We start from the raw sequence: 53,496 nt of genomic DNA, 5'->3' as shown, positions 1-53,496 counted from the left end.
GACCTGCTGCTCGCGCAGCGCGCGCGCCGCCTTGTCGTCGCCGGCATAGTCGAAGGAGTCCTTGAGCATCCGTGCGATCTCGCCATCGGTCAGGCCATAGGAGGGCTTGACCTGGATGCTGGCCTCGACGCCGGAGCTGAGTTCGCGCGCGGAAACGCCGAGCAGGCCATCGGCGTCGACCTGGAAGGTCACGCGGATCTTCGCCGCGCCCGCCACCATCGGCGGGATGCCACGCAGTTCGAAGCGCGCCAGCGAACGACAATCCTTCACCAGCTCGCGCTCGCCCTGCAGCACATGGATCATCATGGCCGTCTGGCCATCCTTGTAGGTAGTGAACTCCTGGGCGCGCGCCACCGGGATCGTGGTGTTGCGCGGGATCACCTTCTCCATCAGCCCGCCCATGGTCTCCAGACCGAGCGACAGCGGGATCACGTCCAGCAACAGCAACTCCTCGCCACGCTTGTTGCCGGCCAGGGCGTCGGCCTGGATGGCCGCGCCGATGGCGACCACCTGGTCCGGGTCGATGTCGGTCAGCGGCTCGCAGCCGAACAACTCGCCGACCGCCGAGCGCACCCGGGGCACGCGGGTCGAGCCGCCGACCATCACCACCGAGCGGATCTCCTCCAGGTCGATGCCCGAGTCGCGCACCGCGCGCCGGCAGGACTTGAGGCTGCGGGCGATGAACGGCTCGATCAGCTCGTCGAGCTTCGCCCGGCTCAGCTCTCCGCGCCAATCGCCGTAGCTGACGCTCACCGAGGTCGCGTCGGTCAGGCGCTCCTTCGCTGCACAGGCGATTTGCAGCAATTCGCGCTGGCGGCCCGGATCGAGGTCGGCGGACAACCCCGCCTGCTCGATCACCCAGCCGGCGACGGCATGGTCGAAGTCGTCGCCGCCCAGGGCGGTGTCGCCACCGGTGGCCAGCACCTCGAAGACACCCCGGGTCAGGCGCAGGATGGAAATGTCGAAGGTGCCGCCACCCAGGTCGTAGATGGCAACCAGGCCTTCCGCGCCCTTGTCCAGGCCATAGGCCACGGCGGCGGCGGTCGGCTCGTTGAGCAGACGCAGGACATTCAGCCCCGCCAGCCGCGCGGCGTCCTTGGTCGCCTGGCGCTGGGCGTCGTCGAAATAGGCCGGCACGGTGATCACCGCGCCTACCAGTTCGCCACCGAGAGTGGTCTCGGCGCGCTGACGCAGTTCCCGGAGGATGTCCGCCGAGACTTCCACCGGGCTCTTCAGGCCCTGCACGGTCTCGATGAAAGGCATGTGCGACTCGCCCTGGCGGAAGCGGTAGGGCAACTGCTCGCCCAGCTGCTTGACGTCCTCCAGGCCGCGCCCCATCAGGCGCTTGACTGAAATGATGGTATTCAGCGGGTCCTGCGCGGCGGCCGCGCGGGCACCCTCGCCCACTTCCGCACGGTCGGCGTGGTAGCGCACCGCGGAAGGCAGGATCAGACGCCCGCGGGCATCCGGCAAAGGCTCGGCGACGCCGCTGCGCACCGCGGCGACCAGCGAATTGGTGGTACCCAGGTCGATCCCAACCGCCAGGCGACGCTCATGGGGCTTGGGGCTCTGACCGGGCTCGGCGATCTGCAGTAGGGCCATGCTCTGTCTTAACTATGGGGTGCGGCCACGGCCGCAGGGATTAATCGTCGAGTCGCTCTTCCAGCTGTCGCACTTCCTGCGCCAGCTTGTCGAGGAACTGCATGCGGCGGACCAGGCGCTCGGCCTCTTCGCGGCGCCGCGCATCGTCCCAGCACGCGGCGAACTCACCCTCCAGCTCGGCCTGTGCGGCCTTCAGCTGGCGCTTGAAGGTCGCCACGCCGTCCAGGTCGGCGCTGTCCTGCAACTCCTCGAGCTCCTCGCGCAGCTGCATCTGCTGCAAGAGGAACTCCGGATCCTGCACCGTCGCTTCCAGCGGCAACTCGCGACCATTCAGGGTCAGCAGGTACAGGGCCCGGCGCGGAGCGCTCTTCAGGGTCTGGTAGGCATCGTTCAGCTGCGCCGCGCGCTCCAGGGCGAGGCGCTGCTCACGCTCGGGAGCGTCGGCGAAACGGTCGGGGTGGACACTGCGCACCAACTCTCGGTAACGCCGGCCGAGCTCATCGAGATCGACCAGGAAAGTCGGCTGCAGGTCGAACTGGGCGAAATGACAGGGTTTACCCACGCCAGCCTCAGACGTTGAAGCTTTCGCCGCAGCCGCATTCGCCACGAACGTTCGGGTTGTTGAACTTGAAGCCTTCGTTGAGCCCTTCGCGAGTGAAGTCCAGCTCGGTGCCGTCGAGATAGACCAGGCTTTTCGGGTCGATGATGACCTTCACGCCATGGCTTTCGAAGACCAGGTCCTCGGCCGCCAGTTCATCGACGAACTCGAGGACGTAGGCCAGCCCGGAACAACCGGTGGTGCGCACGCCAAGACGGATACCCTCGCCCTTGCCGCGCCCCTCCAGGGAGCGCTGCACATGCTTGGCGGCGGCTTCGGTCATGCTGATGGCCATTGCAACTCCTTACTCGTCACGAGCGGCTTAGAGCAAACCCTTCTTCTGCTTGTAGTCGCGGACGGCGGCCTTGATGGCGTCTTCGGCGAGTACCGAGCAGTGGATCTTCACCGGTGGCAGGGCCAGCTCTTCGGCGATGGTGGTGTTCTTGATGGTTTCCGCCTCGTCCAGGGTCTTGCCCTTCATCCACTCGGTGGCGAGGGAGCTGGAGGCGATGGCGGAACCGCAGCCGTAGGTCTTGAACTTGGCGTCTTCGATCACGCCCTGCTCGTTGACCTTGATCTGCAGGCGCATCACGTCGCCGCAGGCCGGCGCGCCGACCATGCCGGTGCCGACGTTGGGATCGGCGGCGTCGAGCTTGCCGACGTTGCGCGGGTTTTCGTAGTGGTCGATGACCTTTTCGCTATATGCCATGGCTAATCCTCACGTTTTTCCGGGGCACGAGGCGCTCAGTGCGCCTGCCATTCGACCTGCGACAGGTCGACGCCCTCTTTGTACATATCCCACAGCGGCGACAGTTCGCGCAGCTTGGAAACGGCCTCGACCACCTTCTGCGCGGCATAGTCGATCTCTTCCTCGGTGGTGAAGCGACCGAAGGTGAAGCGGATGGAGCTATGCGCCAGCTCGTCGTTGCGGCCCAGGGCGCGCAGCACGTAGGACGGTTCCAGGGACGCCGAGGTGCAGGCCGAGCCGGAGGAGACCGCGAGGTCCTTGAGCGCCATGATCAGCGACTCGCCCTCGACGTAGTTGAAGCTGACGTTGAGGTTGTGCGGGACGCGGGAGGTCATGCTGCCGTTGATGTAGAGCTCTTCCAGGCCGTCGATCTGGGCGAAGAAGCGGTCGCGGAGCGCCAGCACGTGGGCGCTCTCCTGGGCCATTTCTTCCCGGGCGATGCGGAAGGCTTCGCCCATGCCGACGATCTGGTGGGTGGCCAGGGTCCCGGAACGCATGCCGCGCTCGTGGCCGCCTCCGTGCATCTGCCCCTCGATGCGGACGCGCGGCTTGCGGCGCACGTAGAGCGCGCCGATGCCTTTCGGGCCGTAGGTCTTGTGCGCGGAGAAGGACATCAGGTCGACCTTGAGCTTGTCCAGATCGATCTCGACCTTGCCGGTCGACTGCGCGGCGTCGACGTGGAACAGCACGCCACGGGAGCGGGTCAGCTCGCCGATGGCGGCGATGTCGTTGATGGTGCCGATCTCGTTGTTCACATGCATGACCGAGACCAGGATGGTGTCGTCACGCAGCGCCGCCTCGACCATCGCCGGAGTGATCAGGCCGTCTTCGCCCGGCTCCAGGTAGGTCACCTCGAAACCCTCGCGCTCCAGCTGGCGGCAGGTATCCAGGACTGCCTTGTGCTCGATCTTCGAGGTGATGATGTGCTTGCCCTTGCCCGAGTAGAAGTGCGCGACGCCCTTGATCGCCAGGTTGTCGGACTCGGTGGCGCCGGAGGTCCAGACGATCTCGCGGGGGTCGGCGTTGACCAGCTCGGCCACCTGGCGACGGGCGTTTTCCACGGCTTCCTCGGCCTTCCAGCCGAACACGTGGGAACGCGATGCCGGGTTGCCGAAGTTGCCGTCCATCAGCAGGCATTCGCTCATCTTCTGGGCGACGCGGGGATCGACGGGGGTGGTCGCGGAGTAATCGAGGTAGATCGGCAATTTCATCAGGTAACTCCTACAGGCTGGCGCCCTGCTCAGTCGATGGCGGACGCTTCAATCTTGTCGAGACGAGGCGTCTTGCCTGAGCAACGGCGTTCGTCCTGGCGCAGTGCGACTTCCTGGACCTCCTGGCGGCTGACCAGATCGGCCAGGCTGATGCCACTGAGGAACTCATGGATCTGCAAACTGAGGTCGCACCACAGGTGGTGGGTCAGGCAGGTATCACCGGAATGGCAATCGCCCTGCCCCTGGCAGCGGGTGGCGTCGACGGATTCGTTGACCGCATCGATCACCTGCGCGACATGGATGCCCGACATGTGCCGGGACAGCTGGTAGCCGCCACCGGGGCCGCGCACGCTGGTCACCAGGTTGCCACGGCGCAACTTGGCGAACAGCTGTTCGAGGTAGGACAGGGAAATGCCTTGGCGTTCGGAGATATCAGCCAGCGAGACCGGACCTTGCTGAGCATGCAGCGCCAGGTCGAGCATGGCGGTTACGGCGTAGCGGCCTTTGGTGGTCAGACGCATGGGCTATTCCCATCGGGATCATTCGGTTGACACGAATTATGCCCTTACCCGAGTAATTAGGTCAACTATAAGACCGATCAAATTACTCAGGAATAGGCGAATTCAGGGCGCCACATGGTAGCAGAAAGCCGCCGACCGCGCATTACACGGCCGGCTTGTCTTCCTCGTCCTTGACCCCGGCGAAATCCTCTTCGCGCAGGACGGGCAGATCCTTGGCACTGTAGTCGCTGCCCAGCGCGGTGAGCGCCTGGCACATGCCCTCGAGGCGCCCGTCGACCGCCTGCAGGTGATCGAGCAACTGACCAATGGCACGCGCCACCGGGTCCGGCATGTCCTGGCTGACCCCGTAAGCGTCGAAGCCGAGCTTCTCCGCCATGGCCTGGCGCTTGGCCTGCTGCTCGGAGTCCTCGCGCATGATGATGCGCCCGGGAATGCCGACTACCGTCGCGCCCGGCGGCACTTCCTTGGTCACCACGGCGTTGGAACCGACCTTGGCGCCCTCGCCGACGGTGAACGGACCGAGCACCTTGGCGCCGGCGCCGACCACCACGTTGTTGCCCAGGGTCGGGTGACGCTTGCCCTTGTTCCAGGTGGTGCCGCCCAGGGTGACACCCTGGTAGAGGGTAACGTCGTCGCCGATCTCGGCAGTCTCGCCGATGACGATGCCCATCCCGTGGTCGATGAAGAAGCGCCGGCCGATCTTCGCCCCCGGGTGTATCTCGATGCCGGTCATCCAGCGACCGAAGTTGGACACCAGGCGCGCCAGCCACTTCCAGCCCGACGCCCACAGGCCGTGGGCCAGCCGGTGCAGCCAGACGGCATGCAGCCCCGGGTAACAGGTGAGAACCTCGAGTGCGTTGCGAGCCGCCGGATCACGGTGGAATACGCTTTGGATATCTTCACGCACACGTTCGAACATCAGTCGTCACTCCGCTTGTAGGTCAGGCCTCGGGCCACCTTCTGGGTTTCGGTCAGGATCCCGCGCAGGATATTCATTTCCAGCTTGCTGATCGCGCTGCGCCCATACAGGCGCCGCAGACGCGACATCAGGTGGCGCGGCTTCTCCGGGTCGAGGAAGCCGATATCGATCAGCGTCTTCTCCAGGTGCGCGTAGTAAAGCTCCAACTCGTCGGCCGTTACCAGTTCGGTGTTGAGCATCGAGGTGGACTCGAACTTTTCCATCTTGGTCGGCTTGCCCTGGGCCGCCAGCCAGGCCATGCGCACCTCGTAGGTGAGCACCTGGACCGCGGCCGCGAGATTCAGCGAACCGAACTCCGGATCGGACGGGATGTGCACATGGAACTGGCAGCGTTGCAATTCCTCGTTGGTCAGGCCCGCGTATTCGCGACCGAACACCAGGGCCGCCTCGCCATTGGCCTCCAGGTGCTCCAGGCAGGTCGCCGCGCACTCGCGCGGGTCGAGCAGCGGCCAGGGAATGCGCCGGTCGCGCGCGCTGGTGCCGAGCACCACGCTGCAGCCGACCAGCGCCTCTTCCAGGCTGTCGACCACCCGCGCGGCATCGAGGATGTCGGTGGCACCGGAGGCCCGCGCCACCGCGTCGCCATGGGGGAAGCTTTCCGGCTGTACCAGCACCAGCTGCGACAGGCCCATGTTCTTCATGGCACGGGCCGCCCCGCCGATGTTGCCGGGATGGCTGGTGTTGACCAACACCACACGAATTCGGTCGAGCAACGCCGATGCTCTCCAACGCCAAGTTGCAAAAGGGTGTGAAATCCTACAGCAGAGGTCAGCTTTATGCCACGAGACCGACAGGCCGCCCTTCAAACGCCATCGGTTTCTGCTAGAATGGCCGGCTTTCTTTAACGACCCAGGTGACCTCTCCATGCAGCCTATGCTGAATATCGCCCTGCGCGCCGCTCGCAGCGCCGGTGAACTGATTTTCCGCTCCATCGAACGCCTGGATGTCATCTCGGTCAACGAGAAGGATGCCAAGGACTACGTGACCGAGGTCGACCGCGCCGCCGAGCAGACCATCGTCGCCGCCCTGCGCAAGGCCTATCCGACCCACTCCATCATGGGCGAGGAAGGCGGTTTCATCGAAGGCAGCGGCGAAGGCGCCGACTACCTCTGGGTGATCGACCCGCTGGATGGCACCACCAACTTCATCCATGGCGTGCCGCACTTCGCCGTGAGCATCGCCTGCAAGTACAAGGGCCGCCTGGAGCACGCCGTGGTCCTCGACCCGGTCCGCCAGGAAGAATTCACCGCCAGCCGTGGCCGCGGCGCCGCCCTCAACGGTCGTCGCCTGCGCGTCAGCGGGCGCAAGAGCCTGGAGGGCGCCCTGCTCGGCACCGGCTTCCCGTTCCGCGACAGTCAGATCGACCACCTCGACAACTACCTGAACATGTTCCGCAGCCTGGTCGGCCAGACCGCCGGCATCCGTCGCGCCGGCGCCGCCAGCCTGGACCTGGCCTATGTCGCCGCCGGCCGCTTCGATGCCTTCTGGGAGTTCGGCCTGTCCGAGTGGGACATGGCTGCCGGCGCACTGCTGGTGCAGGAAGCCGGCGGCCTGGTGAGCGATTTCACCGGCAGCCACGAGTTCCTCGAGAAGGGCCACATCGTCGCCGGCAACACCAAGTGCTTCAAGGCACTGCTGACCACCATCCAGCCGCACCTGCCGCCAGCGCTGAAGCGCTGACCAGGCGCCATGAAGAACCCGGCCAGGCGCCGGGTTTTTTATCGCCTGGAAAATGCGAAAGGGCGTCTTCCGACGCCCTTTCGCATTACCGGGAACCTCTGCTCAGCGCAGCATTTCGCCCTGGCTGAGGACCAGCCGACCGTTCTTGTCGACCGGAATCTGGCTGCCCGGGTCGCGATCCATGCGGATCTGCCCGGCCTTGCCGTCGAGCATGTACTTCACGTCGTAGCCGACGACCTTCTCGCTGCGGTCATGCACGGTGCTGCAGCGCGTCTCGGTGGTGGTGTAGGTATCACGCTCCTGCATGCCTTCCTGCACCTTGTTGCCGGCGTAGCCGCCACCGACGGCGCCGGCCACGGTGGCAATCTTCTTGCCGGTGCCGCCGCCGATCTGGTTGCCCAGCAGGCCGCCGACCACCGCGCCAATGGCGGTACCGGCGATCTGGTGCTGGTCCTTAACCGGGCGCTGGCGGGTCACGGCCACGTCCTTGCAGACCTGGCGCGGCGTCTTGATGGTTTCCTTGACCGGCTGGACAGCGACGACCTCGGCGTAGTCGGGACCGCGATCCACCAGGCTATAGGTGGCCACTGCGCCACCCGCGGTCACGCCTACGGCACCCAGAACGGCCCCGACGAGCATCGACTTGTTCACATGTACCTCCTGGCTTTCATCCAATGCGGGCTATGTTGTTCGCCCTTTGCCTTGCCTAGGACTGGCCAAAAACGAGCAAGTTCCTGGTTTCCGACAAACGTTTCAGTGGCACAGATACGAAAACTCCCGCAAAAAGCGGGAGTCCTCGATTGACCGGCAGGCGCCGGAACACCGAACCAGAGCGCCTCAGGGGCGATCGTCGACGGTGTCCTTGGCCTGCGGCGGGATCAGGTCCTCGCTGGTCAGGTTCAGCCAGATCAGCACCACGTTGGCGATGTAGATCGACGAGTAGGTTCCCGCCAGAACCCCGACGAACAGGGCGATGGAGAAACCGAACAGGTTGTCGCCGCCGAAGAACAGCAGCGCGGCGATCGCCAGCAGCGTGGACACCGAGGTGGCGATGGTGCGCAACAGGGTCTGGCTGGTGGAGATGTTCAGGTTCTCGATCAGGCTGGCCTTGCGCAACACGCGGAAGTTTTCCCGCACCCGGTCGAAGATCACGATGGTGTCGTTCAGCGAATAGCCGACCACCGCCAGCACCGCGGCGAGCACGGTCAGGTCGAAGGTCACCTGGAAGAACGACAGCACGCCCATCACGATGATGGCGTCATGCACCAGCGAGAGGATCGCGCCGAGGGCGAACTTCCACTGGAAGCGGAAGCCGACGTACAGCAGGATCCCGCCCAGCGCCAGGAGCATGCCGAGGCCGCCCTGGTCGCGCAGCTCCTCACCCACCTGCGGGCCGACGTACTCGACCCGCTTCAGGCTCGCCGGGTTGCCGGTATCTGCCTGTTGCAGCGCAGCGGCGACCTTCTTGCCCAGCTCGGGATCCTCGCTGGGCATGCGCACCAGCACGTCGCGGGCATCGCCGAAGCTCTGCACCACGGCGTCCTCGTAGCCGGCGCCGACCAGTTGCCCGCGCACCTTGCCGAGATCGGCCGGTTGCTCGTAGGTCAGCTCGATCAGCGTACCGCCGGTGAAGTCGAGGCCGAAGTTGATGCCCTTGGTGAACCAGCTGCCCAGGGCGATGACGGTGAGGATCAGGGTGACGGCAAACGCAACGTTGCGAATGCCCATGAAGTTGATGGTACCGATCTTGATATTCATCTCAGCCCCCTTAGATCCACAGCTTCTTGAAGTCACGCCCGCCGAAGATCAGGTTGACCATTGCGCGGGTGACCAGGATGGCCGTGAACATCGAGGTGATGATGCCGAGCGACATGGTCACGGCGAAACCTTTCACCGGGCCGGTGCCCATGGCGTAGAGGATGCCGCCGACCAGCAGCGAGGTCAGGTTGGCGTCGAGGATCGCGGTGAAGGCGCGGTTGAAGCCTTCGTGGATCGCCCGCTGGACCGACATGCCATTGGCCAGCTCCTCGCGTATCCGCGAGAAGATCAGCACGTTGGCGTCCACCGCCATGCCCATGGTCAGCACGATACCGGCGATGCCAGGCAGGGTCAGGGTCGCGCCGAGGATCGACATGAGCGCCACCAGCATGACCATGTTGAAGGCCAGCGCAACGGTGGCGATCACGCCGAAGAAGCGGTAGATGACGATGATGAACAGCGACACGAAGACCATGCCCCACAGCGACGCGTCGACACCCTTGGCGATGTTGTCCGCGCCCAGGCTCGGGCCGATGGTACGCTCCTCGGCGAAGTACATCGGCGCGGCAAGGCCGCCGGCGCGCAGCAGCAGGGCCAGTTCGGAAGACTCGCCCGGACCGTCGAGGCCGGTGATGCGGAACTGGTTGCCCAGCGGCGACTGGATGGTCGCCAGGCTGATGATCTGCTTCTCTTCCTTGAACGCCGGGACCGCCACTTCCTTCTCGACGCCATCGACCATCTGCTTGGTATAGCGGGTCACCGGCTTCTGCTCGATGAATACCACCGCCATGCTGCGGCCGACGTTGTTGCGGGTCGCCCGGTTCATCAGCTCGCCGCCATGGCCATCCAGACGGATGTTCACCTGCGGCCGGCCGTTCTCGTCGAAGCTGGCGCTGGCGTCGGTGACCTGGTCACCGGTGATGATCACCCCGCGCTCCAGCGGCACCGGCGGACGGCGCGGCTCGCGGAACTCGAAGGTCTCGGTGGCGGACTTCAGCGCATCCGGCTCGGCGGCCAGGCGGAATTCGAGGTTGGCGGTCTTGCCGAGGATCCGCTTGGCTTCGGCGGTGTCCTGCACGCCCGGCAGCTCGACGACGATGCGGTTGGCGCCCTGGCGCTGCACCAGCGGCTCGGACACGCCCAGCTCGTTGACCCGGTTGCGGACGGTGGTGAGGTTCTGCTTGATGGAGTATTCGCGGATTTCCGCCAGCTTGGCCTGGGTCAGGGCGACACGCAGGACCTGCAGGCCGTTGCGCTCTTCGGGCACGACCTCGAAATCGCGGAAGTCCTTGGCGATCAGGCTGCGCGCCTTGTCCAGGGACTCGCTGTCGGTGAAGCCGAGCTGGATCGCGCGATCCTGGATCGGCAGGCTGCGGTAGCGCACGCGCTCCTTGCGCAGCAGGCTCTTCACTTCGCTCTCGTAGACCTTCAGGCGCGCATCGACCGCCTTGTCCATGTCCACTTCCAACAGGAAGTGCACGCCGCCGGACAGGTCCAGGCCGAGCTTCATCGGGCTGCCGCCCAGCTTGCGCAGCCACTCGGGAGTGGTCTGGGCCAGGTTCAGCGCGACCACGTAGTCGTCGCCCAGGGTCCGGCGCACCACTTCCTTGGCGGGGAGCTGGTCGTCCTGCTTGACCAGGCGGATCAGGCCGCCTTTCTTCGACAGGCTGTCGGCCTTCACCGCGATACCGGCGTCGCTCAGCGCCTTGGCGGCGCGGTCGACATCGGCCTGGGTGACCTGCAGCGCCGTGCTGGCACCGCTGATCTGCACCGCCGGGTCGTCCGGGTAGAGGTTGGGTGCGGAATAGATGAACCCGACGGCGAGGACCGCCAGGATCAGCAGATATTTCCACAGAGGATACTTGTTGAGCATGACACCGCCCGTTATGACGCGGGGCGCCTTGCGCGCCCCGTCATGTGTTTAGGTGAAAATCAGATCGCTTTCAGGGTGCCTTTCGGCAGGGTCGCGGCAATCGCGGCCTTCTGGAACTTCAGCTCGACGTTGTCGGAAACCTCGACCACGACGAAATCGTCGGCGACCTTGGTCACCTTGCCGGCGATCCCGCCGGAAGTGACGACCTCATCACCTTTCTGCAGGTTGCCCAGCAGGTTCTTGTGTTCCTTCGCGCGCTTGGCCTGGGGGCGCCAGATCATCAGATAGAAGATGACCAGGAAACCGACCAGGAAGACCCACTCGAAACCGGTGCCGGCCGGGCCAGCGGCTGCCGGAGCGGCTGCGTCGGCGTAGGCAGCGGGAATTAGAAAGCTCATGTAGCACTCCTGTCACAAAGCAATAGAGTTGGATAAAGGAAAGTCAGGCATCCAGCGGCGGCGTGGGAAGGCCGCGCTTGGCATAGAAGGCATCGACAAAGGCGGCCAATGTACCCTGTTGGATTGCCTCGCGCAAACCAGCCATAACCCGCTGATAATGCCGCAAGTTGTGGATGGTATTGAGCATGCTACCGAGCATTTCCCCGCACTTGTCCAGGTGGTGCAGATAGGCGCGGGAAAAATGTTTGCAGGTGTAACAGTCGCAGGTCGGGTCGAGCGCGGAGTCGTCGTGCTTGTGCACCGAGTTGCGGATCTTGATCACCCCGGTATCGACGAACAGGTGGCCGTTGCGCGCATTGCGGGTCGGCATCACGCAGTCGAACATGTCCACACCGCGGCGCACGCCTTCCACCAGGTCTTCCGGCTTGCCCACGCCCATCAGGTAGCGCGGCTTGTCGGCCGGCATCTGCGGCGGCAGGAAATCGAGCACGCGGATCATCTCTTCCTTCGGCTCGCCCACCGACAAACCACCGATGGCCAGGCCGTCGAAGCCGATCTCCTGCAGGCCATCCAGCGAGCGCAGGCGCAGGTCCTCGTGCATGCCGCCCTGGACGATGCCGAACAGCGCCGACGGGCTATCGCCATGGGCGATCTTCGAGCGCCTGGCCCAGCGCAGCGACAGCTCCATGGAGCGCTTGGCGACGTCATGGTCGGCCGGGTACGGCGTGCACTCGTCGAAGATCATCACGATGTCCGAGCCCAGGGCGCGCTGCACCGCCATGGATTCCTCCGGCCCCATGAAGACCTTGGCGCCGTCCACCGGCGAAGCGAAGGTCACACCCTCCTCCTTGATCTTGCGCATGGCGCCCAGGCTGAACACCTGGAAACCACCGGAGTCGGTAAGTATCGGTCCCTTCCATTGCATGAAGTCGTGCAGGTCGCCGTGGCGCTGGATGACCTCGGTGCCCGGGCGCAACCAGAGATGGAAGGTGTTGCCGAGGATGATCTGCGCGCCGATGTCCTCGATATCGCGCGGGAGCATGCCCTTCACCGTGCCGTAGGTCCCCACCGGCATGAAGGCCGGAGTCTCGACCACGCCGCGGGGAAAGGTCAGGCGGCCGCGACGGGCCTTGCCGTCGGTCGCCAGCAGCTCGAAGTTCATGAAGCTCATGGATCAGTCCTCGGGTCCGCGGGGAGCGGGATTGCGGGTGATGAACATGGCATCACCGTAACTGAAGAAGCGATAGCCCTGCTCCACCGCCGCGGCATAGGCGGCCATGGTCTCCGGATAGCCGGCGAAGGCCGAGACCAGCATCAGCAGGGTCGATTCGGGCAGGTGGAAGTTGGTCACCAGGGCATCGACCACGTGGAACGGCCGGCCCGGATAGATGAAGATGTCGGTGTCGCCGCTGAACGGCTTCAGCTCACCGTCGCGCGCCGCGCTTTCCAGCGAGCGCACGCTGGTGGTGCCCACCGCGACCACCCGGCCACCGCGCGCCCGGCAGGCGGCGACGGCGTCCACCACGTCCTGGCCGACCTCCAGCCATTCGCGGTGCATCACATGGTCCTCGATACGCTCGACACGCACCGGCTGGAAGGTACCGGCGCCGACGTGCAAGGTGACGAACGCGGTGTCCACGCCCTTGGCGCGGATCGCCTCGAGCAGCGCCTCGTCGAAGTGCAGGCCGGCGGTCGGCGCCGCCACCGCCCCGGCGCGCTGGGCGTAGACGGTCTGGTAGCGCTCGCGGTCGGCGGCGTCGTCGGGGCGGTCGATATAGGGCGGTAACGGCATGTGCCCGACCCGCTCCAGCAACGGCAGCACGGGCTCGGCGAAAGCGAGTTCGAACAGGGCGTCGTGGCGTTGCAGCATCTCCGCGCTGCCACCGCCCTCGACGAGGATCCGCGTACCGGGCTTGGGCGCCTTGCTGGCGCGCACGTGGGCGAGCACCCGGTGCTGGTCGAGGACCCGCTCGACGAGGACCTCCAGCTTGCCGCCGGACTCCTTCTGGCCGAACAGGCGCGCCGGGATCACCCGGGTATTGTTGAACACCATCAGGTCGCCCGGACGCAGGTAGTCCAGGAGATCGGCGAACTGTTTATGGGCAAGGCTTCCCGTCGGGCCATCCAGCGCCAGCAGGCGGCTTGCGCGGCGTTCAGGCAGGGGATGGCGAGCGATCAGGGCCTCGGGCAAGTCGAAATGGAAATCGGCGACACGCATGGGGAGACTCTCGAAAGGCCGCGTAGCTTACCGGAAATGTGTTTCCCCCGCCATGAACCCGATTGACCAACGGTAGGCGCCTCCCTATACTGCGCCGCCATTGCCTCGGTGGCGGAATCGGTAGACGCGGCGGATTCAAAATCCGTTTCTGGCGACAGAGTGAGAGTTCGAGTCTCTCCCGAGGCACCACAGAAAGCCCGTAAGTCATTGAACTTACGGGCTTTTGCGTATCTGAAGGCGTGAATTTGGCGTAATGAGCTTTCTTCTGCGCAAAGCCTAGGCTGCATCTATAGTCTCTAGCTCACGAACCATTGATCAGGTTCAAGGATTCGCACTGAAGTATTGATATCTAACCTTGGAGACCATACTTTCTATGCGTAGCCGGCGTGTTTCGGCAGGCCGGCATAAGGGGAACGTAAATGGCGATTTTTCTGGTACTACCTGCGTCAAATCCTGCTGCCGTGAAGGCCGAACTACAAAGGAATGGGATGGAGTTCATTGATCTCCCAGCCCATGGCCACTTTGTTAATTTTCGAGGCACCAGCGAGGAGCTGTCCAGCGCCCTTGGCATCACTGACGGGAAATCAGGTACCGGAGTCGTAACGCTCGTCACCTCATATTACGGTCGTCTGCCGACCAACATCTGGGACTGGGTAAAATCTAGGTGGGAAGCTTAAGGATGAGTAAAAACCATCATACAAGGCCCCCGATCGGAACGCCTGATATCCCCGAGTCAACGCCAAGCCCTACCGCCTCGGCGTGGAATATGCAGGCTATCACTCAGCTAACGGCATCAGTGGCGCGGCTCGAGCAGTCGATTGAACACCTCGCAGAAAAAATCGGCGATCTTAAGCAAGATCAGCAAACGGTCGTTGCACGCGTGGAGTCGGTCGAACGCAAGCTACTATTTGCCGCTGCTGTGGTAACAGTGGTGATGGCCATTGGCACTGCTGCTGCTTCGTTCGCAGGTTATGTTGGCAACAAAGCGATCGACTTTGGCCTTGAGATGGCGAAGGATCGATTGAGCGCCGTCGACGAGGCTCCTTCCAAAGCCCCAACGGCTTTGAGATCCAAGTAAGAGGCGCCTAATGGCGCCTCTTCTCTATTCACTGCACGCCTGCACAGCGACGCGCAGCTGCACCTCATACCCCTTCCGCTGCTGCAGCTCGGCCAGCAGCGCACGGACCTTGGTCTGGATATCGTCGCTCTTCTTCAGCCCAGCGGTTGCCCAGGCCGGCACCTCTACCGCCGGCACTCGGCACGGCACCGCAACGGGCACTTCTACGCGCACCGTGCGCGGCTCAGGCTCGACCTGGCCGGCGCATCCCGCCAGCGCGACCATCACCAGCATCAGCACTGCCTTCATAGACCCAACTCCTGATCGATGACCACTTCGGCTGCCAGACACTGATCACCAGCGGAGCGCTCACGCAACAGGCGCTGTGCCGCGGCATACTGCTCGGCGGCCTGCTGTCGTCCCTGCTCCACCGCCTGGGCTGCCTCCCTGACGCGCTGCTCACCAGCCTGACGCAGCGCGGCAACCTGCCGGACCTGCTCCGCCACTGCGGATTCCAACTCTCCCCGGGCGGCGCGGCAGGCAATCAGATCCGCCAGGGCAGCATCGAGCTGCGGCCGGTAGTGCCGCGCGCCGATCCAAACACCGCCAACGGCGCCGAGGCCGACCAGCAGCAGGCAGGCCAGCGCGACCGAGAAAGTACGGGCGGAGATCACGACAGCACCGCCTTGGCACGCTCCCACAGTTCCAGGCGCTCCACCTGGCCGTTCATGCCGCCGTTAATCGTCCGGGTAATAAGTGCAAACCTGCCCGAATCGGCCAGGCTGTTGAGCCCATGCGCCGCCCACCACCAGGCGCTCGACCTGGCCGCGTGCTCGGGCTGCTCCAGCAACTCAGGCTCAGCCTCCAGCGGCAGGCCGAGGCCGGCGCCGGCAGCCCGGTAGTTCTTACGGCCGGTGATTTGCAGCAACCCTCGACCGCGGAACCGCCAGCCGTCTCCGCTGGACTCATCGCCGTTGCCGTTGCGGTTGGCGTAAGTGTTATTCGCAACGGCCTCGGGGTGCCGAGCGAGGTTCAACGCAAGGGCGTTTGGGCGTCCGTCAGCGCCGCGATATCGACTTGGCCAGGTATTCGCCAACCCCTGCGCCGAGTAATTCAGGTTCTCCACCAGCCGGGTCAACTGGGCGCTCTCGTGCCCGATCTGCGCCAGGAACGCTGCCGCGCGCACCGGCGACGTGATACCGAAGCGCCCCATGGCAACATTCAGTGCGGGCACAAAAAAGCCGGCGCGATGGCCGGCGTTCGGAAATATCTGCAGCAACTGCTGCTCGGTAATCAGCATCGGTACTCTCCAGTAACGTTAATGCTCTGCTATCGGTAGGCGTGAAGGGGTTCCGGTTTGCTATCGTTCGCTTGCCAGGTAGGAGGCGAACCACGATGAATAAACGGATGTTGCCGGGGCTGCGCGCCCATGTTGATCAGCTCTTGCGTGATGGCTGGTGGATCTCCGCACGCGATCCGCTTACCTTGAAACGCGGGTCCGACCGCCTGCAGTGCCTGGACGGCATGCTGGTCGGATCGGCTCAGTCAAACCTCGATATCGAACTGGGGGAGCTGCGGCGCCGGCCCGGTCACCATGCCATCGCTGATGAACGCCATCTGCCCGGCCGGCACCGCCGTGCCCCGAGCCGCGATCACGACGTTGTTTCGCAGGCGGACGCGGCAGGTGCCGGCGCCCTCGTCGACGTCGATCACCTCCCCCACCGTACGCGCGCCGCCCGGTAAGAGCCCGATGAACCGACGCCAGGGGTTGACCGTCGCCATCAGGAGCCTCCCGAGTAGTGGCGCTCGATGCGCAGGGTCTGCCACACGCGGCTAGCCCCTACCCCCTCGGCCGAGATATCGGTGGCCAGGCAGAGACCGCGCCACGTCGCCTGTTCGTCCCTCACCTCGACCAGCATTCCCGGCTGCACCAGGCCCGGTACCCCATCATCCTTCTGGAACAACGGGATACGGCGCGTCTCGATCGCCTGGTTACCGCCCTTCGACAACTCACAGATCCCGCGCGAGCGCGCCACCTCGGTGCCGGTCATCCAGTCCTCCATGACGTCGGGCGCCGACTCCTCGCCGGCGGTACCGGCGCGCCGCACCTGCACGCTGACGCCGTAGCTGGTACCGCTGACGTAGACGAAATTCCATGCCGGCTGGGGACTCCACTCGCTGCCCCACTCGGCGACGATGGCGGCCGGGATGATCCGGTCGGGAATCGCGGTGTCCCAGTACCAGGTCGCCTCACGATACCGCGGCAGGATCGTCACCGAGTCGTCCATCAGGCCCGGCCGCACGATGCCGCCGGCGACCTCGGCCAGCTTGACGATGACCTGCATCGGCGTCTGGTCCTGGTAGCTGAAGGCGCCGGCCGGTAGCGTCCAGTCCGGCGGCCCCATGTTCTCGACGTCCCAGGACACTGAAAAGCCGGTGTACTGCAACTGGTCGTCGACAACCTGACGTGCGTTCAGCGGCGCCGTGTTCACCGCGCTGCGCTTCGGCGCATAGGGCGCGTCCAGCAGTTGGGTGCGGCTCGCGCCGTTGATGGTGTAGCGCTCGCTCGGATGCTTGCCGCTGCCGCTGTAACGCTCGACCAGAAACCGCCAGGTCCAGCCGTTGATCTCCAGCTCTACCGTCTTCGGCCCGTTGGCATCCGGCGCCGCCAGGTCAAGCGAGGTGCGACCGAAGAGGTCAGCCGAGAACGACCAGGCGAACGAGTCGATATCCAGGCCGATGCGAATGCTGGTCGCATCCAGCGGCGTGCGACTCGGCAGCACCACCAGGGTGACCGTGTTTCCTATCATGTAGGTCTCCAGTATCTCGGGCTCGGTGGGTGGATCTATCGGTACCACCGGCCCCGGATAGTCGGGATAGACGATGCCCGTCGGCACCGGATCGGTCGGCCGCCCCCATGCCCAGGGAATCCGCCGCAACGCATCGAAGTGGGCCGGACTGCCGTAGCTGCTGCGCGCCCCGGCGTCCACCGGACGGATACCACGGACCGGCGCCACGTAGCGGAAATCGAAAAACACGTCGGGCGTGTTCGCCGGGGTGTAGCGGGTCGGGCCGAAATTGAAGTCGAGCAGGCCGGTCGGGATGTAGAGACTGGCACGCCTCTCCGAGAGCGCATCGCGGAAGCGGTCGAACTCGGCCGAGCGCCGCCAGCCGGGCGGACGGCCGGCGTCCTTGGGCGACGGGCGCGGGTTGTAGATCAGCGACAGGCGCCGATCACGCGGGCGCAGCGTCCGATCCCAGCCTAGCTCTCTCTCCACGTCCAGCACCCGGGTGCTGTCCCAAGCGCTGCGGGCTGCCGCGTTGCGCTGCTCGGCGTGCTCCCAGCCACTCCCCCAGCCCGCATCACGCACCGGTACACCGGACCAGCCACTGGCGCAACGCCGTGCCAGTGGTCGGCCGGAGCCCCACAGCCCGCCGCTACGCGCATCGGCAAACACCAGGCGCTGCCAGCGCAGCGGGACGGCGCGCACGGAAAGCGGCGCCGCCCTCTGCCAGGGGGCGCCGAAACTCGCATTGATCATAGAGCCTCGACAGGAAAGGGCCCGTGGCTGAGCGGGCGGTAGTAACGCGTCGCCTGCAGACGGGCCGTGCCGACCTGGCGGCTGGGGTTGTCGCCCTCGATCGGCCACCAACCCGGCTCAGCCGCCGGCAGTACCCCGGCCTCGGTCACCTCGTAGAGCCAGCCAGAGAAGATCGTCGGACGCACGCGCTGGCCCAGGCTGACGGCGAGACGTGGCTCGAACACCGCGCCCCAGTCATCCAGCCCCATCGCGTAAGTGGTCCCGCCGGCCGTCACCTCCAGGGCGATCTCGGCGCGCCCGGACTCGGCCGTCTGCCCCACGCCGGCCACCCGCCACTCGCCATCGAGCTTGCGCTCGATGACCACCACCTGGCGCAACGCCGCACCGCCGTCGACCGTGACGACCGCCCGCACCTTCGCCGGGTCGGTCGGATCTCGACCGCCCGAGCCTTCGGTCAGGTCATAGGAGAGCAGGCGCGTATCGGCATCGAGGACCGGCCAGCGGATGATCCCCAGGCGCGGGTCGCCTTCGTCGGTGACCTGGATCACGAACTGTCCGCGCAGGCCCGATGCCTCGAAGCGCTGCACCGTCTCGCCCTCGTAGACCTGGAAGGTCGCCGTCATCGCGGTCGCGGTGACCACCGCCCCGCGATACAGCGTGGCAATCTTGCGCGCCGGAGTCTCCTCCCCTTCGCGGGTGACCTTCACGGCGAGGGTCTGGTAGATCGCCTGCCTGGCCCCCGACCAGACGACCGCCACTGGCGGGCGAAGGGTCTTCGGCCCAATGCCGAAGCGCTGCAGCCAGGTATCGGGCCTGGCCTGCAGAGGCGGCACCACCTGCAGCATCAGCCCGGTCATGCTGGCCACCACGCCGGATCGAGAGACAGGAACCAGAGCCCCCAGCGGTCCATATCCACGTAGTAGGTCTTGCCATCCATCTGCACCGCTTCCGCCACCGAGGTAGCGGCCAGGGGCAGGCCAAGCCGATCCAGCAGGTGCCCATGTCGGTAGTGTCCCAGGATCGGGTCGAAACACACCCCCTTCAGGCGGCCGACGTAGTTCGCGCCGTTCGTCACATAGGGCTGCTGCATACGCCAGTAGGGAGGATTCTCTCCCTCCGGCCGGTCATAGTAGGTGCTCTGATACTGCATCTGGTCCATCTGCGCCCCCAGGCCGGGACCGGCACCCTGGATGATCTCCCCCGAGCGCTGGTCACGCAGTGAACTGAACCCACTCCCAAAGGAGCGGTTGGTACTGCGACTGCCCGAGCTTTGATTCCCCTGGGCGCCACCGACGGCGATGAATCCCTGAACGCCGGAGGCGCCACTAAAGCTCTCGTACTGCCCGACATAGAGGCCGAGGTGGTAGTCCTCGCTCGTATTCTCATAGCCCCTATTCGCCAGCATGCAAAAGACAAACGTCTCGGCATCCGCGCAGATCTGCCAATAGGTAGCGTCGTTCCAGTACATGTAGCCCAGATAGAGAATATGGGCATCATTGCTGGTGGGATTGGTGTCCGCCGACCACGTACGTGATCGCGTGTTGACTCCCTTTGGAAGCGGAGTGCTGATATCCAGCATTCCCTCATGTACATAGATCCCGACGAAGTCCCGGTAGCTGCTACCGCTGCTACTTGGCAAGTGCTGGCAGAAGGTGATCTGCGCGCAGTTGGACGCCGGGGCCAGGGTGATGGCAGTGTCGAACTCGCTCACCACGGTCCACCCGGCCGGCGGCTTATTGCCGTAGCCATCGACCAGCGCCGCGCGCAGGTAGCTCTTGAGCTTCTGGAACGGCGTCACCGCCGACGGGAAGAGCGCCGGCGGTGCGCCGGCGTCCCGATAGCTGTACTGTCGAGCGGTCATCAGTCCGCGTCTCCTCTGATCTGCAGGTGGAATTCATCGTCCTCGACGGTGCCCTTGCCGCTGAGTACCGTCCGCACGATCCACATCGGCCCCAGGCACGAGTCGGTGTTGAAGCGCACTGCGTTGCCGGCCGCCCAGCCACTGCCCCAGCCTTCCTTGCGGATGGTGAAGTACGGCGTGTTCGTCTCCGGGTTGATCGGCGCCGTATCGGTGGTGGTGGTACCGTTGGCGATCACCCCCAGCTTCTCCTCCACCACGCTGAAACTGGTCGAGGAGTTGAACACCAGCGCCCACTTCGCATCGATCGCGCCGCGGTTGGCGATCAGCGGCGGATAGGCGAGGCTGTTGTAGTTGGCGGTGGTCCCGTCGCCCTTGGGCTCATCGGTCCAGTTCGGCGAGCCGATATCCCAGGTCCGCTGGGTGAACCAGTGGTGCAGGCGAGCCTGCAGGTCGCCCCAGCTCAGCGCACTGGACGCCAGCGTTTCGCCCGCCGGCAGATCCCAGGGCAGCGGCGAGGAGATGCCCAGCTCGCCGTTCACCTGGACCTCGGTGCAGAGGGTCATGTGCTCCACCCGGTCGCGCACCACCAGCGGCAGGGTCAGCGGGTTGCCCTCGGCATCCTGCAGGAGCAGCGGGTTGGCCCAGGTCACCCGGCCGCGTTCCAGGTCGACGCTGTAGCCTGCCGAGGCCAGTTCCACCGCGTTGGCGTCCACCACCTTGATCTCGGCCTGCTGGTCGCGGCCGAGCTGCAGCACGCCCCCGGCTTGAGGACTCGGCACCGTGGTCTCGGCGGTATGGGCAACCACCATCACGTCGCCCTCGCGGAACACCGGCACCCGCCCGTCCGCTGGCAGTCGCACCGGGTCCAGTCCCAGCAGGGTTGCATCCAGCGGCAGCGAGGTGAAGACCACCGCGTTGTAGCGCAGCAGCAGCGGAATCACCGGGATATCGCTGGCCCCGGTGGTGTCCTCCAGGTTGCTGGTGAAGCGCAGCCGGACGATGCCGGTCACGATATCGACGCTGCCCTTGATCACCGCGCCATTGAGCTTGCCGTTCGCGTCCGCCGTGGTGGTCACGATCTGCGCGGTATCCAGGCGAACCGCCGTCACCTGCAGGCTCGCAGAACGCAACGGTGCCCCCGGGGTGCGGAAGGTCATGCTGGTGACGCTGAAACCGGCGTTGGTGGTCAGACAGGCCAGCAGGGTGACCGTCGGCGCCGCCCCCGAGCCATAAGTATTCAGCGTCGCGGTGCGGCCGGCGTAATCCACCGAGCCGACGGCGATACCGGCGTTGGTGCTGCTGCTGATGTTCTTGTACAGCACACCAGAGCGGTCGACGTAGACCTCGCCGGCCCAGGTGAACACCAGCGAGCCCGGCAGGATCGGCTCGGCCACGCCCGGCAACAGGTCAAGGGTCACCGGCGCGACGGTCTGCGAATCGGTCTGCTCGCCGTACTCGACGCCGCGGCTCTGCGCGCGCACGCTCAGCGTGCCACCGAAACCCTCGAGCAAGGTGGTGTCGGTAGCCACCAGGCGCAGCTTCTTCATGCCGAAGTTGTCGACCGTGTCGGTGTAGTAGGTGTACTCCTTGAACACGTAGTTGCCGGCTACCTTCAGGCTGAACTCGCCGGTCTCGTAGTTGATCGTCCCGGCGCGCCCGGCCCAGCCGCCGGCGGCATCGTCCGTCACCGAGTTGTCCACGGTGATCTCCGATTCGAAGATCGGCAGCGCCCCGGTACCCATGTCCGCACCGAGGGTCGGTGCTGCCTGGCGACGCTTGGTGATCCACGACAGACGCACGCTGCCCGCCTTGAGCGGCGCCCCGGGCAGCGTGCCGATGCACATGCCGGTGCTGTCGGAGGTCACCGCCAACGGGCTGTCGGTCACGCTGCCCTGCTGGTAGGTATGCACGATCCCACTCCCGGCATCTGGCGTCGCGCTCAGCTCCATGCTGACCTTGCCGTCGGCATAGTTGATCTGGCCGCTGCCACCGGTACCGCTGAGCGAGCCGTTGCCGCTATCGAGCACGGTGCGCTCTACCCCGCCGACCTTGAACGCCGCCTTGTAGGAGCCGGGCAACAGCCCCTGGTGCGGCAACGTCCGGTTGATCCGCGCGCGGGCCTGCACGCTGGTGCCGGTGCGCTGGGTCAGCGCCGCATCGTTCTGCCCGACGTAGGCGTAGATCAGCGAACTCCCCACGTCCGGCAGCGCGCTCAGGGTGATCGACACCGAGCCGGTCGCGAAGTCCACCGTGCCGGTGCCTTCCCCGGCCAATTCGCCGTTGCCCTGGTCGCGGATCTCCTGCCATTTACCCAGGGCGAGGAACGAGACCACCAGGGTGCCCGGCTGGGGCGGCGCTTCGGACAGCGACAGGGTGTAGACGAAGCCGCGGTTGCCCAGTTCGATAGGGATCTCCCCGGTCACCGCTTCGCCGGTCGCCGCCGCGGCCGGCTGGTAGGTGGCGCTCGCTGTCCCGCTCCAGCCGCTGCCGGAGGCCGCCATCTCGATTGCGCCGCTCTCGTAGTCGACGGTACCGCTGGCAATCCAGTTCGATCCGCTGATGTAGCGCAGACCGCCCTTGCGGTCGTCGGCGAACACACCGCCGCCAGCGCTCAGCGACAGCGAACCCGGCGCGCAGCCAGTGCCGAGGAACGTCCGCGACCTGCCGCTGCCTATGTTCGCGACATTCAGGTTTACCGTCCGCGCCGGCCCGGCCGCGGCGAACAGGCGCCGCTGATAGCCGGCCAGTTGGTCGACCAGCGCGTTTTCCCGGGTGGTGCTGGGCACCAGCTGGGAATAGACCGACTTGACCCGCAGGCTCAGCGCGCCGCGACTGACAGCTTCGGCCAGGGGGCTGATGCCGTAGTACCGCGCTGCATCGGCGACCTGAGTGCTGAGTACCCTGCTTTTCGGATCAGTCGTGCCGCCTGGGGTCACCTGGCCGCCGGGGAAGGTCGCGCCCAGCGGCGCACTGATCGACAGGTCCAGCCGGCGCCGGGTGAAGTTCACGAAGTTGCCGTTGCCGTAGTCGTGGGCGAACTGTTCCAGCCGCGCCTCGACGTCGGTGATGCGGACATACTGCGAGCGCGACTCGAACACCAACTGATAGACCTCGCCGATCTCGGGCAGCCGCTGCTCTTCGCGCTGCACGCAAGCGATGGCGCGCTGGCCCTGCAACTGGTTGCCCAGCAGCTCGAACGAGGCGGACACGGCCGGCACCACGAAGGACTCGATGGCGTTGCGCGCGTCGCGGCGCTCGTCGGTCTGGCTGCCGGTGTTGAACAGCAGCACCGAGACACGCGGATCGGCCGGCGCCCGCGTGACGATGGCATGCGCGCCCAGGTATGGCTCGGCGCTGTTCGAGCTGATGCCGGCGAAGGCCTTGCGCAGGTTGATCCGGCCGATGGTCCGGTCCAGACGCGAGATATCGGGAAACAGGTTGTTGATCTCGCGATCCACCACGGCCTGCCCGGTGGCACGGCCGCCGCCGTCGTCCTCATCGGTGAGGCGCTGGGATTTCAGCAGCTTTACATCATCGACGGTGATCGTCATGGAATACTCCAGCCAGAGAAGAAAACCCCGCCGAGGCGGGGTGTGGGATCAAGGGTCGGGGATGGGCGGCGCCGGGGGCGGCGCTACGGTGAGCAGTCGCAACGTCACCAGGTAGTCGGCGTCCGGACCGGGGTTGACCTCGCGGAACAACGGTTCGGCTTCCAGCGGCGCCCCGTCGGCGCGGTTGAAGATCACCGAGAACTCTCGGCCGTCTGGCAGCACCAGCGGCATGACCCGCAGGCGCTGGTCGCGCAGCACCTCCAACTGCCGCACGACCCACAGCGGCGTCCATACCCCTCCCCCGGAGCGCAGTGTGATCGGGCGGCCATGCAGCTTGGTGCCTTCCTGCACCAGCAGCGCGCCGGTCAGGGAGCGTTCCTGCTCTTGTGCCACCGCATCCCAGGTGAACTCGTCCACCCATTCGAACTGGTCGCCCAGTTCCACCGCATCGAGCCTCATCGGCCGGTCCTCATGCTGGCCTGCTCAAGCACGCCGAGCAGGTTGGTTTCGTCCTGTTCGCTGGCCACCGCCACGTCAACGGCTCCCCGCGGCGTCTCGAAACGAACGACCCGGGGCGGAGGACTCGATACCGGCGACGAGGCAGGCGGCGCGGCCTTGGCGGCGTTCTGCTCGTCCACCCGCTTCTGCTGCTCCTCTCGCTGCCGCTTGGCATCCGTCTCGGCCTGGATCTGCTGCAGGGTGGCCAGCGCTGTCATCAGGTTCTGCACCGCGTTCATGTCGCCGCTGCCCTGGGCCTCGGCCAGTTGCTGCTGCAACTCGGCCTTGCGGCTGTTGAACCGGCTGCGATCCACGGTTTCCTGCTCGCCGCGCAGCCCCGCCAGTTCCTCGCGCAGGCTGACCAGCGTCGACTTCGAGCCTTCCTTGAGCTGCTGGATCTTCTGATTGGCCGCCTCGATCGCGCTCTCCAGTTGCCGCATGTCCGAATCGTTCAGCAGGCTGAGGCCGTTTCGAGCGCCCTTGGCCGCCGACACGAAGTCGCCCAGCTTCATGGTCCCGCGCTCGTAGTCGTCCATCAGGCTCTGCAGGCTGCGCTTCTGCTCCAGGTACGCCGCCTGGATCTCCAGGCTGGCCCGCTGGGTATCCATCGCCCAGCGCCCGAAACCGCTCATGCCCACGCCCGACTCGGCCTTGATCCGGGCCAGTTGCTCACTGACCTTGGCCAGGGAGCGCGAAGTGGCGTCCAGGCTGCTGGTGTCGATGCTGAGATCGACGGTGGAGATCCCACGCATCGCATCGAAGGCGTTCAGCGCTTCCTGGCTCAACTGCGCGACGCCCTGCCGCGCGGTGCTCAACACCCCACCGAAGAACCCTTCGAAGGCACCCATATCGGCCTGGGTCGACGCTACGCCCTTACGGGTCGCCTCCATCGATTCGCCGATGGCCTTGCGCTGCTCCGAGAGCGATTGGGCCGCCTTGTCCGAGGACTCCGCGACCGCCTGCATGCCCTTGGCGCCCTCCTCGCCGGCCGCCTTCAGTTCCTTGACCTTGGCGGACAGCTTGGTCTGTTCCTGGTTGAACTCCCGCGCGCTGATCGTGCCGTCGTTGTACAGCCGGCTCAGCGCCGTCCGGATGTTCTGGATATCGACCGTGGTCTTCGCGCTGCTGATCGCGTCCTGGACCTGCTTCAGGTTCTCCAGGCCGGTACTGAGATCAGACACCCCCAGGGCGGCGCCGCTGGCGGTCGACTTCAGTTCGCTCAGCTTCGCGTTGAGGACACCGGCGCCGTTCGCATACTCCTGCTGGCTCAGCGTGCCGGCCTGGTAGGCCTTGAGCATTTCCCCCTGCAGGGCGGTCAGCTGCTCGGTGGTCTTGGCCGCGCTGATCTGGTCCAGGGCATTCTGCAGGCTGGTCACCGCCTGCACCGACTCGGCGGCCGCGCTCTTCGCACCCGCCTTCAGGTCGGTGAAGGTGTCGCTGATCGCCTGGCTCTGCTGCTGTGCGGCGGAGGCGGTGGCCGTGGTGCTGGTGTCCCAGGCATCCGCAATATCCTGCGCGTCCTGCTGGATCTGCTGGCGGAAACCCTCGCTCATGCTGCTGAGCAAGTCGTGGACACCGGCGACGGAACTGCGGATGCGCTCCCCACCCAGCGCCGCCGGGATCTTCTCCGCCACCGTCTCGATGCCGGCGACCATCAGCGACAGGGTGCCGGTCCAGGCCAGGGCGATAGCGCTGATGCCCGAGGTAACGCCGTTGAACAACGTCCGGAACGGCGCGATGAACAGTTGCACCCGCGAGGCCATGTCGTCCAGCTGGGTGCTGAAGCTGCTCAGCCAGGCCGAGGTCTTGTCGATCAGGGTGCCGAAATCGACGTCGGCCAGGCGCTTGATGAAGCGCTCGACCCATTCCGAGCCCTGGACGAAGGCATCCGACAGCCCCTTGGCCAGCGCGTCGAGGCGCCCGTCCTGGTCCATCTGCGCGATGGTGTCACCCAGTTCCTTCAGCTTGTTCTTGACGTGGTCCAGCGCGCCGGCGTTGGCAATGCGGTTGAGAAAGTCGGCCGCAGTGTCGCCGAGGTTGCTGACCAGACCGGTCAGGGTGCTCATGGCCTTGGCCGCGGCCCCTTCGGAGCTGCGCCCCATTTCGTCGACCAGCGCCTTGATGACGTCCCGGCCAAGCTTGCCCTTGCTCGCCAGATCCTGCAGCTGCGCGGCATTCTTGCCGGTGACCTTGGCCAGCATGTCCCACACCGGCACGCCACGCTCGACCAGTTGCAGGATCTCCTCGGTCTGCAGCTTCTGCTTCGCCCAGGCCTGGCCGACTGCCGTCGTGATGCCCTCAAGGCGCTCCATGCCACCGCCCAGCTTCTCCGACTGGTCCTCGATCGCTTTCAGCGACCCATCCATCGGGTCCAGGCCGTAGGCCTTCAGCAGCGCGAAGGCGTCGGTGACGTCGCCCAACTGAAGCGGCGTATCCTTGGCAAAGGTCTTGATCCAGGCGGTTGCCCGCTCACCCTCGGCAACCGAGCCCATCAGCGACGTGAGCCGGTTCTGCAGGTTCTCGAACTGGTCGCCGGTGGTCAGCATCGAGACGATGCCATCACGCACCAGGCCGATTCCTCTGCGCACCAGGTTCAGCGCCGCCTGGATGCCGACGAAGGCCGCGGCGTAAGCGGCTGCCTGGCGAACGCCGGACGACATGGCCTCACGCAGCGCCGTCACGCGCGAGGTGTGGCCAGCAGCCTCCCGCGCCGCTCGCATCTGCGCACGTTCCAGCTCGCGGATCTCGCGGCTGTTCTGCGCGAGGCTCTCGCGGGTGTTGTCGACCACCGACGCCAGCCGCCGCTCCTCGTTGGCAAGCTGGCCGGTATCCACGCCCGCCGCCCGCGCCGCACGTTGCTGCTCAGCGTGCCGAGCGGTCAGTTGGTCAAGGGTCCGACGCAGACCCGCTGCGTCCCGCTCCGCGATCTGCAGGGACACGGCCAGGCCCCGACTCCCGGGGTTGCGGTCCAACGCCTCGCGCAGGTCCGCAATGGTACGGTCCACCCGCTGCACCGACGTCTGCGTCTGCGCAATGGCGCGCTCGGTAGTTCCGAGCGCGGTCACCAGGCCGCGAGCCCCCTTCGCATCGTCCAACTGCCGGTTCAGGTTCGCCGCCGTGGTGCGCAGCCCTTCCAGCGCCTCGGTCGACTGCTGGGCGGCGGGCGACAGTTCGTCCCGGCCGCGAAGAACGAACTGGATCAGGCGCTGCATTGGGTTCGCCATGGCAATCCTCTGGCAAAAAAAAGCCCGCCAAACGGCGGGCTGTGGTCATGGGGCCATCCCTGGCACGGCGGTCAGGCCGCCTGCGCGAGATCCATCTGGCAGAACTTGGAAATGTCGGTCGCGGTCACGCGCGAATCGGCGAGCAGTTCCGCCGGGCCGGTGAGCTTGGCGTACTCCTGGCCCAACACCGCCAGCTCCTGCAGGAGGCCGAACTTGACGCGGCGAGGACGCAGCGCGAACGGCTCGCCCGACTGCGCGTCGTTCAGGCCTGCGATGAACAGCTCCAGCTCCTTCTGCGAGCCGTTGAGCATATGCACCGCCCGGCTCGGGCGCGGTGTGTAGCTGACCTTGATGCCGGTAGCATCGATCTTGCCGCCGCTCAGCACCTGGATGCCATGGGGCACCAGCAGGTAGTCGGTCCCCGGGGCCACCTCGACATCTCCCGCGGTCTTCACCGTCACGGGCTTGGTCAGGTCCGGCAGGTACTTGAACGGGATCAACTCCAGCGCAACCCCCTGCGAGGTATGCGCCTCGTCGGTGATCGCGGCGGTGGGCGCCACCTGGATGGTGGAGCGCGTCACCAGGGCGACGTTCTCGGCGGTCAGGTCGAACATACCGATGGAGGACGTCACGTCGGTGACGCGCTCGCGGACGTTGCTGTTACCGCCGCCTCCCATGTAGTTGGGCAGCGTCTTGCGGTCGGTGGCGAAACTGATGTTGAAGGTGTCGCAGTTGCCGAGCGGCAGGAACGGTTCCTGCGACCCGTACAGGCGGGCATGGATGATGCCCTCGCCGATGAACGAGCGGTCGATGGTCTGGAGCATGGTGCTCTCCTGATGGGTTCGGGTGGGTTACTTCTGCGCGCCGCCGGCCGGTTCGGCGGAATCCACGGGAATCGGCGCCTTGGCCTTTGCCTCGGTGGCGTAGCCCTTGCCCAGGGCATGGGCAGCTACGGCGGCGGTAACGCTGATGGCGCCCTTCGACGCCGGGTAGTGGGTCGCGTCGAGCCCCTCGCGGTAGTTGAACGGCCTGGTAACGATGATCTCGGGCATGGAGCCCTCCGGAAATGAAGAGGCCGCCCGGAGGCGGCCTGGTGGATGGGTTACAACTGCTGCGAGTAGCTGACCTGCAGAGGGATGGCTCGATAGGCCCAGCGCCGGCCGGGCTCGGGCAGGCGCACAGCGGATGCCGGAAAATCGACACGCACCAGGCCGGGCACCGTCAGCCCGGCCTTGTGGCCCTTGAGCACCCGCTTGATCGCCAGGCGCGCCTCGCGCAACGCCTGGGCGGCGTCCCTGCCGCGCGCCATCGGGACGATGTTCACGGTCCACTCCTCCACGACACTGCCCGGCGACCGGTCTCGTTCCACGGTGTCCCCTTCCTGCAGGATGATCAGCCGTTCGGGCTCGTCGCTGTCCTCGGCGTCGAGCACCCCAGCCACCCAGTCCTCGCGAACGGCATCGCCGAACGCCGGCACCGCGGCCAGCAGGTCCAGCAGTTGGCCGATGACCGCGGTCTGTACATCGATCACGTCGCTCATTCGGGCACCACGTAGAAAGTGATCCAGTCGCCGTCGTCGGCATGGATGCCGTCGATGCGCCAGACCTGGCCATCGGAATCGAGGAACGCCCCCTTGCGATCAAGCGGCTGCAAGAACGCCTTGCGGCACGCAATGGTCCGGTACCGATCCAAGGCGCCGGCTTCCATGCGTTCCACGCCTTCCTCGACGATCACCGCAGCATTGCCGATCTGCCGGCCAGAGCGGTCCAGGTAGCCAAACTCACCATCGCCGAGGACGTCGGCGATGATCTCGTCCATGTCGGCGACCAGTTCAGAGAAACCCGCCACGGTCAGAGGGTCAGTTCGCGCACCGCCAACGGGCGGGTGCACAGGTGCAGCGGGTTCGATTGCGCTTCCCCAGCCACGCCTTTGTCGAAGGGCAGACGCTCAAGCTTGGCGTAGTACGGCAGGCCTTCGGTGTTGACGACCTCCATGTAGTCCGCCGGCGCAAAGGCGCTGATGAACAGGTCCGGAACCCCCTCCGGGACCAGTTGGGCACTGCCATCGTCCACGAACGGCTCCCCGTCATGCTTGCCGCGATAGCGCTCCCAGATCACGCCGCCGAACTCGAACGACTGGCGACGGTCACCCCGCAGTTGCGCCGCCTGCAGGGTGTTCAGGTAAGTGCCGCGCACTTTGGGGTGATCGATGAACTTGGCCCAGAAGTTCTTGCCACAGAACGCTCGCGAACCGGTGCTGGTGACGTTGCCCAGCGCGTCGTCCTGCTCGTCGAGCAGGTCGGCCAGAATGCCACTCAGGTCACCCTCGGGGTTACCCAGTTCGAGCGATCGCGGCTTGGGCTTCCTCAGTCCGAAGGCCTGGTAGATATCCAGCAGCACCGTCGAACCGTCGGCATCGAGAATCTTGCCCTTGATGGCGCCGATGCGCTGATACTCGTGGGTCAGGTCCAACTGGCGGCGCGCTTTTTCCAGGCGCTTGGCCACGACCGCCTCGGCGGACTGCAGCTCGGTCCGGCTACCCACCGCACGGATGCCCTGGATTTCATCGGCGAGGATCCGGAACGTCTGCGGCAGGTGAACGGTGTTGAAGGGGACCAGTTGACGCTTATCACCGGTCACGACCTGGCCTACACCGCCGCGGGCTTTCGCCTCCACCAGTTGCAGCGTGGTGCCGTCCTTTTCGATCTGCACCACCAGCGAGGACACACCCTGTTCCTCGAACAGGCCCAGCGCGGCGAGTTGCCCCGGCACCGGGTGATCGGTGTTGATCACCGCCAGCAGCGCCTCCACCGAGAATGCCTCATCTTCGAAAATGCTGATTTCAGCCATGTGGATACTCCAGAAATGAAAAACCCCGCGCAGGCGGGGCTTGAGGTGGTTGAGGGACGGAGGAGGTCAGGTGCGAAGGATGAGGCCCAGCGCCTTGAGGTCGGCCTCACCGGCGGCATCCAGGCCGGTCAGCAGGCTGGCGATCACTTCGGCATCACGAACCACGGCCACCGCCTTGACGTCGGCATCCGTGGCGTCCACTGGACCGAACAGAATGCCGCCAGCCGCGCGACGACCGTCATCGGCACCGTCGTCGTCGTAGGGCGTCCACTCGCCGAGCCCTGCCAGTACCTGCAGGTTGAAGCGATCACCCACCACGAAGTCGGCGGCCCCGTCGGAAAGGGTGAAGCCGATTCCGCCGCCGGTGAACGCCTGGCCGACTTGACCAGTGCCCACCTGGCGTCCCTGCGGGTCGACCACCTCGAACTTGCCGCCATTGGCTCCGGCCTCGGTGATTTCCAGCACGTAGGTGCCGCTGATGGCGGCGCTGGTCACCACGGTGGCACCGACAGTGCCGTCGCCGGTGTTCCCTGCCGCCGCGGCTGCGGTCAGCGCATTGGCGGCGGTGATGGGGGCGATCAAGGTACCCGCCACCAGCCGGCCGGAGCCGGCGGTGATGACGATGTTTTCGCGGCTGCGCGAGCCGTTGGCCTCCGACAGGAGGAACTCTCCGGCGTGAACGCCTTCGGTCTTGATGGTCATGCTTGCTTTCCTCCTTTCGAGGCATTGAGCCGGCGCTTCGCGTACACGTCGCTCGGCGCCGGGGGTTGGTAAGCCTTGTTCTGCGGCAGATCGTCCGTCGGCACGCGGTTGTCGATCTCCACCTGGGTGCTGCGCGCTACGATCTTGTCGTACAGCCGCAGACGGGCGCCGTCGGCATCCAGGCCCTCCTCGATGAGCGCCTTGGCCTCATCGGGCATTTTCGCGACGAGGCATACCGACCGGACGGCCTTCGCCCGGTCCAAGGCCGCGCGCACCGTCTCGCGATCCTTCAGGCCCGAGGCCTTGATCAGATACGCCGCGCAGTCGGCCAGACCGGCCTGGGCGCAGTCCGCCGTCAGCTCCGCAGCCAGTTCGGCCGACGTCGGGGCGAGGTCACCCGCTGGCTCCTGGCTGGCCAGCAGCCGGCGCGCCGCGTCAGGCGTGTTGCGATAGCGATTCAGCACCTTGCCCAGGCGTGCATTCACGCCGACCGGCTCGGCCGCGCCGAGCACCTCGTCCACGAACCCCTTGTCCTTCGCCTCGGGTGCAGTGAGCCAGGTTTCGTCGTCGATCATCCGGCGCAGCTCGGCGTCATCGACATTCAGCGGCCGATGCTGGTAGCTCGCCACGATGCCCTCGAACGCCTGGTCCATCATGTCGGCGACCTTGCGCAGGTCTTCGCTGTCGCCTGCCGCGAGGGTCCAGGGGTTGTGGATCATGAACAGCGCGTTGTCGGCCATTTCGACCCGGTGTGCGCCGCAGGCCGCGACACTGCCCGCGCTGAAGCAAGCCCCGTCGATCCGGGCGGTGCAGCGTTCGCCCAGGGCCCGGAGCGCGTTGTGGATGGCGATGCCGTCGAAGAGGTCACCGCCGATGGTGTCGAAGTGGACCAGTACCGGAGAGGTGCCGTCGTCGACTGCTTTCAGGTCGCGGATGAAATCCGCGGAGGTGATGCCCCAAAAGCCGATTTCGCCGTAGATGTAGATCTCGATGGAGGCGGCCGAGCCGGTACCCTCAGCGCTCAGCGCCTTGACGCTGTACCAGTGCTCGGCCTGCAGATCCGGCGCGCCCTGCGCCTTGTTCTGGATGCGCGGATCGGCGAGCGTGCCAACGCCCAGCAGAGCCCACAGGGCGGCCAGCGCCAGGGGCTGTTCATTGCGTTTCTTCATGGGTGTCCCCTTGGTCTCTCACCGGTTGCCCGGTGTCGGTGGTGTAGTGCAGGTTCAGGCTGTCGGCCCGGGCGTTGTCCTGGGCGTTCTCCCGGTCGATCACCTCGGCGTCGTATCCGGTGCGTAGCGCATGCTCGCTCCGGCTGGCGAGGCCTCCGCCGATCTCCAGCAGCTTGCCCTGGACGTCCTGCACCGGATGGATGTAGGCCCAGCCCTGCGGGATCCAACGCGTGCGCAGGAATTCACGTCGCCGCGTCGGATAGTCCGGCAGGTCAACTGCTCCGCTGAGGTACGCGGTATCCAGCCACCACGCGCGCACCGGGCGGCAGAGCTGGTAGACGTACACGCTGAACTGAACCTGTTCGATCCGGCGCCGAAACTCGTTGAGCAGCACCCGCAAGGTGCGGTCGCTGATATCGCCCATGTCGCCGGTGAGCAGCTCATACGGCAGGTCGACACCGACCGCCGCTGCCATCAGTTGCTGTCGCATGAAGTCGACGTAGGTGTTACCGGCGTCCGGCGGGTCGGAGAAAACCACCTCCTCCCCTTCCAGCAATTCCTGCATGGTCCCCGGCTCCAGGCCGACCATCGGTGTCCCGTCGCGATCCTGCGCAGGTGCCAGCCCGGTCGACGGATCGAAGATCGGCGCCCCGTCCTGTCGAGGCCTGGTGATGAACCCGGCGAACAGGTTGGAGACTTCCTGCCTGAACAGCACCGCGTCGTCGTAGTTGTCCAGCGACTTCAGCCGCAGGAGAACCGGCGACAAGCGCGGCACACCGCGCAGCTGGCCACCCTCCAGCGGCTCGAAGATGTGCAGCACCTGGTCCGCCGGGATGCGGTTGAGCTGGTTGTAGCCGCGCCGGGGCGCTCCCGGATCGCCGGGATGGCTCTGCCACATCCAGTAGGCAACCCGGCGGCCAATGGCGTCGAACTCGATTCCCGCGCGCACCACGTTGCCGCTGCGGGTCTTGAAATTGCGATCCACCGGGACGAAGTCAGGCGGGAGCACCTGCAGTTGCAGAGGTACCGCCAGGCCGTCCTCCGGCCGCCGGTTGCGGCGCCTCACGAAGCACTCGCCCGCTTCCTCGACCATCCGCGCGATGATCATCTGCAGGCCGTAGAAATCGGTACGGTCATCCGCGTCCGACTCGTCTACCCAGTCCTCCCACAGCAGGTTCAACGCCTCGCGCAACGCCGCGTCGTCCAGGCGTGCGCGCGGCGTAATGCCGGTGCCGATCAGGTTGCTGACGCGCTTGCTGATCGCGCTCGCGGCGTAGGGGTCATTCCTCACCGCCGCTCGCGAGCGCTTGCGCAGGGTCGGCAATGCCGGAATGGCTACCGCATTCAGCGCCGCCTCGGGCGCGTCCCAGCCTGCGGCGCGGCGTCCGGTGCCAGCGCCCTCGTAGCTGTTGCGAATGCGCTTCGACGTGATTCGGTATCGGGTAGCCATCAGATCCCCTTGCCTCCGCTGTAGAGGCGAACCTGGCGCGAGCGCCGGTTGTTCGTAGCCGCTTCCAGGGCTGCGGCTTCGGCGTACTGCTGCTCCAGAACGCGCAGACTCGCCAGTTGCGCGCGGTCGACCTGGCGGTCTCCCTTGCGCACCGACTGCCCTTTTTTCAGGATGTCCTGAATCGCCACCCGGACCTCGTCCAGGCGCTGCTGCGCTGTGCTCATGCTGACCTCGTCTATCGGCGGCTCAGATACCCGCTGCGCGAGGTACGCCGGCCAGTTGGTTGGGATGGTGGGTTCGCGCTCCGCGCGGGAGGTGCCGGCCGCACTGGGGCGCTTGGCGCCTCGCCCTGCGGCTCATGCTCGTCCGCTTCGTCGGCCGCGCTGGGCACCGTGGAGACTGGGTCGGCGAACAGGCTGCCTTGACCTACCGCTGCGCGCAGGCTGCTCCACTGTGGAGCGTGATAGCGATGCAGGCCGAGGAAGTGGGCCGCGGCCAGGTTGTACACGATGAGGTCGAGGGCCTCGTTTCGCTCCGACTTGGCCTTGACCCAGTCGGTGCGCTTGAACCCCTTCACGTAGCGGACCACCTTGCGCTCGGCCACGCACTGGTCGAAGAAGTCAGGCGGCAGGTCTGCGGAGAAGTGCAACGCCCCGGGGCCATCCTTGAGGTGGTAGCGGTTGTAGACCCAGTCCTTCGCCGTGTCGGTGCCGACCATCCATAGTTCAGCTCCACTCTTCTCGGTGTTGCCCTGCCAGGTGACGTCGACCTTGGACGGCCGCTGGGCCAGCACTGGGCGGCCGCGCTTGCTCGCCCCCTTCACCGCTAGCACGTTTCGCCAGCGGCGCAGGCGGGTGAACTGGTAGACCTCATGGGTATGGTGACCGCCTGAGTCGATGCAGACCGCGCAGATGGCCAGGTCCACACCGCTGACGTGCCGATATCGAGCCTTCAGGCGCTCGTCGAGCAGCGCCCAGGTACGCTCGTCGGTCGGGTCGCCGGGGATCACCTGGAAATCGACCGTCCAGCGCTCCAGGCCCTCGCCCCAGCCCATCACCAGCATTTCCAAGCGGTTGTGCTGTGTATCGACCGCCGCGGTCAGCAGCAGCGCTCCGGCGGGTACCAGACCCAGCCGATGCCCCTCGGCCTCGGCTCGCTTGCGCAGCTCGTCCGCCTTGGTCATTTCCTCGGCGCTGTCCCATAGCCGGGCCAAGCGGGTGTTGTAGAACACCTGCATGGACCCGGGATCGCCCTTCTCCTGCAGACGCTTGGCCTCGTCGTACTCCTTCGCCAGGTCCGTCCAGGTCAACCAGCCGGGAGGCGCATACAGCGCGCTCAGCGTGAAACTGACGGTCTCGCCGTCACCGACGGCATGGGCTCGCCACTCGCCAGCGGAGAGCATGGACGCCTTGTGGTGCTCCTCGATCAGGGCCCCGCACTCCTCGTTGCAGCACATGTACTGCACAAGGCGGTACTCGGGGTCGTACTTCAGGCCCTCCCATTCCAACACCTGCATCGTTCCGCAATGCGGACACGGGACGTAGTAGTGCCGCTGGTCACCCTGGGTGAAGAGGTCGGCGATCCGCGAAACGCCTTTCAGCGTGGGCGAGCTGGAGTAGTAGAACTTCGCGCGGCGGCCGAACGTCGAACCGCGCGCCTCGGCCTGCTTGACCGGGTCGCCGTCGTCGTCGACGTCCATTTCCCAGCGATCGATTTCGTCGCCGTACACGTACCGAGCGGACAACTCGGCCAGGTTGGAGGCCGAGCCGGCTGACGCGCAGTACAGCGCGCCACCCTCGAACTCCTTGGTGTCGAGCGTGTTTCGCGAGTCGCGCGAGCGGGCCTTGGCAACGCGCGCGGTCAGCACCGGCACGGCCTTGATCGTCTTGTCGATCCGTCCTGATACCCGCTTGCTCAGCTTCTCGGTGGGCAGCAGCACCAGGATGTTGGCCGGTGCCATGTGGATACAGCCGCCGATCCAGTTCAAGGCGACCTGGGTCTTCATCAGCTGCGAGGCGATCATGGTCACCACGCGCTTGGCTGGGAACAGCGGCGACAGGCAACGCATCGGCTCGCGCGCATAGGGGGTCCGGTCGGTGTGGTACTTGCCCGGCTCGGCCGCCCCCGTATCTGCCGGGATCATCTGGAACTCGTCCGCCCACTCATCGACCCATAGTTCGGGGTCGGGCTTCAGTCCTCGACGGTATGCCGCCAGGTACACGGCGGCACCGTCGGCATACGGTTGTTCCATGGTTCAGTTCGGCTCCTTGCCCCCTTGTTCGATCTCGGCATCGAGCTGCAGGAGGCGGTCGGCATCTTCCAAGGCACGGCGCAGCGCCTGGGTCAGGCGGCGTTCGATTTCCCAGGGGTCGGTCAGCGTCACCAGGTCGCCGGCGATCTTCGGCGGCACGCCCATCAGCAGATCGCGCAGAGCGCGCGCAGCGGTGAAGGCCGCGGAGTCGACACGCGCACGCTCGACCGTCTCGCCACGGCTCTTGCGGTGTTCGTCTTCTGCCAGCAGAGCCAGGGCGTACTCCCGCCGCGCGCGGGCCTTCTGGTAGTCGGGCAGCGGTGCGGTCTGCCCTGGTGCCAGTAAGGCCGGGCTCGGGGCTGCACCTGCGCCTATGTGGGCGTACACGCCCTTCTCCACCCGCTCCTGCCGATGCCGCTCGGCCACGGCAGCCTTGCTCGGGTCTGCGCTGGCGGCCAGCAGTTCGTCGCTCGCCTGGACGTCGACCTTTCCGTCGGCGGTGAGGACGAGGCGCCCTTGCCGGACCAGCTTCGACACGTAGGCGCGCGACCAGCCTTGGCGGTCCGCGAACGCTGCCTTGGTCATGAACTCCATGTGCGGTACCTGTTAACCACGATGAACCGAGGGGGTTAACCCGGTTAACCCTGTTAACTAACTTCCCGGCCCAGCCACTAGCGCGAGAACGGGGTTCGAATCACCCTTGTCGGGGGCGGCGCTTCAGGGGCCCCCGGTGCTTTTTGAGTAGCACGTCACTGCCCCGCTTTTCGCGACACCCCGCCCGCGGGTGGCCACTGCCGGCTCGGGTTGAACTAACCCCGCTCCACCCGGCAAGGCCACCCGCCAACGGTTCAGCGCAACGCTTTCGCCAGGGCCCGCTCGATGTTCGCCTCGATGCGCGCGTCGTCCTCGGCAACACGCCGAACGACTTCGTGAAACTGGAAGCGCACGCGGTACTGAGGCTGGCGGACGAAGGCGAGGACCATGGTCAACGTCCGTCCACGGCGCTCGGCGATGCCAATGGGTCGGCGGCCACGGCGCATCACGAAGTACGCCAGTTGGTGTCCCTTCGCCAGGGAGCGCGCCGACTGAGTGGCGTTTCCTTTAAACCCCGCTCGGTATTCCAGGGCGCCCAGGCCGGAGAGGATCTGGATCATCTGGCCGCGGCTCATGTTGCCGTACTGGTCCAGCCGGGCGCCCTCCGCTGGAACGACGAACATGCCCGCCGGCAGGATGCCTCGGGCTCGGAGATTCCGCTCCGACGCCTTGTCCACCCTCGGCCCCCCGAAGACTTGGGGAGCCACCCAGTCCTCCGGCGCCTGCCCCTTCGAGGCATGGTCCTTTTCGTCCTTCACCCACAAGGCCGCCTCAAGGCGGCGCGAAGTGGCATGCAGGATGCGGACGGCGTTGCGGGTGAACGGTGTCGGCCGGTCGAAGACCTGGTCGATCTCCCCGACCAGCGCCTGATTCGCCTGGTTCGCCGTGTGGTTCAAGGCGTCGGCCAACACAGCAGCAGGCAAGTCGCCACCGAGCTGCTGCAAGGACCGAACGGCGTCGTCCAAGTCCCTGGCCGAGATACTGCCGCGCATCGCTACTGAATCCGCCAGACCCGGGCAAGGTTGCCCCGAGTCCGAAACAACGCCCACGCGAACACGCCGAGCAAGACGACCAGAGGCCAGGCATGCGGCGGTACAACCAGCCAGCCTTTCAGGATGTAGAGCGCTGCAGAACCAGCGCTCCCCATAACCAGCCAGGCGAGGCACGAGATACCGAACCGATAGCGTGCTTCCCCCCGCTGGTAGGTGAAGAGCCGGAGGAACATACCGACGCACAGCCAGAACGTCGCTTGCGTCAGCAGCAATTGCACCAGATGGTTACCCATCTTGGCCTCCTATTGCGCCAGGTCCTGCCTTACCTCGCCGGAGCAACCACAGAGAAACAGTCACCACCAGCAGCGCCGCGACAAAGGCAGCCAGACCCGAATAGTGGAACGGCCGGTATCCGTATACATCAACGTCCTTGATTGCCGGCGCGGTCATATAGCCCATGACGAACGAGATCAGCAGAAACAGCACCCGCTGCCAGGTCGGATATTCCTTGTTCGTCGTCGAATACAGCAGAGCGCCGAACAGCGCGCCCACAGCAGCGGCCCCATCGATGCCGGCCAGATACCCGGCCAGACCGATACCAGCGGCACCGGCCACAACAGCGGAAGCAGTCGTGCTCGCTGGTTCTCCCATCGCTAGAACTCCTCAGCCGGCGGCAGAAAAGAGAAAGCCCCTCGAGCGAGGGGCTTTCAGGGTGACCCGGGCGGGGAGGCTCCGGGGCGGTTTGCACAGCACGTGCATCACTCGATGCCGGCCCGCCTTGGCGGATCTCGAACACCATGGCGGCTTTGTACCCCCCGAACGGAAAAACCGAAAGGGGGGAATTATCGGTTATCCCGACACGGGCTGACGGGGGCTCGCGGGGGCTGACGGGGGAGCAATTGCCGACGAACGGTATTCACCATTTACCCCGCGTACGGCTTTGCCACGCCGTGCAGCAGTGCGCCGCCGCTCGACCTTCCGGAGCGCCTTGATCGCCTCCAGCGTGCCGGCATGCCGGCGGACCAGTTCGCACAACACCAGTTCATGCAGGCGCTGCACCCAGTTGCGATAGGTACGGTCGGTGATTTCCCCGACCTCAAGTGCCGCGATCTGCTGTTTGACGGTGCGCGGAGGACAACTCAGATAGCGCAAGCGCGCCAAGCGTGCGAGACATGCACCTTCCTCCCCTCGCCGTTCGATCGCATCTATGCATGCCTGAACCTCGCGCGCACGATGATCGACGGAGGTTCCACCGAGCAACACACGCGAACCAGGCTCGCCGCGCGGCGGCGCGCCCTGCCACTCAATCAAACCCGCCAGGCTGCTGGATATGGAACTGCATCCCACCCCATTACGGCCGATCTGCGCACTCCAATGCCGCATCAACACTTCGATCTCTTCAATCATCGCCCCTCTCCCCGCCCGAAACCTCAACCCAACACAAAAACGCCATACCCAACACACACCCAACACACTTAAAACTCAATAAAATCAATGAGCTAGATAAACGTGTGTCGGGTGTGTTGGGTGTGTTGGGTTTTTCCAGCCCTCGCGTAGGAAAAAAAGCAGCGCGCAGCACCATGATCTTGGTGCATTTTTTTATTCGCACGCACGCGCCCGCGCGCGTAAACCCAACACACCCAACACACACACCCAGAGGCCCCGAGTTTCGCGGCCTCACGCTGTGTTGGGTTCGCAAAACAACCCAACACATACCCAACACACCCAACACACTTCCGGGCAGATTCACGTCGTGTGCCCCTTCACATGGTCCCAACTGTCCACGTTCCAGCCCGCGAGCTTGGCTCGCGCCCGCCACTCGACCACGTGCGCACCCAGCGCGGCCGAGGAAGGGGATGGGGGCAGGAACGACTCCGGGTCCTCAGGGAAGAAGAACGCCGCGAACCGACGGTTGCTCCCGTCCGTCCAGGGAATTGGCCTGGTCTTCTCGATACTTGCCGTGCTGATGAACAGACTGAACTTCGTGTGGCTTATCGAATGCTCTTTGTTCTGCTGGCACCACTCCAGAAACAGCGCGTAGAGATCCTTGCTCATGCATGCCCCCCACAGCCCGTGCCCAAGTTCACCGATGCGCCAGAGGTGTACGAACGTCTGCCAGGTGGACCTACTCAAGGCCACCAGGCGTTCGCGCGCCGGCGTGCTCGGTGGCTTGGTCTGTGGGTCGAAGTCGCCTAAGTCCTGGGCCAGCAGCCAGGCATATAGCGCTTCGACGCCGCCATTGGCCAACTCGTGCTTGATCGCCTTCTGCCTGGCCTCCGGCAGCTTTTCCTCGGGCCACATGACCAAGAACCGCCGATCACCCTCGCTGATTGGCCAGGGCATGATTTCGTTGGAAAGGAACACAGCGTTCATGTGGCTGGCTTCTTCCCAGCCGTTCACGAACTTGCTCTCGATGCGCACGGTCTGACCGGTGATCAACTGCTTGATCTTGCCGACCTGGTTGTAGCGCTGGTCCCGGCTGACCACTTCCTCGAACACCGCCCACAACTTGCCGCTCTGCCAGGCATTGAAGTTCCCCTCAAGCTGGGTCTGCCCAACCGTGGCGGAATACTGACCATACAGGCGTCCCATCACGACGGAGAACAAGAGGCTCTTGCCTGAACCCTCCATCGTCGAGTGCATCAGCACCGCCGTGTCCATCTTCGCGCCAGTGTGCTGCAGCGGATACGCAAGCCAGCGCACCAGCCACTGCATCGAGTCCTCAGCGTGGTTGCACAGAAAGGCGATCAGCCAGCGGAGGTTCTCGCACGCCGCATCATCGCGCTTGGGCTCCAGCGGCAGGCCCTCGAACGTGTTGATGCATGTCTTGGTGTCGCACGTCATCGTCGGGTCAAAGACAATGTCGGCAACGTCTACCACCCGGCGCTCCGGGCTGTTGAGCCAGAGCGAGTAGGCATCGCCCAGGGCCATCTTCACTGCGCCCTCGGGCACACGCCGTTTCTTCGCCAGGTCCCACACGTCCTTGGTGCCATCGATGTAGACGTAGCGCACCGCTGGAGGCATGCTCATCGGCCCGACGGCCTTTCCAGCCATGGACCGGGCACGCTCGATCTCCTTGACCTGCTCTTCGCTGATGCGCTTTTTCTTCTTCTCGTCGGTAACCTCCGACCACTCCTTGAAAACCTTCTGGCCCACCAGGGCGACGAAGGCGGTCTTCTTCATCTTCATCGCCTTGTCGATGTCCCACACGTGGGTTGTCCCCTCGACCAGGGCATAGCGCCGCAGCGCCTTGGCCAGAGTCAGGCCCTCCCCCGCCCCCCTGTCACCTTCGGCGTCGCCGTCGGCATCCACGTCTTCGACCGATGGGGAGCGGGGAAGCTGCTTGGCCGGGCTGGGGGGCGGCTCATCGCCGCTAAGCATCTGGTCGAACTGCTCCAGCGCCTCGCGAACACTGGGGGCCCTGGACTCGCGCTCGATGCCCAGTAGGCGCGCCGCGGCCTTGACCGCCTCGCCCTGGTTGCCGTTGTGGTCAAGGATGCAGAACACGTCGAACGCGTCGTTCTGGTGGCCGTTGGCGAGAGGGTCTGAGCTATGGTGTGAATACACCCGCCCCTCGCTGACCGTGACGCCCGGCAAGCCGGTGCTGCTCTGCGGACACAGCCACTTCTTCCCACGCTTGAGGTAGCCATGCGCCTCGAGCAATGCCTCGACATCGTGTGCCCGGTTGAAGGCATCGATAACCGACCCAGCGCTACCAGCCGGAGCCAGCCGCTTCGGTTTGGTAACCTTCTTCGGTTTCTGCACCGGCGCCCAAGGGCATGCCGCCTCGGCGTCACGCTTGAAGATGTCCCAGTTCTTCCAGATGTTCAGCAGGTTGTCCGGCAATACCGGTAGCCCCTCACCCTTTGGCGGGTTGCGCCAGGTGTACGGTCGCCCGGTGCCAGGATGGATGGAGGGTGGCAGGACGTCCTGCACTAGGCCTGCGCGCAGCTCGAACACGGTGAAGCGCTTCAGGCTGTCGGCCAGCACCTGCATCTTTGTCTGCTGCTCGGCATCCCCCTTCTCTTTCGCTGCGAGGATCGCCGCCTGCGCGAGCTTGAACTTGGAGCCGTCCGGGTCCTTCTCGTTGGGCCAGCTCAGTGAGTGCCGACTCAGCTCAACCCCATCCGGCACCTGGAACAGAATTCGGAAGCGCTCCGGATTCCCTACCACGGTGGGGTAGGCTACCGGCAACGCATCCAGATCCAACCCGAGGCAGTCCCACAGCACCTGGCGAGTGGATGGGACGTCGTCGACGTCCAGCGAGCAAACACGACTGGGGCCGAGTACGGCCCCCATGTTGTGCTTCGGATGCTTGGACCAGAAAGCCTCAGCCTGGGCAGCATCGGTGTAGTAACCACCTGGCCTCTGCCAGGCCTTGCCCTTGGGGATCTTGTTCCCCGGTTCGATGACTACCAGCGCGATGCCTTGTTCGACATACCAGCGAGCCCACTCGCTACGTAGACTATCTTCGCCAGGCCTCATACCGCCCCCGACTTAGTCTGCAAGCGGTATCCACGACGCACCTCCCTGCGCTGCTGGCACTCAACGCAGCAATCACACCCAGGCACCGCCAGGCGGCGCGCTGGGGGATCTCGCTGCCGCAGTCATCGCAGATCGTCGCGCTGATACTGTACGCCGGCGCCGGACGGGGTCGAGAAGCGAGCGCCGCCTGCAAATGGAACTCCTCCAGTTCGGAGGCGCGATCGAGGATGTCACCCATTGGCTCTATCCTCCAGATCCTGCACCATTGCCTGGCGGGCGCCGGCCATGATGCCCAGGACAGCCCGAATCACATTCGCACCGTGGTACTCCAGATCGGCGACCTCGACGGGCTCCCAGCGGTTGTCATCCGCACCTTTATGCAGACTGGCAACAAACTCGCCTTCGCGCTGCAGCAAATCCCCGACCGCCTTCAGGGCGGAAGCCGTGGCATTGACCGCCTCAGGCCGATACCAGACAGCACCGGCCGGGCGCATCAGCGCGTCCAGCAGACGTGGATCCTTGGTCAGGCGGATGATGTCTTCGAGTTCGTCGGGGGTGGGCCACCGGCGTTCCTCGTCAAGCTTCAGTTTCTTCTGCAGGTCCTCATAGGGAAGGACCATGTCGTGGGCCAGGGAGGTCAAGCCTCCCTTGTAGTCGCGCCCTGCGCGGTATAGCGCCTGGCGGAGATCGAATACCGGACCGGCGTCCGGCAGCAGGTCTTTCCGGCTCATAACCGTAAATACTCCTTTTACGGTGTAGCCATCGAGCGGGGCTCGCCCTACTCTATGACCACGACCGATGCAATGTGCTGTGTCGTCGTACGCCGGGCCCAGGGTGTAGAGGCCCTGTCCGGCACCCGGCCGGCGCGGGTGTAGAGGCCCGCGCCGGCCAACCTTTTCTCTATTCGCCTCCCTCTTCTTTTCGCAAGGAACTGCGTATGCCCTCCAAGAAGCCTCAGACAATCACCGTCGGAATGCTCCGGGAGCATCTCGCCGTCTACCCCGATCACTACGAAGTCGACTTCAGCGGCCTAGAGTTCTACCGCCTAAAACAGCGCGGCCCCGAACTGGTCCAGGTCGAATTCAGCGAGCAGGTGTACAGGGACAAAACAGGGCGCGTGGTGGTTGAGAGCCTCGAATGAGGTAGCCAGCTACTTCCAAGGCCTTCTCCACCGGGACGGCGCGATAGCTTTCGAAGGCCTCCCCTTTGTGCCGTGCCATGACCATGACCAGGCCGTCATCGAGGTGGCGCATCACCACCTCCAGGCCGGGGGCCACACCGAAGTTATCCGCGAATATGTCCATACGCTCCCCTGCATCCGATGAATATTTCATGCCGCTCGCTGCTTCCCGCGGAGATAGGCCCAGTCGATGTCAGGCCTGGTCTCTTCGCATGCCACAACACCGCCAGTCTCCCTATCGAGATCAATTGCCAGGGCGGCATTCGCCCGACGATGCCCGTAAGCCACCTGGGTCAGTTGCCCCACAGTCGTCCCACAACGGGCCGCAAGCGCTGCCTTTGCGTCTTTACTCAGGGGCTTGAGGTAGTCGAGTAGTTTCATGGTCCCTCCTGCTGCGAAGATTAGCGTCCGCTAACGAATATAGCAACAAGGGATTAGCAGCCATCAATTTACAAAACGCTAACACTTGGCGAACCTTGGCCCATGGACATCAACAAGCTCAGAATCCGCGCCCTTGGCGCCCTCATCGGCGATCAGAAGACCAAGGATTTTGCTGAGAAGCACAACCTTGACGCTTCCTACATCTCGCAACTGCTGAATGGCCATCGCCCGATGGGCGAGAAAGCCGCACGAAACCTAGAGGCAAAGATTGGCCTAGCACCGAACTCTCTTGTGATGCCAACCCAATTCCCGGACGTGCATCGGGCTCAAGGGAAAGACCTACCGGTGAGCAACCTGGAAGAGGAAGCCCTACCGGTGCTGAAAGGAAGCGTCCCAGTAGTAGGGAAAGCTAAGTTGGGTGTAGATGGATACTTCGAGGCCCTAGACTATCCAGTGGGCCATGGCGACGGCAGCGTCTTAATCAGCAGCACCGATCCCAATGCCTATGCGCTGCAGGTTGTCGGGCATAGCATGCACCCGAGAATCAAGCACAAAGAGTATGTGATGATCGAGCCAAACCGCTCCTTTGCGCCAGGCGACGAAGTGCTGGTTAAGACAGTTGATGGCCGCGCAATGATCAAGGAATACAGCTACCGCCGAGAGGGCACTTGGCGCTTCGACAGCGTGAACCCCAACGAATCTCCCGTCTTCCTGGAAGACGACGAGATCGTCTATGTCCATTTCGTTGGAGCGATAGTCAAGTCCTCACGCTTTATTCCCTCCGCCTGACAAAAAATTTAGCATTCTGTATTGCTAATATAATTAGCTGTAGCTAATCTGCGTTTCGTACCCACCCTCTACCTTGGAGTACGAGACATGCAATCGGCACAGCACACGCCCAAAGCCCGCTGCCCGGTGTACCTACACCCGGCAGCGGCCACCAGCCCCGCCACTGTTGAGGCCATCCAGGCCCGCACCGGGCTGCTGGTGATCATCAGCACCTCCCAGCGCGCCTGCCTCTACCAGCCGCGCCCTGTCGCCCCCAGCACGGATGCCGACAGCGGCCCGTGGGGAGGTGCTGCATGAACAAGCCCACCATCGAGGAACTACTGCTGCAGATCCTCTCCACCTGCCTGCTGATCGACAGCCAGGGCAAGTGGAAGGCCACCTTCTATCTGTCCTGCATCGACGCGGACGTCTCCGTTTCAATCCACCGGGCCGACGACACCACGCCGTTAGGAGACCGCGTTGCCCATGCCTACGAGTACGCCTTCATCGGCGCCGACACCCGTGGCCGTCGCAGGAACCTCACGGAGGACGAATCCCGGCAGAACCTGTCGATGCTCCTGACCTTCACCCAGCGCTACCTCAGCATGGAGGCCGCGGCATGAAGCCCTTCCTGATCGGCCTCACTGGCCGCGCTCGCTCCGGCAAAGACACTGCGGCGAACTACCTCGCCGCCCAGTTCGGCCTGCTGGTCTACGCCCTAGCCTCGCCGCTGAAGCTGGCCCTGCTCGACATGCTGAACTTGCCCGGGTCCGCCCTGGAGGGCCCGGCCAAGGAACAGCCGCTGCCGTGGCTGGGCAAGTCGCCTCGCGAACTGATGCAACTGCTGGGCACAGAGTGGGGCCGCAACTTAGTGCATCCGCAGCTCTGGCTGATGCTGGCCGACATGAACCTATCCAACCACCTGGAGGCGATGCCCCAGGCCCAGGGGTTCGTCATCAGCGACGTGCGTTTCGACAACGAGGCGGACTGGATCCGCGCCAAGGGCGGCGTAGTCGTCCACCTGCACCGCCAGGGTGCCGCTGACGTCACCGCGCACAGTAGCGAGTTGGGCATCACACCGGGGGCACGCGACCTGTTCATCACCAATGACGGCAGTCTGAACGACCTCTACCAGACGCTGGACGAAGTGATGGCACTGCTCCAACTCCGAGCAAAGAACGCAGCCTGAGAGGGCCAGCCATGAACCGGGATATCCGCCATGCAGCTGCCGCACTCGGCATCAGCGAACGGGACCTGCGCAACCACCTGCGGCAGCACAAGGATCTGAATCAGGACGGCACCCTGGCGGCCAAGCACATAGGCCAGGGCCACCTGTTCATGGATCCGCGCTCGCGCTGGAACCCGCGACTGGGCCAGTACACCCACTACAGCGTGGTGATGGTCACCGAGGCTGGAATCGCCTACCTGGCCAAGCGCCTCGGCGTGTCCATCACCGTCACCCAGCACAAGGACGACGTGGCATGACTACAACACCGAACCCCATCGCCGACGCCGTCGGCACGCTCAAGCTGATCGGCATGCACTTCGCGGCACCGACCGCCTACCCGGCCGACGCTCTGCAGGCCGCCGCGGCAGATTGCATCAACCGCCTAGCCGGCCAGCCCCAGGAAGTAGCTCAACTGGCACTGCTCTATGCCGCCTTGGTAGCCATCACCCCGCGCGGCTGGCTGCCCCACGTCACGCTCACCAACGACGAGGCGCGTCCCTACGGCGCCATAGTCACCGACGCAGCGGGCAACGTCGCCGCCAGCGGCCTCGGCAAGACAGTCAACGGCCTCGTGGCCTTGGTGTCGGCCCGCCTACCGGCGGGGTGCGAGGAGGCTCTATGACGACACTCGAGCAGCTCTACCAGCAGTGGGGTACAGCGACGCTCACCCTCGCCCAGGTCCGGGCAGCGTACTTCCCGCACCTGAAGACCGATAAGCGCCTGCGGGCTCTGATCAAGAGCGGAGAGGTGGCACTGGTCACCCGCAAGCTCACGACGTCCCGGCTGGAGGAGCCGCTGGTGTACCTGACGGACCTGGCCGAGTTCCTCGACGCTAAGGGCGTCAAGGCAGCCTGATCGACGCGCCCCGGCGCAACCGGGTGAAACGACAGGGAGGAGTGGCAGCCATGTAGACATCCCAACCGGGGCAGGTCAGCCCAACTGGCCGAGCTCGACCAGCAGTCACATATGGCGGCGTATGTGAAACCGGAAGGCCTGGAGACGGGCCTTCCCCAGGGCGCTTTCGACGAGAGCGTCCTGGGGAATACCAACCACCACCAACGAGACACAGCACATGAAAAAGACCGACGTGAACGACTTCTTCAGCTCGCTGAATGCGGGCGTCTTCGCCAACCAGATCGGCACGGCCCTCTCCGACGTCGGCTCCGGCGTGGTCGAGTTCGGCAAGAAAGGCAAAGTCGTCATCACCTTGGAGCTCAGTCAGATCGGCGAATCCAACCAGGTAAAGATCAACCACAAACTCGACTACAAGGTGCCCACCAAGCGCGGCAGTCGCAGCGAAGACACCGCGCTGGACACCCCGATGTACGTCACCCCTAACGGCCTGGAGCTATTCCAGACCAACCCGACCGACCAGTTGTTCAACCGCCAGCAGGCACCGGTCGTCCCCCAGGACGCTTAACCCGTCCACACCCCACAACCTCTACTACATCAAGGAACACAGCACATGAAAGAAGCACTGCAACTGGTCCTCGCCAACGCCATCGCTGCCGCAGGCACCCGTATCACCGGCTCGGCCGGCGCCATGGCGGTTGTCCCGGAGGGCTTCAAGCTCCAAAGCCTGGAACGGCTGGAAGCGCACCGCAACCGTTTCCGTGGTGCCCTGACCACCTCCTCGCTCGCAGATTTCGTAACCTACGTGAACGAGCGCGCCGGAGAAGAGGCTCGCGGCTTCGTCGACAAGGACAGCATGTCCTGCCGGGTGATCTTCAACCTGGGTGATACCGAACTGGCCGGGCACGCCGACGATATCGCCACCTTGGCGCTGCAGCCCACGGCCGCTTATGCCGCTCTGCAAGACATCGCTGGCCAGCGTCTGTCGCAGAAGGACCTGGCTGAGTGGATGGAAGACTGGCGCGACTTCCTGAAGGCGATCTCCCCGGATGATCAGGAAATGCCCCTGGTCCAGGCCATCGCGGCAGTACGCAACATCACCATCAAGGCTTCCAGCGAGCGCACCAGCGTTGAGGGCAACTTCAATGCGTCGCGCAGCGCCATGGACCAGATCGAGGCTGCCAGCCAGGACACGCTGCCGGCCTCGCTGATCTTCACCTGCCTGCCCTACGACGGCCTGCCGCTGCGCAGTTTCGTCCTGCGCCTGTCAGTGCTGACTGGCGAAGCCAAACCGGTAATCAAGCCTCGCTGGGTAGCTGAACAGCAGGTGCGAGAGGAAATCGCGCAAGAGTTCAAGGACATGCTCGCTACCGACATCACCTCCACCGATCTGACCATCGGCACCTTCAAGGTCGGCGAATAACTCCTACCACGCAGCACCCCGTCGCCGGCCTCTACACCGGCGGCGGGCTATACGAGGACACAGCACATGCCTATCACCTATCAGTTCATCATCGGCGGACTGGCTCTCGCCTGCGCCGCGGTTCTGTTCTTCGCACTCCGCGCCTCTCGCGCCGCCTATGCCAATGGCTACAACTCCGGCCACGACGATGCATCCAGAGCCTGCGAACTCCGCATCGAAGACCAGCAGGTCCACATTCGAGCGCTCCAGGCCGACGTGGGCGCGATGCAGGCGAAACACATCAACGATCGTGCAGCACTGCTTCTGCAGGCCGACCAGGTCCTGGACAGGAACAACGCCCGTAACCAGTACGCTCAGTTTCAGCCAGGCGACGTAGACACCCTCACCAGCTCCGCGAAGCTGCTCCGCCTCGCCGGAGACGTGTTCGCGCGCCTGCACGCTAACGACAAGGCTGAAGAGGCCCACGCCGCGCAGGACGCAATCCGCGCGTTGCTCCAGCGCATCCCGGCCGCACTCGCCGCTGAAGTTCCCCCGCCGCTTGATACGAAGCTGTTTGACTTCCTCGAGCAGCATGCAACCGGCTCCGCAGACTTCGGCACCTTCACCTTGAGCTTCGAGGTCGGCGATACCTTCCGGGGCACCAGGACGATCCGCGAGGCCGTCACCTACGCCTTGGTCAAGGCCGAGGAGTCCGAGGCACCTGCGGCCAACCTGCCGCACGCCAAGTCGACAGACGGACTCTCCGCCTGGGAGGCGGTGGACCTCGACTACTCCGGCGACACCGCGCCGATGTGCATGTGAGGCCGACCATGAACCGGATACTCGACATTCTGATTCCCCGCTTCATCACAGAGCGGGTAGCGCTGATCGACGCAAACGGCCAACTCGAAATTGCCGCGCTGCGCATCGCGAACACCGACCTCCTCCAGCGCCTGGAGAAAGCCGAAGGGGGACGGGCATGACCGCTTTCCGTCGCCACGATCTCGCCCAGGCCATCTACCAGGCCCAGCTCCCTCTCGATCTTCGCGAATATCTGAACATCGATCTCTTCGCCGGCGGCGGCGGAGCGTCTGAAGCCATGGAGGAAGCCACTGGCGAGTTCGTCGATATCGCCGTGAACCATGACGACGATGCAGTGAGCATGCACATCGTCAACCATCCGCAGACCACGCACTACCGGGAAGATATCCGGCTGGTGGAGCCTCTGGTGGCAACTCGCGGGCGGCCTGTAGGCAGACTGCACGCCAGCCCCGAATGCACCCACCATAGCCAAGCCAGAGGTGGACAGCCCCGCAGCAAGGAAAGTCGGTCGCTGTCATGGATGATGATCAAGTGGGCAGGCCAAACACGTCCCCTAATGCTCACCATGGAGAACGTGATGCAGATCCTCCAGTGGGGTCCGCTGATCGCCAAACGCTGCCCGCAGACCAAGCGGGTGGTCACTCTCGACATGGTGCCGCACCCAACCACCGGCAAGCCCATGCACCGCGTTGCCGAACCAGGCGAGCGCGTACCCGTCCATCGCCAGTACCTGATACCGGACCCCAAGCGCAAAGGACGCACCTGGGCGCGCTTCCTTCGTCTGCTCCGAGACATGGGCTATCAGTACCACTACGACAAGCTCGTTGCCGCGGACTTCGGCGCCGCCACCACCAGGGAACGCCTGTTCTTCATCGCACGCCGCGATGGCATCCCATTGAACTGGCCAGAGCCAACCCACGCCAGGACCCCAGGCCCTGACCAGCTTCCATGGGTTCCCGTGGCCACGCACATCGACTGGAGCATTCCGTGCCCGTCGATCTTCCTCGACGCGACTGAAGGCAAGAAATTCAAGGTACGCCGCCCCCTCGTCAAGAAGACGCTCGATCGGCTCCGCAAGGGCGTAAAGAAATACGTCACCGATCACGCCGATCCATTCATCGTCAGCGTGAATCACGGTGGCGCCGAGTTCCGGGGTCAGTCCGTGCGCGAGCCCGCAGCCACCATCACCGGAGGCCACGGATTCGCTGTAGCTCAACCCACGTTTGCCCCATTCATCACTGAGCATGCCAACGCAAGCAACCAACGCAACATGCCAGCCAGCGAGCCCGGGCGAACTATCTGTAGCGAGGTGAAAGGGGGGCATTTCGCCGTTGTCGCCCCCGTACTTGTGAGCGCCGGCGGCCCTTCCTACGGCGGTAAACCGACCAGTTGCGGACAACCAGCCGGCACGGTCCTCACTGAAAACCACCGTGCCGTGAGCGTGGCCTACCTGGCGCAACACAATGGCGGGTACAACGCGACACTCGGCCGTCACCCTGCGGAGCCAGCCACTGCCCTGACTACCAGCGGGAGCCAACAGAACGTTGTTACCGCCAGCTTAGTAACGCTGCGCAACGGCTGCACCGGCCGCGATCTACGAGAAGGAGCCCCAGCGATAACCGCCGGCGCCGACGACCTGGCGCTCATGGAATGCACGCTATCACCGGAGAACGAAGCCGGTGCGCTGCGGGTGGCAGCCTTCCTTATGGGGTATTACGGGTCCGACAACACCTACGATCCGCGAGATCCGGCCGCCACCATCACAACCCGCGACCGCCTCGCGCTGGTGACCGTGACGATCAAGGGAAATCCCTACGTGATCGTAGATATCGGCATGCGGATGCTCACGCCGCTGGAGTTGTTCCTGATCCAAGGGTTCCCCAAGACCTACAAGATCGACGTAGGGCACGACGGCCGCCGGTTCAGCAACAAGGCCAAGGTGAAGATGTGCGGCAACTCGGTGTCGCCCAAGCCCTATTACGCCCTCCTCAAAGCCAACCCCCTATTCCCCGAAGAAACCATGAGGGAGGCAGCATGAGCCAGAACACCCAACAAGACAGCCGCCCCATCGTCGAGGTGGTCGACCTTCCAGAGATCAGCGTGGAGCACTCCACCGAGTTTCTGACCGGTTCCGCACCGTGCGCCGGCGTATCCCGCCCACTGTCCGCCGTCTGGCTCGACCAGCGCGCCCACGCACTGTCCAACATCAACAAGACTGAGGGGGAGCAACAATGCGTAGAGCACTGACCGCCATCGCACTCGTCGCACTGGTTGGCCTGGCCACTGTTGCCGCCGGCACCGCACTCCAACCGTTTAAAACGCTGTTCATCTGGGAGGTATGCCGGTGATGATCGAAGAGAAACAGGCTCCAGAGCAGGACCTGGCCGGCGCCATCCGCGACCTGCTGGCACACCTGCGCGGCCCGAAAGTGGCTCCGGAGGACGAACTCTGGACCACGAGAGAAATCGGCGAGTACCTCAAGCTCTCGCCAGCCACGGTTGAAGGTCGCGTGGTCACTCGACCGGACTTCCCTGCCCCGCTGCAGCCATGCGGCACGGTCAAGGCGTCCAAGCGATGGTTTGCGATAGACGTAAAGAAGTGGGCGAGGCAGAACAGCAGCAAGCTGCCGAAAGGACGAAGGCGTTAAGCTTAAGCAGGCAGAAATGAAAAGCCCGGCGCTGTGCCGGGCTCTGGTAAGGCGGAGTAGTTAGCTTTCTCGCGGGCCACCATTCAGGGCAGCCAGAACATGAACCGGATCATTGTCAATGGCCCGGAGCAGGGCGCGGGCAGGCCCCTCGGGATCGCGGCGCCCTTGCTCCCAATTGCGCAGGGTTCCAACAGCAACATCGATCTTTCGGGCGAATTTGGCCTGGGACAGGCCAGTAGCGCGGCGGATTTCCTTGACCTTCACCGCGTCGACGTGGAACTCGCGGGAAGGTTGACGTTCGCCACGCACGATCTCGTCCATCTGGGTCACGCTTTCGACCAGTTCAGCGAAGAGTTCTTTGTCCATGGCTATCTCCAGTTCTCAACGATCTGCCGAAGCATCTTTTTCTGATCGGCAGTCAGATCTTCCTGCGATGCTTTGTCATAGGCCAGCAGGAATGCAATTTGAGAGGCGGATGTGAAATGGTAGTAGATGACCCGGGCGCCGCCTCTTTTCCCGTGGCCATTGGCAGCAATGCGAATCTTGCGCACGCCACCCGTGCCTTCAATGACCACTCCGGCGTCCGGGTGGAGCGTTAGGTCTTCTTGAAGCTTGCGATAGGTCTCGTCGTCTACCAGCGCGAGAATCCGCTTCGTGAAGACTGGCGTTTCGATGAAGATCATCCGTTTCTTCGTGCGTCATTGACGTATGGCAAACTATAGCGAATAGTGGCACTAGATTCAATGCTGGCTTTCTGTACAGTGACCCCGGCTCTGGCCCAACCTCCTGGACAGCCAGCTCCTCCAACGCTTCCGAAATGAAGTCCGCATTCTCGATCAGCGTATCCAGGTGCGGCTTCACGGCATCGGAGGTTTCGGTCGATCTCGCTGCTCGCCCCAGATCGCCAACTCTTCGACGGCCGAGCCGATGGCGTTGATTTTCAGATTGAGGCGATAGAGCGGACGGGGAGAGGAGAGTTGGTCATTGGAAACTCCTGGGCGAGATGCTTCAGAGTAGGCCATGGCGAGAGGGGCAGGGAGGAACGAAAAGGCCGCGCCGGGGAAGGTTCCGGCGCGGCCTGGTCCTTTCGGTGTTGTGCCTTCAAGGACGCTTCAATGTATCAAATGCGCGGCTGATGTGAAAAGACCGCACTGGAGTCGAGGGGCGACCTGTTGCCGGGCTGCTGTCTTTCTTGGCCGGCGGAGGGAATCTGTCAAAGGCGGGCGGGGAAGAAAAGCCCCGCGGGTGCGGGGCTAATTTTTAGCAGGTCGCGCCTGGATTACCGGCTGTGGTGCTGGATTCGCTTGAGTCTTGGTATAGAGGCCGTGCTGGATTCCGCTATCGATATCGAAGTTGTCTTTGATCACCTCAAAGAACTGCCCATCTCCATGCTCGAATTTCCTAAAGATCGCGAATGCAACCAGGTCTGCGAGTTGGATCAGGCGAGAGGCTTTAGAATCCAGAAATACGGGGACTTCAGCATAATTCTTAGTTTGGCCTTGGCTATGCCCGGTATGCTTGAATTCGCGCGCGAGCGTCTGGATTCTGCGCTCAGTGCTGCTCTTATCGAAAAGCATAATTCCGCGTTGTGGGTCGCCATGCTTGGCATAGAGCCTGCGAAGGAAAAGATCGAACCGCATTGAAAGCTTCTCAAACGCATGTTCTACGGGATCTGCCCCGGCAAATCCTTGCTTATCGATCACTGCCGCGAAGAGACGCACATGCTTGCTGGTCAGGCTGACAGCGAGCGAGTCCTTGATTGCCTGAACCCTGTCCGCAAGCGGGAATTGCTTCCAGCCATCCCTGCCTGACCGCATGGGAGAGCCATGGAGTTCGATGTCGTAAGGCGCAGCAGGCTTGAAGCGTTCTGCAATCTTATTGAGCTCAGTCTCTATCCAGTGAGATTGCCGCTCAAAGACACTGACCCCGCCGAGCACGAAATAACGTTGCTGTGGATCGGCAACGCTTCCCGATTCGTCAAGGTACAGTAGATGCATCCATGCCTCCAAAGAAAAAGGCCGCGCACTGCGCGGCCTTTGGAATTAGGTAAGCCGGGCAGGGTAGAAACCCTGACGCACTGCAAGAAGGTCAGCGCTCCCGACTCATGCCGCGAAGTATAAGCGTCGTGATGATGACGTCAATGCTTTTCTGCAAAAAAACGCTTGGCGTTATCGCATTTTTTGTTGTATGCAGCTATCGCCATGTGCAATCGATTGCGCCGTTCCGCTGGGGCGCCGGCGCCACGGCGGCTCACTCCCCCATGATCTGCCTATAGCTCAATCAGCTAGAGCGGATCAGGCGTCAAGCCGATAGGGAAACTGTCGTACCCATCGATCCTAGGGATGTCTCCGATCAGGCGGGCAATCTCTACCGATGCCTTCGGAACGTGTGGGAATCCGCGGCTG

Annotated in this window: 62 protein-coding genes and 1 tRNA gene (2 of these 63 running past the window's edge); 17 read left to right on the top strand and 46 right to left on the bottom strand. The window is 64.6% G+C overall.

Annotation, left to right across the window (positions count from 1 at the left end; genetic code table 11):
- The 8 genes from hscA to trmJ all read right to left on the bottom strand — a co-directional run.
- A protein-coding gene (gene hscA, locus B7D75_RS06015; RefSeq protein ID WP_034081193.1) for a Fe-S protein assembly chaperone HscA crosses the window boundary here: on the bottom strand, positions 1 to 1,602 show its 5' portion. The gene continues 258 nt to the left of window position 1, outside the view; the window shows 1,602 of its 1,860 coding nt (coding positions 1-1,602); its start codon is at positions 1,600 to 1,602; the stop codon falls past the left edge of the window.
- Between the two features lie 40 nt (positions 1,603 to 1,642).
- Complete coding sequence (gene hscB, locus B7D75_RS06010; RefSeq protein ID WP_053816780.1) at positions 1,643 to 2,164, bottom strand: co-chaperone HscB; 522 nt, start codon at positions 2,162 to 2,164, stop codon at positions 1,643 to 1,645.
- 7 nt (positions 2,165 to 2,171) lie between these two features.
- Positions 2,172 to 2,495 (bottom strand): iron-sulfur cluster assembly protein IscA, encoded by a 324-nt coding sequence (iscA, locus tag B7D75_RS06005; RefSeq protein ID WP_003100617.1) that lies wholly within the window; start codon positions 2,493 to 2,495, stop codon positions 2,172 to 2,174.
- Positions 2,496 to 2,522: 27 nt separating this feature from the next.
- Positions 2,523 to 2,909, bottom strand: a complete 387-nt coding sequence (gene iscU, locus B7D75_RS06000; protein WP_003092829.1) for a Fe-S cluster assembly scaffold IscU — start codon at positions 2,907 to 2,909, stop codon at positions 2,523 to 2,525.
- A 35-nt stretch (positions 2,910 to 2,944) separates the two neighbouring features.
- Entirely contained in the window at positions 2,945 to 4,159 is a 1,215-nt protein-coding gene (locus tag B7D75_RS05995) for an IscS subfamily cysteine desulfurase (protein WP_012074555.1), read from the bottom strand.
- Between the two features lie 29 nt (positions 4,160 to 4,188).
- The gene (iscR, locus tag B7D75_RS05990; RefSeq protein ID WP_003092836.1) at positions 4,189 to 4,680 is read right to left on the bottom strand and encodes a Fe-S cluster assembly transcriptional regulator IscR; all 492 of its coding nucleotides are present in this window, start codon (positions 4,678 to 4,680) and stop codon (positions 4,189 to 4,191) included.
- Between the two features lie 142 nt (positions 4,681 to 4,822).
- The gene (cysE, locus tag B7D75_RS05985) at positions 4,823 to 5,599 is read right to left on the bottom strand and encodes a serine O-acetyltransferase (RefSeq protein ID WP_012074554.1); all 777 of its coding nucleotides are present in this window, start codon (positions 5,597 to 5,599) and stop codon (positions 4,823 to 4,825) included.
- Positions 5,599 to 6,372: a tRNA (cytosine(32)/uridine(32)-2'-O)-methyltransferase TrmJ gene (gene trmJ / locus B7D75_RS05980; protein ID WP_003150720.1), complete on the bottom strand. Its 774-nt coding sequence runs from the start codon at positions 6,370 to 6,372 to the stop codon at positions 5,599 to 5,601. Before trmJ ends, cysE begins: the two co-directional genes overlap by 1 nt.
- Positions 6,373 to 6,523: 151 nt before the next feature.
- Between trmJ and suhB the strand changes: the two genes are divergently transcribed.
- Complete coding sequence (gene suhB / locus B7D75_RS05975; protein ID WP_003150721.1) at positions 6,524 to 7,339, top strand: type III secretion system regulator SuhB; 816 nt, start codon at positions 6,524 to 6,526, stop codon at positions 7,337 to 7,339.
- A gap of 102 nt (positions 7,340 to 7,441) precedes the next feature.
- On the opposite strand, the gene B7D75_RS05970 is transcribed toward suhB, so the two are convergent.
- The 6 genes from B7D75_RS05970 to queA all read right to left on the bottom strand — a co-directional run bounded on the left by B7D75_RS05970 (position 7,442) and on the right by queA (position 13,586).
- Complete coding sequence (locus tag B7D75_RS05970) at positions 7,442 to 7,990, bottom strand: glycine zipper 2TM domain-containing protein (RefSeq protein ID WP_107113837.1); 549 nt, start codon at positions 7,988 to 7,990, stop codon at positions 7,442 to 7,444.
- A gap of 186 nt (positions 7,991 to 8,176) precedes the next feature.
- On the bottom strand, positions 8,177 to 9,097 hold the full coding sequence (secF, locus tag B7D75_RS05965) for a protein translocase subunit SecF (RefSeq protein WP_003150723.1): 921 nt from the start codon (positions 9,095 to 9,097) through the stop codon (positions 8,177 to 8,179).
- A 10-nt stretch (positions 9,098 to 9,107) separates the two neighbouring features.
- The gene (secD, locus tag B7D75_RS05960) at positions 9,108 to 10,970 is read right to left on the bottom strand and encodes a protein translocase subunit SecD (protein ID WP_034081195.1); all 1,863 of its coding nucleotides are present in this window, start codon (positions 10,968 to 10,970) and stop codon (positions 9,108 to 9,110) included.
- A gap of 59 nt (positions 10,971 to 11,029) precedes the next feature.
- Entirely contained in the window at positions 11,030 to 11,368 is a 339-nt protein-coding gene (gene yajC, locus B7D75_RS05955) for a preprotein translocase subunit YajC (protein WP_003092856.1), read from the bottom strand.
- A 43-nt stretch (positions 11,369 to 11,411) separates the two neighbouring features.
- Positions 11,412 to 12,530, bottom strand: a complete 1,119-nt coding sequence (gene tgt, locus B7D75_RS05950; RefSeq protein ID WP_003150725.1) for a tRNA guanosine(34) transglycosylase Tgt — start codon at positions 12,528 to 12,530, stop codon at positions 11,412 to 11,414.
- A gap of 12 nt (positions 12,531 to 12,542) precedes the next feature.
- Positions 12,543 to 13,586, bottom strand: coding sequence for a tRNA preQ1(34) S-adenosylmethionine ribosyltransferase-isomerase QueA (queA, locus tag B7D75_RS05945; protein WP_012074550.1), 1,044 nt, complete (start codon positions 13,584 to 13,586; stop codon positions 12,543 to 12,545).
- 102 nt (positions 13,587 to 13,688) lie between these two features.
- On the opposite strand from queA, the gene B7D75_RS05940 reads away from it, so the two are divergent.
- Together B7D75_RS05940 and B7D75_RS05935 are read left to right on the top strand one after the other, a co-directional pair.
- Positions 13,689 to 13,775 (top strand) — tRNA-Leu (locus tag B7D75_RS05940).
- 577 nt (positions 13,776 to 14,352) lie between these two features.
- Positions 14,353 to 14,664 carry a hypothetical protein gene (locus tag B7D75_RS05935; RefSeq protein WP_107113836.1) on the top strand — a complete coding sequence of 104 codons (312 nt, stop codon included), beginning with the start codon at positions 14,353 to 14,355 and terminating at the stop codon, positions 14,662 to 14,664.
- Positions 14,665 to 14,688: 24 nt separating this feature from the next.
- Here B7D75_RS05935 and B7D75_RS05930 read toward each other — a convergent pair whose 3' ends face one another.
- The 27 genes from B7D75_RS05930 to B7D75_RS05800 form a co-directional block, all read right to left on the bottom strand.
- Positions 14,689 to 14,952, bottom strand: a complete 264-nt coding sequence (locus tag B7D75_RS05930) for a hypothetical protein (RefSeq protein ID WP_107113835.1) — start codon at positions 14,950 to 14,952, stop codon at positions 14,689 to 14,691.
- Entirely contained in the window at positions 14,949 to 15,317 is a 369-nt protein-coding gene (locus B7D75_RS05925; RefSeq protein ID WP_107113834.1) for a hypothetical protein, read from the bottom strand. The genes B7D75_RS05930 and B7D75_RS05925 overlap by 4 nt, the downstream gene beginning before the upstream one ends.
- On the bottom strand, positions 15,314 to 15,943 hold the full coding sequence (locus B7D75_RS05920) for a glycoside hydrolase family 19 protein (RefSeq protein WP_107113833.1): 630 nt from the start codon (positions 15,941 to 15,943) through the stop codon (positions 15,314 to 15,316). The genes B7D75_RS05925 and B7D75_RS05920 overlap by 4 nt, the downstream gene beginning before the upstream one ends.
- Before the next feature lie 245 nt (positions 15,944 to 16,188).
- Positions 16,189 to 16,425: a hypothetical protein gene (locus B7D75_RS05915; protein ID WP_019682828.1), complete on the bottom strand. Its 237-nt coding sequence runs from the start codon at positions 16,423 to 16,425 to the stop codon at positions 16,189 to 16,191.
- Positions 16,425 to 18,185 (bottom strand): hypothetical protein, encoded by a 1,761-nt coding sequence (locus tag B7D75_RS05910; protein ID WP_107113832.1) that lies wholly within the window; start codon positions 18,183 to 18,185, stop codon positions 16,425 to 16,427. The genes B7D75_RS05915 and B7D75_RS05910 overlap by 1 nt, the downstream gene beginning before the upstream one ends.
- Positions 18,182 to 19,042: a hypothetical protein gene (locus tag B7D75_RS05905; RefSeq protein ID WP_107114659.1), complete on the bottom strand. Its 861-nt coding sequence runs from the start codon at positions 19,040 to 19,042 to the stop codon at positions 18,182 to 18,184. Before B7D75_RS05905 ends, B7D75_RS05910 begins: the two co-directional genes overlap by 4 nt.
- A complete protein-coding gene (locus B7D75_RS05900) occupies positions 19,039 to 20,046 on the bottom strand; it encodes a hypothetical protein (protein WP_107113831.1) in 1,008 nt (335 codons plus the stop codon). The genes B7D75_RS05905 and B7D75_RS05900 overlap by 4 nt, the downstream gene beginning before the upstream one ends.
- Entirely contained in the window at positions 20,046 to 23,597 is a 3,552-nt protein-coding gene (locus B7D75_RS05895) for a hypothetical protein (protein ID WP_107113830.1), read from the bottom strand. Before B7D75_RS05895 ends, B7D75_RS05900 begins: the two co-directional genes overlap by 1 nt.
- Positions 23,598 to 23,645: 48 nt before the next feature.
- Entirely contained in the window at positions 23,646 to 24,056 is a 411-nt protein-coding gene (locus B7D75_RS05890) for a hypothetical protein (RefSeq protein WP_107113829.1), read from the bottom strand.
- Entirely contained in the window at positions 24,053 to 27,319 is a 3,267-nt protein-coding gene (locus B7D75_RS05885) for a tape measure protein (RefSeq protein ID WP_232675618.1), read from the bottom strand. Before B7D75_RS05885 ends, B7D75_RS05890 begins: the two co-directional genes overlap by 4 nt.
- Before the next feature lie 71 nt (positions 27,320 to 27,390).
- A complete protein-coding gene (locus B7D75_RS05880; RefSeq protein WP_024007846.1) occupies positions 27,391 to 28,143 on the bottom strand; it encodes a phage tail tube protein in 753 nt (250 codons plus the stop codon).
- 27 nt (positions 28,144 to 28,170) lie between these two features.
- The gene (locus B7D75_RS05875) at positions 28,171 to 28,371 is read right to left on the bottom strand and encodes a hypothetical protein (RefSeq protein WP_107113827.1); all 201 of its coding nucleotides are present in this window, start codon (positions 28,369 to 28,371) and stop codon (positions 28,171 to 28,173) included.
- 50 nt (positions 28,372 to 28,421) lie between these two features.
- Positions 28,422 to 28,859: a hypothetical protein gene (locus B7D75_RS05870; protein ID WP_015648938.1), complete on the bottom strand. Its 438-nt coding sequence runs from the start codon at positions 28,857 to 28,859 to the stop codon at positions 28,422 to 28,424.
- Complete coding sequence (locus B7D75_RS05865; RefSeq protein WP_031632195.1) at positions 28,856 to 29,137, bottom strand: hypothetical protein; 282 nt, start codon at positions 29,135 to 29,137, stop codon at positions 28,856 to 28,858. Before B7D75_RS05865 ends, B7D75_RS05870 begins: the two co-directional genes overlap by 4 nt.
- A 32-nt stretch (positions 29,138 to 29,169) precedes the next feature.
- Entirely contained in the window at positions 29,170 to 30,168 is a 999-nt protein-coding gene (locus B7D75_RS05860; RefSeq protein ID WP_033971521.1) for a major capsid protein, read from the bottom strand.
- Between the two features lie 66 nt (positions 30,169 to 30,234).
- Positions 30,235 to 30,870 carry a head decoration protein gene (locus B7D75_RS05855; protein ID WP_033971519.1) on the bottom strand — a complete coding sequence of 212 codons (636 nt, stop codon included), beginning with the start codon at positions 30,868 to 30,870 and terminating at the stop codon, positions 30,235 to 30,237.
- The gene (locus B7D75_RS05850) at positions 30,867 to 32,039 is read right to left on the bottom strand and encodes a head maturation protease, ClpP-related (protein ID WP_019726635.1); all 1,173 of its coding nucleotides are present in this window, start codon (positions 32,037 to 32,039) and stop codon (positions 30,867 to 30,869) included. Before B7D75_RS05850 ends, B7D75_RS05855 begins: the two co-directional genes overlap by 4 nt.
- Positions 32,023 to 33,489 carry a phage portal protein gene (locus B7D75_RS05845; protein ID WP_033980369.1) on the bottom strand — a complete coding sequence of 489 codons (1,467 nt, stop codon included), beginning with the start codon at positions 33,487 to 33,489 and terminating at the stop codon, positions 32,023 to 32,025. Before B7D75_RS05845 ends, B7D75_RS05850 begins: the two co-directional genes overlap by 17 nt.
- Complete coding sequence (locus tag B7D75_RS05840; RefSeq protein WP_004353026.1) at positions 33,489 to 33,713, bottom strand: hypothetical protein; 225 nt, start codon at positions 33,711 to 33,713, stop codon at positions 33,489 to 33,491. The genes B7D75_RS05845 and B7D75_RS05840 overlap by 1 nt, the downstream gene beginning before the upstream one ends.
- 11 nt (positions 33,714 to 33,724) lie before the next feature.
- A complete protein-coding gene (locus tag B7D75_RS05835) occupies positions 33,725 to 35,740 on the bottom strand; it encodes a phage terminase large subunit family protein (protein WP_107113826.1) in 2,016 nt (671 codons plus the stop codon).
- Positions 35,741 to 35,743: 3 nt separating this feature from the next.
- The gene (locus tag B7D75_RS05830; protein ID WP_107113825.1) at positions 35,744 to 36,334 is read right to left on the bottom strand and encodes a terminase small subunit; all 591 of its coding nucleotides are present in this window, start codon (positions 36,332 to 36,334) and stop codon (positions 35,744 to 35,746) included.
- A gap of 254 nt (positions 36,335 to 36,588) precedes the next feature.
- The gene (locus B7D75_RS05825; protein WP_033867811.1) at positions 36,589 to 37,326 is read right to left on the bottom strand and encodes a hypothetical protein; all 738 of its coding nucleotides are present in this window, start codon (positions 37,324 to 37,326) and stop codon (positions 36,589 to 36,591) included.
- A gap of 2 nt (positions 37,327 to 37,328) precedes the next feature.
- Complete coding sequence (locus B7D75_RS05820) at positions 37,329 to 37,619, bottom strand: phage holin family protein (RefSeq protein ID WP_019726640.1); 291 nt, start codon at positions 37,617 to 37,619, stop codon at positions 37,329 to 37,331.
- Entirely contained in the window at positions 37,612 to 37,977 is a 366-nt protein-coding gene (locus tag B7D75_RS05815; protein ID WP_004353017.1) for a putative holin, read from the bottom strand. Before B7D75_RS05815 ends, B7D75_RS05820 begins: the two co-directional genes overlap by 8 nt.
- A gap of 198 nt (positions 37,978 to 38,175) precedes the next feature.
- On the bottom strand, positions 38,176 to 38,733 hold the full coding sequence (locus B7D75_RS29315; protein WP_124182786.1) for a hypothetical protein: 558 nt from the start codon (positions 38,731 to 38,733) through the stop codon (positions 38,176 to 38,178).
- A 339-nt stretch (positions 38,734 to 39,072) separates the two neighbouring features.
- Entirely contained in the window at positions 39,073 to 41,811 is a 2,739-nt protein-coding gene (locus tag B7D75_RS05810) for a bifunctional DNA primase/polymerase (protein ID WP_033980362.1), read from the bottom strand.
- A 230-nt stretch (positions 41,812 to 42,041) separates the two neighbouring features.
- Positions 42,042 to 42,542: a phage regulatory CII family protein gene (locus tag B7D75_RS05800; protein WP_033980361.1), complete on the bottom strand. Its 501-nt coding sequence runs from the start codon at positions 42,540 to 42,542 to the stop codon at positions 42,042 to 42,044.
- 206 nt (positions 42,543 to 42,748) lie between these two features.
- Here B7D75_RS05800 and B7D75_RS05795 point away from each other — a divergent pair, with 206 nt between their 5' ends.
- The gene (locus tag B7D75_RS05795; protein WP_019726644.1) at positions 42,749 to 42,952 is read left to right on the top strand and encodes a hypothetical protein; all 204 of its coding nucleotides are present in this window, start codon (positions 42,749 to 42,751) and stop codon (positions 42,950 to 42,952) included.
- 189 nt (positions 42,953 to 43,141) lie between these two features.
- On the opposite strand, the gene B7D75_RS05790 is transcribed toward B7D75_RS05795, so the two are convergent.
- Positions 43,142 to 43,372, bottom strand: coding sequence for a transcriptional regulator (locus B7D75_RS05790; protein WP_028680740.1), 231 nt, complete (start codon positions 43,370 to 43,372; stop codon positions 43,142 to 43,144).
- A 102-nt stretch (positions 43,373 to 43,474) separates the two neighbouring features.
- Here B7D75_RS05790 and B7D75_RS05785 point away from each other — a divergent pair, with 102 nt between their 5' ends.
- The 13 genes from B7D75_RS05785 (at position 43,475) to B7D75_RS05720 (ending at position 51,091) form a co-directional block, all read left to right on the top strand.
- Positions 43,475 to 44,161 (top strand): S24 family peptidase, encoded by a 687-nt coding sequence (locus B7D75_RS05785; RefSeq protein WP_049950057.1) that lies wholly within the window; start codon positions 43,475 to 43,477, stop codon positions 44,159 to 44,161.
- A gap of 293 nt (positions 44,162 to 44,454) precedes the next feature.
- On the top strand, positions 44,455 to 44,763 hold the full coding sequence (locus B7D75_RS05775; protein WP_028680742.1) for a hypothetical protein: 309 nt from the start codon (positions 44,455 to 44,457) through the stop codon (positions 44,761 to 44,763).
- Positions 44,760 to 45,329: a deoxynucleotide monophosphate kinase family protein gene (locus B7D75_RS05770; protein ID WP_028680743.1), complete on the top strand. Its 570-nt coding sequence runs from the start codon at positions 44,760 to 44,762 to the stop codon at positions 45,327 to 45,329. Before B7D75_RS05775 ends, B7D75_RS05770 begins: the two co-directional genes overlap by 4 nt.
- Before the next feature lie 11 nt (positions 45,330 to 45,340).
- Positions 45,341 to 45,625 (top strand): phage antirepressor KilAC domain-containing protein, encoded by a 285-nt coding sequence (locus tag B7D75_RS05765; protein WP_028680744.1) that lies wholly within the window; start codon positions 45,341 to 45,343, stop codon positions 45,623 to 45,625.
- Positions 45,622 to 45,990, top strand: coding sequence for a hypothetical protein (locus tag B7D75_RS05760; protein WP_028680745.1), 369 nt, complete (start codon positions 45,622 to 45,624; stop codon positions 45,988 to 45,990). Before B7D75_RS05765 ends, B7D75_RS05760 begins: the two co-directional genes overlap by 4 nt.
- Positions 45,987 to 46,223, top strand: coding sequence for a pyocin activator PrtN family protein (locus tag B7D75_RS05755; protein ID WP_019726652.1), 237 nt, complete (start codon positions 45,987 to 45,989; stop codon positions 46,221 to 46,223). Before B7D75_RS05760 ends, B7D75_RS05755 begins: the two co-directional genes overlap by 4 nt.
- Positions 46,224 to 46,440: 217 nt before the next feature.
- Positions 46,441 to 46,788, top strand: coding sequence for a hypothetical protein (locus tag B7D75_RS05750; RefSeq protein WP_031632202.1), 348 nt, complete (start codon positions 46,441 to 46,443; stop codon positions 46,786 to 46,788).
- 45 nt (positions 46,789 to 46,833) lie between these two features.
- The gene (locus B7D75_RS05745) at positions 46,834 to 47,643 is read left to right on the top strand and encodes a DUF2303 family protein (protein WP_028680747.1); all 810 of its coding nucleotides are present in this window, start codon (positions 46,834 to 46,836) and stop codon (positions 47,641 to 47,643) included.
- A gap of 66 nt (positions 47,644 to 47,709) precedes the next feature.
- Complete coding sequence (locus tag B7D75_RS05740) at positions 47,710 to 48,444, top strand: hypothetical protein (protein ID WP_033971084.1); 735 nt, start codon at positions 47,710 to 47,712, stop codon at positions 48,442 to 48,444.
- 8 nt (positions 48,445 to 48,452) lie between these two features.
- Positions 48,453 to 48,605: a hypothetical protein gene (locus B7D75_RS29520; protein ID WP_169433150.1), complete on the top strand. Its 153-nt coding sequence runs from the start codon at positions 48,453 to 48,455 to the stop codon at positions 48,603 to 48,605.
- Entirely contained in the window at positions 48,602 to 50,482 is a 1,881-nt protein-coding gene (locus B7D75_RS05730) for a DNA cytosine methyltransferase (protein ID WP_107113824.1), read from the top strand. The genes B7D75_RS29520 and B7D75_RS05730 overlap by 4 nt, the downstream gene beginning before the upstream one ends.
- Positions 50,479 to 50,691, top strand: a complete 213-nt coding sequence (locus tag B7D75_RS05725) for a hypothetical protein (RefSeq protein WP_033967225.1) — start codon at positions 50,479 to 50,481, stop codon at positions 50,689 to 50,691. Before B7D75_RS05730 ends, B7D75_RS05725 begins: the two co-directional genes overlap by 4 nt.
- Positions 50,692 to 50,791: 100 nt before the next feature.
- On the top strand, positions 50,792 to 51,091 hold the full coding sequence (locus B7D75_RS05720) for a hypothetical protein (protein WP_058172668.1): 300 nt from the start codon (positions 50,792 to 50,794) through the stop codon (positions 51,089 to 51,091).
- A 60-nt stretch (positions 51,092 to 51,151) separates the two neighbouring features.
- On the opposite strand, the gene B7D75_RS05715 is transcribed toward B7D75_RS05720, so the two are convergent.
- The 4 genes from B7D75_RS05715 to B7D75_RS05695 all read right to left on the bottom strand — a co-directional run.
- On the bottom strand, positions 51,152 to 51,457 hold the full coding sequence (locus tag B7D75_RS05715; RefSeq protein ID WP_023910258.1) for a helix-turn-helix domain-containing protein: 306 nt from the start codon (positions 51,455 to 51,457) through the stop codon (positions 51,152 to 51,154).
- Between the two features lie 2 nt (positions 51,458 to 51,459).
- Complete coding sequence (locus B7D75_RS05710) at positions 51,460 to 51,774, bottom strand: type II toxin-antitoxin system RelE/ParE family toxin (RefSeq protein ID WP_023910260.1); 315 nt, start codon at positions 51,772 to 51,774, stop codon at positions 51,460 to 51,462.
- A 570-nt stretch (positions 51,775 to 52,344) separates the two neighbouring features.
- A complete protein-coding gene (locus tag B7D75_RS05700; protein WP_058172667.1) occupies positions 52,345 to 53,088 on the bottom strand; it encodes a DUF3800 domain-containing protein in 744 nt (247 codons plus the stop codon).
- Between the two features lie 287 nt (positions 53,089 to 53,375).
- Positions 53,376 to 53,496: the final stretch of a hypothetical protein gene (locus B7D75_RS05695; RefSeq protein ID WP_124103543.1), read on the bottom strand. Its footprint extends 353 nt past the window's final position; 121 of the gene's 474 nt are visible here — the last part of the coding sequence; its start codon lies beyond the right edge, outside the window — the gene reads right to left on this strand; it ends in the stop codon at positions 53,376 to 53,378.

The organism is Pseudomonas paraeruginosa (assembly GCF_003025345.2).
Lineage (GTDB): Bacteria > Pseudomonadota > Gammaproteobacteria > Pseudomonadales > Pseudomonadaceae > Pseudomonas > Pseudomonas paraeruginosa.
Note: the sequence above shows the minus strand (reverse complement) of the source record. Positions and strands in the feature narration are given on the sequence as shown.

Excerpts from the sequence above, each read along its gene's own strand:
- iscA (WP_003100617.1), bottom strand. The coding sequence starts at position 2,495 with ATGGCCATCAGCATGACCGAAGCCGCCGCCAAGCATGTGCAGCGCTCC.
- iscU (WP_003092829.1), bottom strand. The coding sequence starts at position 2,909 with ATGGCATATAGCGAAAAGGTCATCGACCACTACGAAAACCCGCGCAAC.
- B7D75_RS05995 (WP_012074555.1), bottom strand. The coding sequence starts at position 4,159 with ATGAAATTGCCGATCTACCTCGATTACTCCGCGACCACCCCCGTCGAT.
- iscR (WP_003092836.1), bottom strand. The coding sequence starts at position 4,680 with ATGCGTCTGACCACCAAAGGCCGCTACGCCGTAACCGCCATGCTCGAC.
- cysE (WP_012074554.1), bottom strand. The coding sequence starts at position 5,599 with ATGTTCGAACGTGTGCGTGAAGATATCCAAAGCGTATTCCACCGTGAT.
- suhB (WP_003150721.1), top strand. The coding sequence starts at position 6,524 with ATGCAGCCTATGCTGAATATCGCCCTGCGCGCCGCTCGCAGCGCCGGT.
- secF (WP_003150723.1), bottom strand. The coding sequence starts at position 9,097 with ATGAATATCAAGATCGGTACCATCAACTTCATGGGCATTCGCAACGTT.
- secD (WP_034081195.1), bottom strand. The coding sequence starts at position 10,970 with ATGCTCAACAAGTATCCTCTGTGGAAATATCTGCTGATCCTGGCGGTC.
- yajC (WP_003092856.1), bottom strand. The coding sequence starts at position 11,368 with ATGAGCTTTCTAATTCCCGCTGCCTACGCCGACGCAGCCGCTCCGGCA.
- tgt (WP_003150725.1), bottom strand. The coding sequence starts at position 12,530 with ATGAACTTCGAGCTGCTGGCGACCGACGGCAAGGCCCGTCGCGGCCGC.
- queA (WP_012074550.1), bottom strand. The coding sequence starts at position 13,586 with ATGCGTGTCGCCGATTTCCATTTCGACTTGCCCGAGGCCCTGATCGCT.
- B7D75_RS05935 (WP_107113836.1), top strand. The coding sequence starts at position 14,353 with ATGCAGGCTATCACTCAGCTAACGGCATCAGTGGCGCGGCTCGAGCAG.
- B7D75_RS05930 (WP_107113835.1), bottom strand. The coding sequence starts at position 14,952 with ATGAAGGCAGTGCTGATGCTGGTGATGGTCGCGCTGGCGGGATGCGCC.
- B7D75_RS05920 (WP_107113833.1), bottom strand. The coding sequence starts at position 15,943 with ATGCTGATTACCGAGCAGCAGTTGCTGCAGATATTTCCGAACGCCGGC.
- B7D75_RS05915 (WP_019682828.1), bottom strand. The coding sequence starts at position 16,425 with ATGGCGACGGTCAACCCCTGGCGTCGGTTCATCGGGCTCTTACCGGGC.
- B7D75_RS05910 (WP_107113832.1), bottom strand. The coding sequence starts at position 18,185 with ATGATCAATGCGAGTTTCGGCGCCCCCTGGCAGAGGGCGGCGCCGCTT.
- B7D75_RS05905 (WP_107114659.1), bottom strand. The coding sequence starts at position 19,042 with ATGACCGGGCTGATGCTGCAGGTGGTGCCGCCTCTGCAGGCCAGGCCC.
- B7D75_RS05900 (WP_107113831.1), bottom strand. The coding sequence starts at position 20,046 with ATGACCGCTCGACAGTACAGCTATCGGGACGCCGGCGCACCGCCGGCG.
- B7D75_RS05895 (WP_107113830.1), bottom strand. The coding sequence starts at position 23,597 with ATGACGATCACCGTCGATGATGTAAAGCTGCTGAAATCCCAGCGCCTC.
- B7D75_RS05890 (WP_107113829.1), bottom strand. The coding sequence starts at position 24,056 with ATGAGGCTCGATGCGGTGGAACTGGGCGACCAGTTCGAATGGGTGGAC.
- B7D75_RS05885 (WP_232675618.1), bottom strand. The coding sequence starts at position 27,319 with ATGGCGAACCCAATGCAGCGCCTGATCCAGTTCGTTCTTCGCGGCCGG.
- B7D75_RS05880 (WP_024007846.1), bottom strand. The coding sequence starts at position 28,143 with ATGCTCCAGACCATCGACCGCTCGTTCATCGGCGAGGGCATCATCCAT.
- B7D75_RS05875 (WP_107113827.1), bottom strand. The coding sequence starts at position 28,371 with ATGCCCGAGATCATCGTTACCAGGCCGTTCAACTACCGCGAGGGGCTC.
- B7D75_RS05870 (WP_015648938.1), bottom strand. The coding sequence starts at position 28,859 with ATGAGCGACGTGATCGATGTACAGACCGCGGTCATCGGCCAACTGCTG.
- B7D75_RS05865 (WP_031632195.1), bottom strand. The coding sequence starts at position 29,137 with ATGGACGAGATCATCGCCGACGTCCTCGGCGATGGTGAGTTTGGCTAC.
- B7D75_RS05860 (WP_033971521.1), bottom strand. The coding sequence starts at position 30,168 with ATGGCTGAAATCAGCATTTTCGAAGATGAGGCATTCTCGGTGGAGGCG.
- B7D75_RS05855 (WP_033971519.1), bottom strand. The coding sequence starts at position 30,870 with ATGACCATCAAGACCGAAGGCGTTCACGCCGGAGAGTTCCTCCTGTCG.
- B7D75_RS05850 (WP_019726635.1), bottom strand. The coding sequence starts at position 32,039 with ATGAAGAAACGCAATGAACAGCCCCTGGCGCTGGCCGCCCTGTGGGCT.
- B7D75_RS05845 (WP_033980369.1), bottom strand. The coding sequence starts at position 33,489 with ATGGCTACCCGATACCGAATCACGTCGAAGCGCATTCGCAACAGCTAC.
- B7D75_RS05840 (WP_004353026.1), bottom strand. The coding sequence starts at position 33,713 with ATGAGCACAGCGCAGCAGCGCCTGGACGAGGTCCGGGTGGCGATTCAG.
- B7D75_RS05835 (WP_107113826.1), bottom strand. The coding sequence starts at position 35,740 with ATGGAACAACCGTATGCCGACGGTGCCGCCGTGTACCTGGCGGCATAC.
- B7D75_RS05830 (WP_107113825.1), bottom strand. The coding sequence starts at position 36,334 with ATGGAGTTCATGACCAAGGCAGCGTTCGCGGACCGCCAAGGCTGGTCG.
- B7D75_RS05825 (WP_033867811.1), bottom strand. The coding sequence starts at position 37,326 with ATGCGCGGCAGTATCTCGGCCAGGGACTTGGACGACGCCGTTCGGTCC.
- B7D75_RS05820 (WP_019726640.1), bottom strand. The coding sequence starts at position 37,619 with ATGGGTAACCATCTGGTGCAATTGCTGCTGACGCAAGCGACGTTCTGG.
- B7D75_RS05815 (WP_004353017.1), bottom strand. The coding sequence starts at position 37,977 with ATGGGAGAACCAGCGAGCACGACTGCTTCCGCTGTTGTGGCCGGTGCC.
- B7D75_RS29315 (WP_124182786.1), bottom strand. The coding sequence starts at position 38,733 with ATGATTGAAGAGATCGAAGTGTTGATGCGGCATTGGAGTGCGCAGATC.
- B7D75_RS05810 (WP_033980362.1), bottom strand. The coding sequence starts at position 41,811 with ATGAGGCCTGGCGAAGATAGTCTACGTAGCGAGTGGGCTCGCTGGTAT.
- B7D75_RS05800 (WP_033980361.1), bottom strand. The coding sequence starts at position 42,542 with ATGAGCCGGAAAGACCTGCTGCCGGACGCCGGTCCGGTATTCGATCTC.
- B7D75_RS05795 (WP_019726644.1), top strand. The coding sequence starts at position 42,749 with ATGCCCTCCAAGAAGCCTCAGACAATCACCGTCGGAATGCTCCGGGAG.
- B7D75_RS05790 (WP_028680740.1), bottom strand. The coding sequence starts at position 43,372 with ATGAAACTACTCGACTACCTCAAGCCCCTGAGTAAAGACGCAAAGGCA.
- B7D75_RS05785 (WP_049950057.1), top strand. The coding sequence starts at position 43,475 with ATGGACATCAACAAGCTCAGAATCCGCGCCCTTGGCGCCCTCATCGGC.
- B7D75_RS05775 (WP_028680742.1), top strand. The coding sequence starts at position 44,455 with ATGAACAAGCCCACCATCGAGGAACTACTGCTGCAGATCCTCTCCACC.
- B7D75_RS05770 (WP_028680743.1), top strand. The coding sequence starts at position 44,760 with ATGAAGCCCTTCCTGATCGGCCTCACTGGCCGCGCTCGCTCCGGCAAA.
- B7D75_RS05765 (WP_028680744.1), top strand. The coding sequence starts at position 45,341 with ATGAACCGGGATATCCGCCATGCAGCTGCCGCACTCGGCATCAGCGAA.
- B7D75_RS05760 (WP_028680745.1), top strand. The coding sequence starts at position 45,622 with ATGACTACAACACCGAACCCCATCGCCGACGCCGTCGGCACGCTCAAG.
- B7D75_RS05755 (WP_019726652.1), top strand. The coding sequence starts at position 45,987 with ATGACGACACTCGAGCAGCTCTACCAGCAGTGGGGTACAGCGACGCTC.
- B7D75_RS05750 (WP_031632202.1), top strand. The coding sequence starts at position 46,441 with ATGAAAAAGACCGACGTGAACGACTTCTTCAGCTCGCTGAATGCGGGC.
- B7D75_RS05745 (WP_028680747.1), top strand. The coding sequence starts at position 46,834 with ATGAAAGAAGCACTGCAACTGGTCCTCGCCAACGCCATCGCTGCCGCA.
- B7D75_RS05740 (WP_033971084.1), top strand. The coding sequence starts at position 47,710 with ATGCCTATCACCTATCAGTTCATCATCGGCGGACTGGCTCTCGCCTGC.
- B7D75_RS29520 (WP_169433150.1), top strand. The coding sequence starts at position 48,453 with ATGAACCGGATACTCGACATTCTGATTCCCCGCTTCATCACAGAGCGG.
- B7D75_RS05730 (WP_107113824.1), top strand. The coding sequence starts at position 48,602 with ATGACCGCTTTCCGTCGCCACGATCTCGCCCAGGCCATCTACCAGGCC.
- B7D75_RS05725 (WP_033967225.1), top strand. The coding sequence starts at position 50,479 with ATGAGCCAGAACACCCAACAAGACAGCCGCCCCATCGTCGAGGTGGTC.
- B7D75_RS05720 (WP_058172668.1), top strand. The coding sequence starts at position 50,792 with ATGATCGAAGAGAAACAGGCTCCAGAGCAGGACCTGGCCGGCGCCATC.
- B7D75_RS05715 (WP_023910258.1), bottom strand. The coding sequence starts at position 51,457 with ATGGACAAAGAACTCTTCGCTGAACTGGTCGAAAGCGTGACCCAGATG.
- B7D75_RS05710 (WP_023910260.1), bottom strand. The coding sequence starts at position 51,774 with ATGATCTTCATCGAAACGCCAGTCTTCACGAAGCGGATTCTCGCGCTG.
- B7D75_RS05700 (WP_058172667.1), bottom strand. The coding sequence starts at position 53,088 with ATGCATCTACTGTACCTTGACGAATCGGGAAGCGTTGCCGATCCACAG.